Origin of the sequence: Nocardiopsis sp. NPDC058789 (assembly GCF_042745575.1) — a bacterium.
GTDB lineage: Bacteria > Actinomycetota > Actinomycetes > Streptosporangiales > Streptosporangiaceae > Nocardiopsis > Nocardiopsis eucommiae.
This window is the reverse complement of record NZ_JBHYOW010000006.1, coordinates 115,344-171,438: the sequence shown is the minus strand read 5'-3', so window position 1 is coordinate 171,438 and position 56,095 is coordinate 115,344. Positions and strand designations below refer to the sequence as shown.

The following is a 56,095-nucleotide window of genomic DNA, read 5'->3' as shown; positions in this document are numbered from 1 at the left end:
TGCTGCGTAGGTTCACCGCCGCCACGGCGATCGCCGGTGTCGCGCTCGGCGCGATGCTCGCGGCCGCCCCGGCCTCGGCCTCGCACGGTGGCGACCAGCAGTTCAATCAGAACCTCCAGTTGGTTCCGATTCAGCTGTGCAACACCGAGCTGGCTGTCGGCCTGGTCGGCGCCAATGTGCCGATCCTGTCGCCGCAGACCACGGGCGACTGCGTCAACGGTCCGGCGAGCACCAACGTCAGCCACGACAGCGCTGACGAGGGCGAGCACGACCGTGGCCACGAGGACGACAACGGCTACGGCTACTGATCACCTGAGCGTGGTCGACGGAGCCTCCGGGCTCCGGTGACGGAACAGAGCGGGTCCGAGGCCCCCCGGCGTGTGCCGGGGGGCCTCGCCGCCTTCCGCGACGAGGATGGTCGCGAACCCAACTGAGGAGGTCGGTTGAAGCCCACACCCCTGGCTCGTGCCCTGGTGGTCGGGACGGTCCTGGCACTGCTGACGGCCTGCGGGCAGTCGGAGGAGCCCCCCGAGGACCGCCCGACGGCGCAGGACGACGCCCCCGGCACGGACTCACCGGCGCCCGGCGACGGACCCGTCGCGCAGGGCGAGATCCAGGTCCTCAACCTGCACGGCGACGAGGAGGGCTTCGAGGACCAGCGCCCGGAGGTCTACGTCGCCACGGCGTCCACGACCTTCACCGACATGGAGTGGGACGAGTGGGGCGACACCCGAGCCCGGGGCGAGGGCGAGGTCCTGGGCACCTGGTGCATGGACCAGGGCTGCCAGGACGACCCCTACGACGTGGAGGTGGAACTCGGGGACCCGGTGGAGGTCAACGGGCTGTGGTTCTTCTCCACCTACTCGATCACCGAGTACGACGACGACATGCCCCAGGCACAACGGGACGCCCTGGCCGACGCGGACGACGGACGCCTCACCCTTCCGGAGGGCCCCGGGGACCAACCGACGTGAGCTTCGACTCCGCGCCCGCTTCCACGAATCCTCGCAAAGTCGAGAAAACTCTCGAACGGGCTGGTCAGGTCGGGCGCGGAAGGCGTTTCTCCGGGGTCCGGGGTGGCCGAACCGGGCGTGGCGAGCCCCGGAGGTCTCTAGTCTGCTGAGTTGTGGGACTCAACCAGTGGGCGGACGACCGCGCGGACGACGGACAGGGCACCGGTGAACGGCCGGTGCCACGGCACGGCCGCGCCGCTCTGCTGCGCCTGGCGACGTGGTTCGAGGCCGCCGAACCGGACCGCGCCGAGGCGCTGGCCACAGCGGCCTTCGCCCTGCACCCCGCCCGTCACCTGGAGGGGCGGGTCGACGACACCGTCGCGGCCACCACCAGCTGGTGGCACGCCGAGGCCGACCGCAGCACCGTCACCGAGCACCCCGGGACCCGCCCTCCCGAACCCGTGCGCGACCACCGCGCCCAGCAGGCCCGCCTGCGGGACGCGGCCGAGTCCTCGGCGCACTGGCGCCGAGCGGGCGCCGAGCAGATCCGCTCGCTGCTCACCGAACCCACCACCGACCGTGCCCGCCTGGACCTGTCCGGCGCCGGTATGGAGGTCCTCATGGAGCTCCTCACCGCCGCGCTCGGCTCCGGTGACGCCGCCCGCCGCCCCACCTCGGCCGGGGACCTGGAGTTCGGACTGCGCCTGCACGTCAACGCCTCGCCCGGGGCGGAGCTCACCATCCGGGGCGAGGGCGGAGACCTGACGCTGGAGGGCCTGAGCCTGTGCGTCACGTCCTATGACCAGCACGCCGTGCCGCGGACCGGTGAGCGCCAGCACAGCCTGGCGGTCCCCGAGCCCCCGGCCCACGACGACCCGCGCGAGCCGGTGGACGTCCTTGGCGACCCTGGGGACGTCCTCGGGCAGCCCGTGCAGGCCCACCGCGAGCCCGCGGACGTCCTGCACGACCCCGTGAACGACCCGCGCGAGCCCGCGGACGTCCTGCACGACCCCGTGAACGACCCGCGCGAGCCCGCGGACGTCCTGCACGACCCCCTGGAGGACCACCGCGACCCCGCGGACGACCGCGATCCCGACGTGGAGACCACCGGCCCCATCGACATCGCGACCGGAAGGTGGGAGTGATGGAGACCAGCGCACACACCGAGGACGCCGCCCTCCTCGGTGAGCGGCAGGCCGCCGCCCGCGCCCTCATGGCCCGCCCCCTGCTCACCCGGAGCACCCACCCGGCCGAGTTCTCCCTCGTGCGCTCGCACGCCGAGTGGCTCGTCCAGCGCTTCCAGCGAGTCCTCGGCTACCGGCTGACTGTGGCCGACGAACACGCCCGCCTGGTCAAGCGCGGTCTGGTGGACGAGGTGGTCCGCCCGGCCACGAGGTCCACCGGCGCCCGCTTCACCCCCCGGACCCACACCTACCTGGCGCTGGCGCTGGCGGTCCTGGTCGAGCAGACCGGACCCACCACCGCGCGCTCCCTCACCTCCCGGGTCCGCGCCGCCGCCCGCGAGGCCGGGATCGACGCGGATCCCACCAGGGGCCTCGGCGAACGCCGCGCCTTCTGCGCGGCCCTGCACCACCTGGTCGCCCTCGGAGCGCTCGGCGAGGCCTCCGGGACCGTCCGCGCCCACCAGGCGGACCCGGCGAACGACGTCGGGCTCATCCCGCACACCGGCGCCCTGCGCGCCGTCACCGCGCACCTCCCCAGGGCCGGTGACGACCCGGACTCCTTCCTGGCCGACGCGGCGGACCCGGACCCGGAGGGGGACCAGGCGGGCGAGATCGCCCTGCGGCGCCTCCTGGCCGAGACCGCCGTGGTCTACCGCGAACACCTTCCCGACCGCCAGCGCGACCGTCTCGCCGCCCACCAGTGGCGGGCCGCCGCCGCTCTGGGCAACCTGCTCGGCTGCGACACCGAGATCCGCGCCGAGGGTGTGGCGCTCGTCATGCCGGACGATGCCGAGGCGACCGGGCGGTTCCCCTCGGACGACCCCGTGGGCCGCACGGCGCTGAGCCTGGTCCGCCACCTCTCCGGCCGCCTGCACCCCGGCCGTCCCGCCACCTCCGTCCCCGTCCCCGACCTGGAACTTCTGGGCGCGCTGGAGACCCTCGGCGGCGAGGACGCCCCGATCCGCGCCGAGTGGGCGCGCGCCGCGGGACCCGAGATCCCCGATCCGGACCGGTTGGCCGCCCTCGTGCTGGAGCTCCTGACCGGTCTCGGGCTGCTCACGGGAGGCCCCGGTGCGTGGGCGCTCACGGCCGCCGGGGCCCGGTTCGGCGCCGACGTGGACGAGCGCGTCCCGCTGATCCAGGACAATGACGAAGACAGCCGGACACTCCCCGCGCGACCGCGTGGTTCCGGTGAGGACGCACCCGATCCCCAGACCGGCCCCCGAGGCGACCTCGACCGGGTGACGTCCGTGCTGCAAGCGGTGGCGAACGAGAAGGTGAGCGCGACCAGTGGTGACACAGGAGACGATCGAGGCCCCCGGGACGGCTCCGGCTGATCCTGCCGACTCCCCCCGCTACCGCCTGGAACGCGCGGGCATCAGAAACGTGTGGCAGTACGACGACCACGTCCTGGACTTCGCGGAGGGGCGGCTGCTGCTGCGCGGCCGCAACGGCGCCGGCAAGTCCAAGGCCCTGGAGATGCTGCTCCCCTTCCTGCTGGACGGCGACGTCCGGCGCCTGGACACCACCGGCACCAACCGCACCAGCCTGCGCTGGCTGATGGCCGACGACCCCCGCTCCACGCGCGGTCCGGTCGAGGAGGACACCGGCCCCGACCTGCTCGGGGGGCCCGCCGAGCCTGAGGAGGAGGGGGACGGGGAACCGGACGACGGCACCGCGCCCGCCGACACCGGCTCCGGGCCGGCCACGCGCCTGGGCTACCTGTGGGTCGAGTTCACCACCGCGCGCGGCGACCGCGGCCTGGACTCCGCCACCTCCGCGCGCGCCCTCACCCCCGCCCCTCCCACCACCGCCTCGGCGCTGCTCGCGGCCCTCGCCCCGGCCGCCGACCCCCCGGCGACCCCGGAGGACGACGCGACCACGGCGGCCGACGGCACCGACCCGGCCCGGACCCCGGCGGAGACCGACGGCGAGGACGCCCCCGGAGCCCCGCCCCGGCACCTCACCCTCGGCGCGGCCGTCATGGCGGTCGGGGACGCCGACCCGCGCTGCGTGTTCTTCGTGACCGACCGCAGGGTCGGCCACGACCTCGACCTCGTGACGGACGGCCGTCCCAAGCCCGTGGACCGCCTGCGCTCGGAGATCGGCGCCGACAACTGCTTCACCAGCGCCGTTCCCTACCGGGCCCGCGTCATGCGCGACCTCTTCGGGATCGACGACTCCGTCCGCTACCGCAACCTCATCCACCTGCTCTACCGTCTGCGCCGCCCCACCATCGGTGACCGCCTGGAGGCCGGAGAACTGGTCGGCGTGCTGTCCGAGGCGCTGCCGCCCATGGACGAGTCCGTCCTGGACGAGGTCGCCCGCAACATCGCCGACCTCGAACAGGCCCGCAGCGACAAGGACGGGCTCACCGAGGCCGGAGCCGGGGTCGCCGCGTTCCTCAGCGACTACCACGGCTACCTCCTGCACACCCTGCGCGCCCGCTCCTCGGAGGTGCGTGAACAGCTCGACGCGTGCACCCGCCGCACCGAGGAGACCGACCGCCTGCGCGCCGAGCTGGACGACCTCATCACCGCCGAGGGCCGGGTCGCGGAGGAACGCGACCAGGCCCGCCGCACCCGGGACACGGCCGACGCCGACGACGGCACCCTCGCCACCGCCCAGGGCGCCGCCGCCACCGCCACCACCAACGAGCGCCGCGCCTACGACGCCGCCGTCGGCGCCTACATCCGCGCCGCCGAGGCCGCCTGGGCCGCCGCCGAGCACGCCGCCACCACCGAGACCCACGCGGTGGAGCGGCTGGGCGAGGACACCACGGCCATCGAGCGGGCCCTGGAGGTCCTGCGCCAGACCCACCTCGAAGCCGCGCGCGCCGCAACCGCCTCCGGACTCGCCACCCAGGGGCTCGGCCAGGTCCCCGACGCCCGCACCACCGTGCACGCCCCCAGGGAGAGCGCCACCCGGGTCGACCTCCAGGGGCTGGAACAGTCCGTCGAGCGCGCCCCGGTGGAGGGTGTCGACCTCGCGGACCTGCGCGACCACCTCGGCCGTCTGCACGACCGGCTCACCTCCAGCGCGGACGCCGCCGCCGACCGCGCCGACCTCGCCACGAGGCTGACCGGCCTCACCACCGCCGAGGCCGCCACCGACCGCCGCCTGGTCGCCCTCACCAGCGAGGCGGAGAGCGCCGAGGCGGTCCTGGAGCACACCCACACCCGCGAGCAGGAGGCCATCGCCGCCCTGCGCGCCGAGAGCACCGCCTACGCCGACGGCGTCCGCGCCTGGGCGGCCCGGCTGCGCGACTCCAGCCACGCCCACGCGCTCGGTGAGGCCATCCACGAGCTGGAGGGCAGCGTCGAACTGCCCATCACCGACACCCTGCGCGTGCTGGACCCCCAGGTACCGGCGGCCGTCTCCCGCCTCGCGCACACCGCCGTGGACCCGCTCCTCGAAGAACTGCGGGCCCGCCGCGACGTCGCCGTCAACGAGGAGGGCCAGCTCTCCGACGAACTGGCCGACCTCGCCGCCCGCCGCGCCAGGAACGCCGACAGCGCGCCCGACCGCCCCGCCTGGGCCACCTACCCGCGCCCGGACGGCGACGGCGTCCCCTTCCACCTGGCCGTGGACTTCGCCGACGGCCTCACCCCGCGCGAACAGGCCGGACTGGAGGCCGCACTGGAGGCCAGCGGCCTCCTCTCCGGGTGGATCCGCGCGGACGGCACGCTCTACGACCCCACCACCCGCGACCTCATGGTCACCCCGGCCCGCCCGGCCAAGGGCCGCACCCTCCTGGACGTCCTCGTCCCCGTCGCGGCCCCGGAACGGGGCGCGCACGGCGACAACCTCCGCGCCCTGCTGTCGTCCATCGCCCTGCACTCCGAGACGCCGGGCAGCGCTGAGGAGACCGAGCCCAAGCACCGCCGCGACAGCGCCGTGACCACCGTCAGCTCCATGTCGCTCTCCGGCGGCTGGCGGCTGGGAGTGGCCTCCGGAGCCCACCACAAGAGCGAACCCGAGTTCATCGGTGAGGCCGCCCGCAAGCGGGCCCGCGACCGCCAGTCGGCCAACACCGACCGCCGCATGGCCATCGCGGAGGCCCTCCTGGCCGAGGCGGGGGAACGCCGCTGGGCCGTGGAGCACTCCTACACCGAACTGCTCGGGGTCTCGCGCGACCTGCCCGAGGCCGCTCCGCTCATCCGTGCCTGGGCCACCCTCGACGTCGCGCGGACCGACGTGGCGGCCGCCCGCCGCGCCCACGAGACCGCCCAGGCCGCCGCCGAGTCCACCCGGGGTGAGCTCCTCGACATCCGCACCCGGCTCGCCGAGGCCGCCCGGGAGCATCGCCTGCCCACCGTCCGCGCCGAACTCGACAGCGCCCTGCGCGCCCTGGACCACCTCCGGGTCCTGATCGCCTCGGCCCTGCGCGACCTCGACGTCCTCGCCTGGGAACTGGCCGACCACGAACGCCACGTCGGCGCATGGTCCCGCACCCGCGCGGCCCGGGTCCTGGCCGAGGACGCCCGCGCCGCCGCGATCGACGACATGATCACCGTGCGCCGCCAGTTCGAGCTCGGTGACCGCGCCCGGGGCGTGGCCCCGGAACAGATCGACGCCGCCCGCGCCCAGGTCCAGGCACGTGCCAAGGAGGCGGCCGAGCGCCTCCCCGAACTCGAACGCGACGCCCAGCGCGCCCGCGACGAACGTGTCAGCGCCGAGGTCCGGCTCGACGTCGCGACCACCGAACGCGCCGAACAGGTCCGCCGGGCCCTGGCGGCGGGGGAGGCCCTGGTCTCCTCCGTCACCACCGTCGGCGACCCCGACAGCCCGGCCGTCACCGGTACCGAGGACACCGTCCCCGACGCCGTGCTGCTCCGCGCCGCCGGGCTGGAGGACTGCGCCGGGAGCGACGCCCCCCTCGCCCGCTACCTGGCCGCCGTCCACGGCGGCCCCGAGGCCGAGACCACCGGACCGGACGAGCGCCTGGCCCTCCTGGCGTCCTTCACCTCGCAGCTGGAGGACGGCCTGGCCGACCAGGACGGCGTCGACGAGGTCGACGACAGCGCCATCCTCGGCAGCCGTGAGGAGCTGCACCGACTCCTGACCTCGGTGGGCTGGGCCCAGACCCGCACGGAGCTCAGCGAACCGCGCGGTGTGAAACGCCTCACGGTCCACGACGAGGACGGCGCCCACGACGTCACCTCCTACGCCGAACGCGTCGCGGAGGCCGTCGTGCGCGCCGAGGAGACCGTGGCCGTGGCCGAGGAGGAGGCCTTCGAGCGTCACCTCCTGGGTGAGCTCGCCGGCCACCTCTCCCGCCAGATCGACGAGGCCCGCGCGCTCATCGCGACCATGAACGACGTCCTCAAGGACGTCACCACCTCCGCCGGGCTCGGCGTGCGCCTCGACTGGAGCCTCGCGCCCGACGCCGGGGCGGACGTCGAGGCGGTCGTCCCACTGCTGGCGACCCCCGCCGAGGAGCGCACCCGGGTCCAGACCACCCGCCTGCGGGACGCCCTGCGCCGCTGCATCGAGGCGATCCGCCGACTGGACCCGACCGCCACCGGCGGCGCCCAGCTGCGCGCCGCGCTCGACTACCGGTCCTGGTTCGTCTTCACCGTCTACGTCACCGACTCCGCCGGGGACGAGCGCCGTCTGGGCCACCGCACCGCTCTCAGCCAGGGAGAGCAGCGCGTGGTCGCCTACCTCGTGCTGTTCGCGGCGGCCGCCGCCCAGTTCGACGCCCTGGCCGCCCGCGCGCCCTGGGCGCCGCGCCTGATCCTGCTGGACGACGCCTTCGCCAAGGTGGACGAACCCACCCACGGACGCCTGCTCGGCCTGCTGGTCGAGCTCGACCTGGACTTCGTGCTCACGTCCGAACGCGTCTGGGGCTGCTTCGCGAGCGTCCCCAGCCTGAACATCTACGAGTGCCTGCGGGACCCGAACGTCCCGGGTATCGCCACCCTGCACTTCACCTGGGACGGCAGCCGGAGGAGGCTGGTCGGCGTGTGACCCGGCCGCCCCGGCGCCGTCGGCGGCCCCGTGGGACGGTTTCCCCGAACACGCCGACGCCCGCCCGGCGACCGTGCGACAGTGGCCTGAGTCACCCTCGTCGCAGGGGGGCTTGCGGTCCCGAACACCCTCCGAGGCGAAGCGGAGGCGCGAAAGGGTACGGACGGGTCCCGGGTGCGGTCCGGCGCGCGTATCACCAGCGCGCTTCCTCCCGTCCTGTCCTACTCTGCTGGTGCAGGTTCGAGAACGGAGCGGGGTGGCGAAGGTGACTCGGGGACCCGAGGCGGACACACGCACAGGACGGGACGGCCACGCGGCCGCACCCCAGACCGAGGACCCCACCACCAAGGCACTCCTCGACGCCCTGGCGCGTTCGGGGCTGCCCGAGGCGGTCCGTACCTGGGTCGGCGCCGCCCTGTGGGGTGAGGAGGCGCTGGAGGCGCTCCTGAGGGGTGAGCACATCCCCGGGATCGTCCCCGGGGGATCCCCGGAGCCCCCGCCCGGGCGCGTGCGCCGGGCCTACCTCACCGGCATCCGCGTGCAGGGGTTCCGCGGCATCGGCCGACCAGCCGACCTCACCTTCTCCCCGAGCCCCGGCCTCACCGTCATCGTAGGCCGCAACGGCTCCGGCAAGTCGAGCTTCGCGGAAGCCGCCGAGGCCGCCCTCACCGGACGCAACCCGCGCTGGGACGCCATGCCCACCGGCTGGCGCGACGGCTGGCGCAACCTTCACTACGACGAGCGCACCGAGGCGACCGTGGACATCCACATCGCCGGTGACCCCGGTCCCACCCGGATCAGCCGCCGCTGGACGGGGGAGAGCGTCCGCTCCGCGCGCGGCGAGGTCGTGCACCCCAACGGTGACGTCTCCCCGCTGCGCACCCTCGACTGGGGCGAGAACCTCGTCCGTTACCGGCCGTTCCTGTCCTACGACGAGCTCGGCCGTACGGTCACCGGTCGCGCGGCGGAGCTGTACGACACCCTCACCGCGCTGCTCGGGCTCACCGGGCTCGCGGAGGCCGAGCGCCGCCTGGCCAAGGTCTGCGACGGCCTGGCCCGGCGCCGCGACCGGCCCTCCCGCGAACTGCGGCCCCTCCTGGACGTCCTGGGCGCCTCCAACGACCCCCGGGCGGTCCAGGCCGTCAGCGTGCTCTCCGCGCCCTCCATGGACCTGGAGGCGCTGCGCCGGGTCGCCTCCGACGACGGCCCCAGCGACCCCGCGCTGCACGTGGTCCTGCGCCGTCTGCGCCGCCTGGCGGTCCCCGAGCGCACCCTCATCGCTGACGTCGTCAACGAACTGCGCGGCGCGGCCATGGAGCTGGCCATGGCGGCCGGGAGCAAGGGCGACCACGCGCACGGCGTGGTCCAGCTCCTCGAACAGGCGCTGGAACACCACAAGCGCCACCCCACCGAGACCACCTGCCCCACGTGCTCCGCGACCGGGGCGCTCGGCGCCGACTGGGTGCGCCGCGCCAACGCGCAGCTCCGCGCGCTCCGGCCCCAGGCCGCCACCGCCTCGGCCGCGTACGACCGCGCCTCCGCCGCGCGTGACCAGGCCCGCTTCCTGCTCTCCCCGGTGCCGTCCTGGCTGCCGCCGGAGAGCGAACTGGGTCAGGTGTGGGCGCTCTGGGAGTCCGGCTCCGACATCGAGGACCTCGGGGAACTGGCCGAGCACATCGAGACCGTGGGCCGCAGGCTCCGCGCCGCGGCGGTCAGCGCCCGCCGGGACGCCTCCGAACGGCTGGAGGACCCCACCGAGGGCTGGGCCGACCTCGCGGAACGGCTCTCGGGCTGGCTGGACGACGCCCAGGACGCGGTGGCGGCGAGCGAGACCCTGGGGGCGGCGGAGACGGCCCTGAACTGGCTGGCCGAGTACGCGCGCGGCGTGCGCGCGGAACGGCTGGGGCCGGTGATCTCCCAGGCGGAGCAGGTCTGGTTCCGGTTGCGCCAGGAACGCCACATCGACCTCCAGGGCATGCGGCTGATCGGCCGGGGCGCCCGTCGGAGGGTCGAGGTGGACGTCTCCGTGGACGGCGTGGACGACCAGACCAGCGCGCCCGGGCTGCTCAGCCAGGGTGAGTTCCAGGCCCTCGCCCTGTCCATCTGCCTGCCCCGCGCGCTGGTGGAAGGCAACCCGTTCGGATTCCTGCTGCTGGACGACCCGGTCCAGGCGATGGACACCGAGACGGTGGAGGGGCTGGCCGCGGTCCTGGCCGAGGTGGGGCGGCACCGGCAGCTCATCGTGTTCACGCACGACACCCGGCTGTCCGACGCCCTGCGCAGGCTGGGTCTGCCGGCCGACATCCGGACGATCAACCGTGACGCGATGTCCAACGTCTGGCTGGCCGAGGGGAACGGCTGACACGGCCCGGCTCCTCGTGCCCGGCTCCTCGTGCTCGGGGCCGGGTGCACGGCGTCACATCCACGGGCTTTCCCGCGCCTCGACGCGGTGGCGCGGAGGGCTCCCCGAAGGGCGGAACACCCTCGTCGACCAGGGGTTCCCGTGTATGTGGGGGAGCGTCGCGGAGGGGGTCGGGGCGCGCCCCGACCAGCCCCTCGCCGGGCGCCCGGCGCTCGATTTGGCAGACCACCCCCGGATCCCTGTATAGTCATGTTCAGCGCAAGGGGGCAACACCCCCGGGGCGGACGAGAGAAAGTCCCACAGCGCGCCCCTTTAGCTCAGTCGGCAGAGCGTCTCCATGGTAAGGAGAAGGTCTACGGTTCGATTCCGTAAAGGGGCTCCACCACTTGACGAGGTTCCGGTCCACTCAGGTGGGTGGCCGGTGGAACTTCACCGGCCTTGACAGAGGGACATCCTTTGGGATGTCCTTAAGTCCTGATCGGGGCGGGGTAGCTCAGTCGGTAGAGCAAGCGGCTCATAATCGCTGTGTCGTCGGTTCAAGTCCGGCCCCCGCTACCAACCCGCTGACCCCTGAGGCCCAGTACTCAGGGGTCGTCGTGGGTCTCCAGCAGTGTTCAACTGCGCCCAGGTAATGTCTCCAGCGAGAAAGGCACTCCGAAGTGGCTGCCACAGACGTGAGGCCGAAGATCACCCTGGCCTGCCAGGAGTGCAATCACCGGAACTACATCACGCGCAAGAACCGTCGGAACACCCCCGACCGTCTGACGATCAAGAAGTTCTGCCCGAACTGCCGCAAGCACAACGACCACCGCGAGACCCGCTAGGTTCTCCAGGTCCGTCGTCCCCGGCAGGGAGCGGTCGGCTTCTCGTAGACTCCAGCCCGGTGAGCACTTCGCTCACCGGGCTTTTGTTATTGCTGACACGGGCGGCGGGCAGCGCCCCGGCCGCTCCGCGAACGCACACCGCACAGGAGAGACAGAGCGTGGCGATCAACCCTGACTACCTCGGCCGGGAGTACCCCGCCCCCGAGGCCTACGAGGTGACGCGCGGCAAGATCCGCGAGTTCGCCGAGTCGATCAACGACCTAAACCCCGTCTACCTCGACACGGCCTCCGCCAAGGCCCTCGGGTACGCCGACGTCATCGCCCCGCCCACCTTCCCCGTGATCCTCGGCATGGCCGGGTCCGCGCTGGCCCTGGCCGACCCGGACCTCGGGGTGGACTTCTCCCGGGTCGTCCACGGCGACCAGGGCTTCCGTTACACCCGACCGCTCCAGGCGGGCGACGTCCTGAGCACGGTCACCCGCATCACCGACATCAAGTCGCTGGGCGGCAACGAGCTCATCACCATGGAGACGGTGGCCCATGCGGCCGACGGCGAGCACGTGGTGACGGCGGGCATGATGCTCGTCGTCCGGGGTTCCTAGGAAGCGGGGAAGACAGTGAACAGGATCAAGCACGCGGACGTCGAGGTCGGCACCCAGATCCCCGAGCGGACCTTCCCGGTCCGCCGCCTGGACCTGGTCCGCTACGCGGGGGCCTCGGGTGACTTCAACCCGATCCACTGGAACGAGCGGTTCGCCAAGTCGGTCGGTCTGCCCGACGTGATCGCGCACGGCATGTTCACCATGGCCGAGGCCGGCCGGGTCGTCACCGACTGGACCGGGGACCCCGGCAGCGTGGTCGACTACTCGGTGCGCTTCTCCGCGCCCGTGGTGGTCCCGGACGACGACCAGGGCGCCGAGATCACCGTCAGCGGCAAGGTGAAGGCCAAGAACGACGACGGCACCGTCACCGTTCTGCTCACCGCCCGCTCCGGCGGCGCGAAGGTCCTGGCCAAGGCCTCCGCCGTGGTCCGCCTGGCCCCGTAGCCGCCCGGCCGCGACCGATCCATCCGCACCCGCGTTCGTTCTCTCCAAGAGGTATGCCCCGTGTCCACGATGCTCGCTGACCACACCACCCTCGGCCTGGGCGGCCCCGCCAAGGTCTTCCGGACCGCCGGTTCCACCGACGAGCTCGTCGCCCTCGTCACCGAGGCCGACCGCACGGGTGAGCGCGTCCTCGTGCTCGGCGGCGGCAGCAACCTGGTCGTCGCCGACGACGGGTTCCCCGGCACGGTGGTTCTGGTCGCCTCCCAGGGCGTCACCACGACCGAGGCCGGTACCGACCCGGAGACCGGCGAGGAGATCGTCCTGCTGAGGGCGGACGCGGGCGTGGAGTGGGACCCGCTGGTGGAGCGGACCGTCGCCGAGGGGCTCAACGGTGTCGAGTTCCTCTCCGGCATCCCCGGCCGGGTGGGCTCCACCCCCATCCAGAACGTGGGCGCGTACGGCCAGGACGTCAGCCAGACCGTCCGTGAGGTGCTGGTCCTGGACCGCACCACCGGGGAACTGGTCACGCTCTCCAACGCCGACTGCGGCTTCACCTACCGCGACAGCGCCTTCAAGGGCCACGACCGGTACGTGGTGTGCGAGGTCGTCTTCGAGCTGCGCAGGGGGCCGCTGAGCCGCCCCGTCCGGTACGCCGAGGTGGCCCGCACCATGGGCGTGGACGCGGGGGAGCGGGTGCCGCTGGCCCGGGCCCGCGAGGTCGTCCTCGGGCTGCGCCGGGGCAAGGGCATGGTCCTGGACCCCGCCGACCCCGACACCCGCAGCGCGGGGTCGTTCTTCACCAACCCCGTCCTGTCGGCCGAGGAGTACGCGGCCTTCCGCGAGCGGGCCCTCGCGCGCCTGGGCGCCGACACCGAGGTCCCGGGGCACCCCGACGGCGCGGGCAACGTGAAGCTCTCCGCCGCCTGGCTGATCGACCGGGCGGGGTTCACCAAGGGCTACGGCGACGGCCCCGCACGGATCTCGGGCAAGCACACCCTGGCCCTCACCAACCCCGGCGGCGCCACCACCGCGGACCTCCTGGACCTGGCCCGCGAGGTGCGGGCCGGGGTCGAGGCGGCCTTCGGGGTGCGCCTGGTCAACGAGCCGGTGATGCTCGGCGTCAGCCTCTGAGCCCGGCGGTCACCATCCGTGGGGCTCCAGGGCCTCCTCGAACTCCCCGAGGCGGTCGGGGCACATCTGGTCGACGCCGATGACGAGGAGACCGGGGTCGCTGCCCTGGTCCAGGTAGGCGTCGGTCCAGGCCGACGCGCTCTCCGCGTCGCAGGCCGCCCTGGTCACCCGGGTGACGGAGTCCATGTCGTTGGTCCGGGCGCCGTAGGACTCGACCATGTCGCGGTGCGCGTCCTGGTCGTAGGCCTCCGCCGCGCATCCGGCCAGGAGCAGCGGTGTCATGAGCGCGCTCAGGACCAGGGGTGTCTTGCGGTGCACGGGGAGCTCCTCGTGTTGGGGAATGTGACCGGAGGGACGCGTGAGGCGGTTCGCCGGTTGCCAGGACTCCCAGCGTCAGCGGGACGGTACGGCCCGTGACGATCTGACCAAGAAATAAGTTAGGCGCAGCAAACACCTTTATCAGGCCCACCTGATAAATGAATTCGACAGATCAATAAATTGCAATCAACAATGGTTCTGGTAACGTCGTGAGCGTCGAAGGGGAGTAGTCCCCAATGCGCGCGGTCGACACACTGGACGCCACCGTCCCGGCCGCGTGAGCCCAGCGCAACGGGCGGACGAGACCTTTGACCCGGTAGGAAACGACCGGGTTGAAGGGGCGTTCTCCGCCTCCTTCTGCCCATCACGGACAGCGGGAGAACCATGTCAGCTTTTCTGGTCGGACTCGGCGTGAGCGCGGGCGCCATCTTCATCGCCGAAATGGGCGACAAGACCCAGTTGGTCGCGATGTCCCTGGCGACCCGTTACCGCGCCCTCACGGTGATCCTCGGCATCACCGTCGCCACCGCCGTGGTGCACCTGGGCAGCGTGTTCATCGCCGAGGTCCTCGGCGCGGCCATCCCCACCGACTGGCTCACCCTCGTGGCCGGGCTCGCCTTCCTCGTCTTCGGACTGTGGACCCTGCGCGGCGACGAGATGTCCGACAAGGACGAGGCACGCGCCGCCTCCCGCCGCATCCGCTCCGGCTTCATGACCGTGTTCGTGGTCTTCCTCGTGGCCGAGCTCGGTGACAAGACCATGCTCGCCACCATCACCGTGGGCACCCAGTACCACTGGCTCCCCGTGTGGATCGGCTCCACCGTCGGCATGGTCGCCGCCGACGCCATCGCCATCGCGATCGGCGCGGTCCTCGGCAAGAAGCTCCCCGAGCGGGCCATCCAGATCGGTGCCGCCGTGCTGTTCTTCGTCGCGGGAGCGGCGATGCTCGGCCAGGGCGCGTGGATGCTCCTGGCCTGAGCGCGCCGGGCGGGGGTCGCCCCCCGCCCGTTCACCCCTCCAGGAGCTCCGGCTCGGCGGCCAGCCAGTCGTCCACCCCGGAGAGCATCTGCTTCTTCAGGGAGTCGGGCGCCCCGGCGCCCCGGATGGACATCCGCGCCAGGTCGGCAAGCTCGGTGTCGGTGAACCCGAACACCTCCCGCGCGATCCGGTACTGCTCCACCAGACGCGGGCCGAACAGCAGGGGGTCGTCGGTGCCCAGGGCGATCGGGGCCCCCGCCTGGTACAGCCTGCGCAGCGGGACGCGCTCCAGCTCCTCGAACACCCCGAGGCCCACGTTGGAGGTCGGGCAGACCTCCAGGGTCACCTCCTGGGTCGCGATGCGCTCCAGGAGGTAGGGGTCCTCCACGGCGCGTACCCCGTGGCCGATCCGGTCGGCGTCCAGCTCGTCCAGGCACTCCAGGACGCTGCGCGGGCCGTTGAGTTCCCCGCCGTGGGGCGTGGAGAGCAGCCCCGCGCGCTTGGCGATCCGGAAGGCCGCCTCGAACTCACGGGCGCGTCCGCGCCGCTCGTCGTTGTTCAGCCCGAACGAGACCACGCCCCGCCCCGAGTATTGGGCGGCCAGGCGGGCCAGGGCCCGGGCGTCGAGCGGGTGGCGGGTCCGGTTGGCGGCCACCATCAGACCGATCGCCACCCCGGTCTCGCGCTCCGCCACCCGGGCGGCGTCCAGGATCAGCTCCAGGGTCGCGGTGAGGCCGTCGAAGAGCGACGCGTACCCGCTGGGGTCGACCTGGATCTCCAACCAGCCCGAACCCGCGTCCCGCTCGTCCTCCGCGGCCTCCAGCAGGAGACGGTGGATGTCCTCGGGTCTGCGCAGCACCGACCGGGCGATGTCGTAGAGGCGCTGGAAGCGGAACCATCCGCGTTCGTCGGTGGCCCTGAGCTTGGGCGGCCACTCCTTCACCAGCGCCTGGGGCAGGTGCACCCCGCGCTCCTCGGCCAGTTCCACCAGCGTGCCGTGACGCATCGAGCCGGTGAAGTGCAGGTGCAGGTGGGCCTTGGGCAGCCGGTCCAGCCGGCGGGCGGTGGTCGGTGTCTCCATGAACCAAGCCTGCCGTATGAAGGGCACCGGGCGTGCCAGGAATGGCCAACACCACAACGGTCGACGCGCGGCGGGGCTGCTCCGCCTCGGGCAGCGGCTTCTGGACACGGCTACCACCCTCCGCCAGGTCCGCGTCGCCCGGGCCCGGGCTGGCGGCGAGGGCCTCGTGGATGGCCCGCCTGCCGACGGTGGTCACCAGGTGGCGGACTCGGAGACGGGGCCGATACGCGCGGGGACCCGGGGTCGCTCAGTCTCGTCCCCGTCCTGTCACGTGCGCTTTCGCGGCTCCGGCGCGGAGCCGGAACCGGTTTGTCCCCGGCGGTGGTGAGGGCGTACACTCACCGCGTCGGCCGGTCGCGTGCGGGCGTCACATCCACAAGGGTGTGCGACAGCACTCCGGACCGGCTATGGTGGGGAACGCAGTTTCCGCTAAGGGCAGTGGCTCAATTGGCAGAGCACCGGTCTCCAAAACCGGCGGTTGGGGGTTCGAGTCCCTCCTGCCCTGCAAGTCCGCGTGTGGTCGGGGTGTCGCATCCGTCGTCACCCCGGCCGCGGGGGCGACGGAACTACGGGGATACGAAGCAACCCGCGACCCTAAGGACCCCAGGTGACTCAGACTGACGCCGACGCGAAGCCCGACAAGGAGCCGAAGCGTCGTACCGGTCCGGTGACGTTCACCAAGCAGGTCGTCGGAGAACTCCGCAAGGTCCGCTGGCCCACGCGCAAGGAACTGGTCACCTACACCATCGTCGTCATGGTGTTCGTCGTGATCGTCCTCGCCTACGTCTCCCTGGCCGACTTCGCCTTCGGTGAGGCCGTGACCTGGCTCTACGGCACCTTCGGCCGTCCGGCCGGAGCCTAGCTCCCACCCCGTGCGCCCTCCGGGGCGTCCTCGACGGTGGCCGTGCCCACCTTCACCCGGTTCCTCCCGACCGGCCCTCGTCCGGTCACGCTCGTCCGCGCGTTGGTCCCGCTTCGCCCGGAGAGACCGTAAGCTGGCAGGACTGGGTTCGACGCACGGCCCGTTTTCGGTGTGCGTCGTGCGCACTAGCGAATCCGACGAGAGAAAGAGCAGCCGTGTCCGAGTCCCCACTGACCTCTGACGACTTCCCCGAAGAGGAGCCGGATCAGTCGTCGGCGGAAGAGACCGGCCTGGCGGGCGAACTGTCCGAGGAAGCGGTCGAGCCGACCGACGCCGACAGCCCGGAGCAGACCGAAGAGGCCGACGAGAGCACCGAGGACGCCGAAGAGGCCGACGCGGAGCCCGAGCTGCCCCGTCTCGACCCCGTCGAGGAGTTCCGCAACGAGCTCGTCCTCCTGCCCGGCGACTGGTACGTCGTGCACACCTACGCGGGCTACGAGAAGCGGGTCAAGGCCAACGTCGAGAGCCGCACCCAGTCCCTCAACATGGAGGAGTACATCTTCCAGGTCGAGGTGCCCGAGCACGAGGTCACCGAGGTCAAGAGCGGCAAGCGCCAGCAGGTCACCGAGAAGGTCCTGCCCGGCTACGTCCTCGTCCGCATGGACCTGACCGACGAGTCCTGGTCGGCCATCCGCAACACCCCCGGTGTCACCGGATTCGTGGGCCTGTCCAACAAGCCCGCCCCGCTGAGCCTCACCGAGGTGGCCAAGCTCCTGGCGCCCGAGCCGGAGGAGGAGCCGGAGCAGGCGCAGCAGTCCCGGTCCACCGGCGGCGGCTCCGAGTCCCGCTCCGACGTGGCGTACGAGGTCGGCGAGTCCGTCACCGTCATGGAGGGCCCGTTCGCGACCCTGCCCGCCACCGTCAGCGAGATCAACGCCGACACCCAGAAGCTCAAGGTGCTGGTGTCGATCTTCGGCCGCGAGACCCCGGTCGAGCTCTCGTTCAACCAGGTCGCCAAGATCTGACCCCGTGGGGCCTTTCCCACAACCCGCCCGGACCACTGTCCGGGCGACGTAGACTTGGTGGGTCCGTCCCTCGCGGGACGGACCCACTGTCGCGCTGTACCGCCCGGGTGCGAACCCGGGCGGAACGCGCTCCGGTCCGTCCGGTCCCGACGGGCCGTGACCCCGTGCCCCTGGCACGGACAGCCTCCTTCGGCAGCGGCTCCACCGAGGTCCCCGTGGCCCGTGGCGCCGTGGGGGAGGCAGGGATCGGCACACAACGCAGATCAGGCAAAGGACCCGATATGCCTCCGAAGAAGAAACTTGCCGCACTCGTCAAGGTGCAGCTCCCCGCCGGTCAGGCGACCCCGGCGCCGCCCGTCGGTACCGCTCTCGGTCCGCACGGCGTCAACATCATGGACTTCTGCAAGCAGTACAACGCTGCTACGGAAGCCCAGCGCGGCAACGTCATCCCCGTCGAGATCTCCATCTACGAGGACCGTTCCTTCACCTTCGTCACCAAGACGCCCCCGGCGCCTCGGCTGATCCTGAAGGCCGCCGGGCTGGACAAGGCCGCCACCGACCCGGGTCGCAGCACCGCCGGTTCGATCACCGCCGACCAGGTCCGTGAGATCGCGCAGACCAAGCTGCCCGACCTCAACACCGACGACATCGAGGCCGCGTCCAAGATCGTCGCCGGTACCGCCCGCTCGATGGGCATCGAGGTCAAGTAGCTCCCCTCGGGGTTGCTCGACGGCAAGAACCACCGTGGCAGGGCCAGCGCTGGCCCTAGGACCACACGTTCCCGTAGGAGAACAGCGTGAAGCGCAGCAAGAACCACCGCAAAGCCAACAACCTGGTGGACCGCGACCGGCTCTACAGCCCCGCCGAGGCTCTGAAGCTGGCCAAGGAGACCACCAACGTCAAGTTCGACGCGACCGTCGAGGTCGCCCTGCGTCTGGGCGTCGACCCGCGCAAGGCCGACCAGATGGTCCGCGGCACCGTGAACCTGCCGAACGGCACCGGCAAGACCGCTCGGGTCCTGGTCTTCGCGACCGGTGAGCGTGCCGAGCAGGCCCGTGCCGCGGGCGCCGACATCGTCGGTGACGACGACCTGGTCGAGAAGGTCCAGAACGGCTTCCTGGACTTCGACTCCGTCGTGGCCACCCCGGACCTCATGGGCAAGGTCGGCCGCCTGGGCCGCGTGCTCGGTCCGCGTGGCCTCATGCCCAACCCGAAGACGGGTACCGTCACCCCGGACGTGGCCAAGGCCGTGACCGAGATCAAGGGCGGCAAGATCGAGTTCCGCGTGGACCGCCACGGGAACCTGCACTTCATCATCGGCAAGGTCTCGTTCGACGAGCCCAAGCTGCTGGAGAACTACCAGGCCGCGATCGACGAGGTCAACCGCCTCAAGCCGTCCGCCGCCAAGGGCCGCTACATCAAGAAGGCCGTGGTCACCACGACGATGGGTCCGAGCATCCCGCTCGACGCCTAGCTGTGTCTTCTTGGGCCTCCGCTTCGCTTTGGCCCGAGGCTCGTGACACGAGAACGGCCCCCGCACTCCTCAGGGAGTGCGGGGGCCGTTTCCGTGCCCGGGGGTGCTACAGGGTGCCGATCTCTTCCTCGGCGGGGATCTCGAAGGAGGTCGAGCCCAGCGCGGAGAACTCCATCCAGACGTCGGACTCGTCGTCGGAGAACTCGATGCGCATCGGGAAGCCGTCGGCGTCCAGCCAGAGCTTGGTGTTCAGGGTGCTCTCCAGGCCACCGCCGAACAACTGCTCCACGGCGCCGCGCTCCTCGGCCGTCATCTCGGAGATGTCGCCGGTGGACATCGAGCCCTCCACCACGGTGGTCTCGACGCCGTCGATCTCCTCGGTGCCGACCTCGGTGACGTCCTCCAGCTCGGAGAAGGCACCGGCGAGGTCCGGGAGCGCCTCGACGTCGAAGCTCTCGGTCGGGTCCGCGTTCTCCTCGACGTCTCCGCGCAGCCACGGGGTGCCGGAGCCGTAGAGGCCGTGGGGGTCGGCCATCAGGGTGTCGCCGCCCTCCAGGAGGAGAACGGTGGACGCGCTCAGGTCCTCGGCGGTGACGCCCTCGGGGAGCTGACCGGACATCAGCTCGTACATGGTCTCGCCCAGGAAGGGCATGTCCACAGTGGCCAGCACCGCCGCGGGGTCGTCCGTCACCTGGTAGTTGAAGGTGACGGTGACGTCGCCCTCGGCCGTCGGGTCGACGGTGACGACCTCCATGTCGAGGGTGTAGTTGGTGAGCTCCTGGGTGCTGGAGCCCAGGTTGCCCAGCAGGTCGTCCAGGGAGGCGCCGGCGGGGGAGGCCTCGGTGGTGTCGCCGTCGGCCGCGGGCTCCTCGTTACCGCAGGCGGTGAGGGCGAGGACCAGGGAGAGGGAGCCGGCGGCGATGAGGGCCGGAGTGCGGGTGTTCACGCGTACGTGTGCTTTCTCTAAGAGGGCGCGTCAGAGAGCGGGGACGCCCAAGTAAGTCATCATGTTCGCATGTCAGACGGACATTTCTGGCAAACGGTTCCCGAGGGGGCCGAGTCAGTCCCGGACGGGCTCGCTGACCTCGTCGCCGTTGGGAACGTGGAAGCTGGTCCCGCCCCGCTCGGAGAACTCCAGCCACAGCGACGAGACGGGGCCGGAGGACTCCATCCGGACCGGGAAGCCCTCGGCGTCCACCCAGACGGACACGTCCAGGTGCCCGGACACGTCGTCGCCGAGCAGGGGCGCGAGGGCGGCCCGCTCTCCGGGCCCGGCGCCGTCCGCCAGCGCGGGCAGGACCCCGTGGAGGGGGAGCGTCCCGGTGTTCCCGACGTCCTCGGCGGGGCCGGGCTCGGCGCCCTCCATCCCGGACAGCAGCCCGACCAGATCGGCCAGGGAGCCGAGATCGAGCACCTCGGCGGGGGAGGGCGAGGGGAGCAGGGCGTCGCCCCGGACCCACTCGGTGGGGGCGCCCAGCAGGTCCTGGGAGTCCTGCAGCAGGGCCTGCCCTCCCTCCGGGTGGACCACCACCAGTTCGGGGCCCTCCGGGGTCCTCAGTGTGGCCCGCACGGCGGCGGGGGAGCTCGACACCTCGTAGGTGAGCAGCGTCCGGGCGTCCTCCTCGGAGCGCGGCCCGAACCCCACGTCGAGCGTGTAGTCGTCGGCCAGCGCGGTGGCGTCGGCCAGGGCGTCGAGCAGTGCCTGCGTGTCGGCCTCCTCGTACCAGGGCCGGTCGGCGGAGGGGAAGAGCGTGCACCCGGACAGGAGGAGGGACAGGGCACCGGCCAGGGCCAGGGCGGAACGGGGGGATTCCACGGTGGAGGGGACTCCTTCGGAGCGGGGGGGCTCGGGTCCCCATCGTGTCATTCCGCCCTCCACGGGCGGGCGGGAGCACGGCACGTGTCCGTGATCACCCGATCGGACTCCGGGCGGAGGCCCGAGCACTCCGATCGGCGGCTAGTATTGGTACTTGCCGAAGACCGCTGGTCGTCACCCGCTCGGGTGACCCAAGGACCCATTGATGGGCGCCCGCGCAGGTGTCACCAGAGCTTTCCCGTTCCGGGACGTGCCAGCCACGTACTGAGAACGCGGTCGTGCCCCGTGCGCCTCGCGCTCGGGGCTTTTTCTCGTGCTGACGCCGATCATGGAGCCCTTGGGAATCAACCAGCGTTCACTGTTGGAAGGAGTCCCATGGCGAGGCCGGACAAGGCAGCCGCGGTCGCCGAACTCACGGACGAGTTCCGTGAGTCGAACGGCGCCGTGCTGACCGAATACCGGGGGCTCACTGTCGCGCAGATCACTGAACTGCGTAACAGCCTCGGCCAGACTGCGCGTTTTCGCATCGTCAAGAACACGCTGACCAAGATCGCGGTCAAGGAGGCCGGCGTCGACGAGCAGATCACCGATCTGCTCGAGGGCCCGTCCGCCATCGCCTTCGTCCACGGGGACGTCGTCGAGGCCGCGAAGGGGCTGCGTGACTTCGCGAAGACGAACACGCCTCTGGTGATCAAGGGCGGCATCATCGACGGCAAGTCGATGAGCGCCGAGGACGTCACCAAGCTGGCCGATCTGGAGTCCCGAGAGGTTCTCCTCTCGAAGCTGGCCGGCGCGCTCAAGGCCAAGCAGGGCCAGGCCGCCGCCGTCTTCCAGGCGCTTCCCTCCAAGACTGTGCGTCTCGCGCAGGCCCTGGCGGACAAGCGTTCCGAGGAAGCCGCTTAAACCCCATGAACCACGGCGGGTGCTCACGGCGCCCGGCCACTGGCTCGCACGATGCGCCATTGGGCGCGCGTGTCGTTAGAGAAAGAGAGATCGCATCATGGCGAAGCTCAGCAACGAGGACCTGCTTACCGCGTTCGAGGGCATGACCCTCCTCGAGCTCTCCGACTTCGTGAAGCTGTTCGAGGAGAAGTTCGACGTCACCGCCGCCGCCCCGGCCGCCGTCGTCGCCGCCGGCCCCGCCGGTGCCGCCCCGGCCGCCGAGGAGGAGAAGGACGAGTTCGACGTCATCCTCGAGGGCGCTGGCGACAAGAAGATCCAGGTCATCAAGGAGGTCCGTGGCCTCACGAGCCTGGGTCTCAAGGAGGCCAAGGACCTCGTCGACAACGCCCCGAAGGCTCTCCTCGAGGGCGTCAACAAGGAGGCCGCGGAGAAGGCCAAGGCCGCCCTTGAGGGCGCTGGCGCCACCGTCACCCTCAAGTAGTCCTCCGCGGGCGCCAGTCGCCCGCTGGTCTGCGTGAAGCGGCCGTTCCTCCCCCAGGGGAGGGGCGGCCGCTTTCTCGTGCCCGGGACCGCCCCGGTGGTGCGTCGTGATTCGGTCGTCGGGAACCGGGAGGTTCCGGTCCGAGTCGGGAGGCCGAAGGTCCCCCGCCGACGGCCGACCAACGTCCCGTATGTCGTGAACGACGCCGTGTCTGAACCGTCGTGAGCTGGGTGATGTGCGAAGCTGGGGCGGTTCGCGTGCGGGATCCCCGTGTCCCCGTGTGCGAACTGTCCTCGGGACGCGATAATCTCCCGTCCCGGGAATCTTGAAGGGCTCCGGAGAGAGTGTTTACCCGCCTGGGGCGGGGGAATCCTTCCGGGTGTCCGTTGGCTCACATCCCCCGTGGGGCCAGGGCAGGCGCGCTGTTTCACCCTGATGGTCCAGGGCCTTCCCCCGGGGATGTGCGTGGTGGCGGTACCGCCGTCGACCGGGTACGACCCGGGACCGCCGGTCCCTTACGAGGGTGCTGGTGTAGGCATGCCGGGCTTGACGGATCGCCCTCCAGGGGTGATCCTGCCGGTGTCGTGAGTGGTGCTGTGGACCGTGAGTGGACAGCGGTGTGGTGTTCGGCTACACTGCTCTTTTGCGCTGCCCTTTGGTGATCCCTGTGTCGGTGTACGGCTTCCGCCATCCCATTCTTCTGGATTCCGGAAGGCCCGTCACCCGCTCGATGTGACCGTCTCAACCGCGTTGCGGCGGTCCCTCTCGTGACGGATCGTCTGGCGTGCGCGCTTCAACCGCCACAAGCCTTCGGAAGGACCCCTGTTGGCAGCCTCGCGCAACGCCTCCGCTAACGCCCTTGGTCCGCACCGCGTTTCTTTCGCCCGTATCCAGGAACCCCTCGAGGTTCCGAACCTTCTGGCCCTGCAGACCGAGTCGTTCGACTGGCTGCTGGGCAACGACACGTGGAAGACCCGGGTCGAGACGGCCCGCAACGCCGGCCGCAAGGACGTTCCGGAGCAGTCCGGTCTCGAAGAGATCTTCGAGGAGATCAGCCCGATCGAGGACTTCTCGGGCACGATGTCCCTTTCGTTCCGTGACCATCGGTTCGAGCCGCCCAAGTACTCCGAGGAGGAGTGCAAGGACAAGGACATGACGTACTCCGCCCCGATGTTCGTCACGGCGGAGTTCATCAACAACGACACCGGTGAGATCAAGAGCCAGACGGTGTTCATGGGCGACTTCCCGCTCATGACCGTCAAGGGCACCTTCATCATCAACGGCACCGAGCGCGTCGTCGTGTCCCAGCTCGTCCGCTCCCCGGGTGTGTACTTCGACAAGTCCGTCGACAAGACCTCGGACAAGGACCTCTTCGGCTGCAAGGTCATCCCGTCCCGCGGTGCCTGGCTGGAGTTCGAGGTCGACAAGCGCGACTTCGTCGGCGTCCGTATCGACCGCAAGCGCAAGCAGGGCGTCACCGTCCTGCTCAAGGCGCTGGGCTGGACCACCGACCAGATCCTGGAGCGTTTCGGCCAGTACGAGTCGATCCGCAACACCCTGGAGAAGGACCCGACCGCCGGTACCGACGACGCGCTGCTGGACATCTACCGCAAGCTGCGTCCGGGAGAGCCGCCCACGAAGGAGTCGGCCCAGGCGCTGCTGGAGAACCTGTACTTCAACCCCAAGCGCTACGACCTCGCCAAGGTCGGCCGGTACAAGATCAACAAGAAGCTCGGTCTCGACACCGACTTCACGCAGGGCACCCTCACCGAAGAGGACATCGTCGCGACCATCGACTACCTCGTGCGCCTGCACGCCGGTGAGGTCGAGAAGGAGACCGTCCTCGGCCTCCGCCCGGTCGAGACCGACGACATCGACCACTTCGGCAACCGTCGTCTGCGCACCGTCGGCGAGCTCATCCAGAACCAGGTCCGCCTGGGCCTGGCCCGCATGGAGCGCGTCGTCCGCGAGCGGATGACCACCCAGGACGTCGAGGCGATCACGCCTCAGACCCTGATCAACATCCGTCCCGTCGTGGCCTCCATCAAGGAGTTCTTCGGCACCTCGCAGCTGTCCCAGTTCATGGACCAGACCAACCCCCTCGCGGGTCTGACCCACAAGCGCCGCCTCTCGGCGCTGGGTCCGGGCGGTCTGTCCCGTGAGCGCGCGGGCTTCGAGGTCCGGGACGTCCACCCGTCCCACTACGGCCGCATGTGCCCGATCGAGACCCCCGAGGGTCCGAACATCGGTCTGATCGGCTCGCTCGCCGCCTACGGCCGGGTGAACTCCTTCGGTTTCGTGGAGACCCCGTACCGGAAGATCATCGACGGCAAGGTCTCCGACCAGGTCGACTACCTGACCGCTGACGAAGAGGACCTCTACGTCATCGCGCAGGCGAACACCCCGATGAACGCGGACGGCAGCTTCGCCGAGGCCGGCGTGCTCGTCCGTCGTAAGGGCGGGGAGTTCGAGCAGGTCAGCACCGACGAGGTCGACTACATGGACGTGTCGCCGCGCCAGATGGTGTCGGTCGCCACCGCCATGATCCCGTTCCTGGAGCACGACGACGCCAACCGCGCGCTCATGGGCTCCAACATGCAGCGCCAGGCCGTGCCGCTGCTCCGCGCCGAGTCGCCCTTCGTCGGTACCGGCATGGAGTACCGCGCCGCCACCGACGCCGGTGAGGTCATCATCGCGGAGAAGGCGGGTGTCGTCGAGGACGTCACCGCCGACTACGTCACCGTGATGGCCGACGACGGCACGCGCAAGACGTACCGCATGGGCAAGTTCCAGCGCTCCAACCAGGGCACCTGCTTCAACCAGCGCCCCATCGTGCACGAGGGTCAGCGCATCGAGGTCAAGCAGGTCCTCGCGGACGGTCCCTCCACGGACCAGGGCGAGATGTCGCTGGGCAAGAACCTCCTCGTGGCGTACATGTCCTGGGAGGGCCACAACTACGAGGACGCGATCATCCTCAGCCAGCGTCTGGTGCAGGACGACGTCCTCTCCTCGATCCACATCGAGGAGCACGAGGTCGACGCCCGTGACACCAAGCTCGGCCCGGAGGAGATCACCCGCGAGATCCCCAACGTCAGCGAGGAGGTCCTGGCCGACCTCGACGACCGGGGCATCATCCGCATCGGCGCCGAGGTCGTCGACGGCGACATCCTCGTCGGCAAGGTCACGCCCAAGGGCGAGACCGAGCTGACCCCGGAGGAGCGCCTGCTGCGCGCCATCTTCGGCGAGAAGGCCCGCGAGGTCCGCGACACCTCCCTGAAGGTGCCGCACGGCGAGACCGGCAAGGTCATCGGCGTCCGGGTGTTCAGCCGCGACGAGGGCGACGAGCTCGCCCCCGGCGTCAACGAGATGGTCCGCGTCTACGTGGCCCAGAAGCGCAAGATCACCGACGGCGACAAGCTCGCCGGACGTCACGGCAACAAGGGCGTCATCTCGAAGATCCTGCCCCAGGAGGACATGCCCTTCCTGGAGGACGGCACGCCCGTCGACATCATCCTCAACCCGCTGGGCGTCCCCGGCCGAATGAACGTCGGCCAGGTACTGGAGGTCCACCTGGGCTGGCTGGCCAAGAACGGCTGGTTGGTCGAGGGGGTCGAGGAGGAGTGGCAGAAGTCGCTGCACGCGATCGGAGCGGCCGAGGTCGCCCCCAACTCGCGCGTGGCCACGCCGGTCTTCGACGGCCTGCACGGCGACGAGCTCAGCGGCCTCATCCAGTCGGTCCGCCCGAACAAGGACGGCAACCGCCTCATCAACGAGGACGGCAAGGCGCGCCTGTTCGACGGCCGTACCGGTGAGCCCTTCGCGGAGCCCATCTCCGTCGGCTACAAGTACATCCTGAAGCTCCACCACCTCGTGGACGACAAGATCCACGCCCGCTCCACCGGCCCGTACTCCATGATCACGCAGCAGCCGCTGGGTGGTAAGGCGCAGTTCGGCGGCCAGCGGTTCGGCGAGATGGAGGTGTGGGCGCTGGAGGCGTACGGCGCCGCCTACGCGCTCCAGGAGCTGCTCACCATCAAGTCCGACGACGTGGTGGGTCGCGTCAAGGTCTACGAGGCCATCGTCAAGGGCGAGAACATCCCCGAGCCGGGCATCCCTGAGTCCTTCAAGGTGCTCATCAAGGAGATGCAGTCGCTCTGTCTGAACGTGGAGGTGCTGTCCAGTGACGGTATGTCCATCGAGATGCGGGACAGTGACGAGGACGTCTTCCGCGCGGCGGAAGAACTGGGAATCGACCTGGGCAGGCGAGAGCCGAGCAGTGTCGAAGAGGTCTAACTTCCGCGGATTTCGAGAGCAGGGGACGAATTAAGTGCTCGACGTCAACTTCTTCGACGAGCTGCGGATTGGCCTCGCCACCGCTGATGACATTCGCCAGTGGTCGCACGGCGAGGTCAAGAAGCCCGAAACCATCAACTACCGCACCCTCAAGCCCGAGAAGGACGGACTCTTCTGCGAGAAGATCTTCGGTCCGACCCGGGACTGGGAGTGCTACTGCGGCAAGTACAAGCGCGTCCGCTTCAAGGGCATCATCTGTGAGCGCTGCGGCGTCGAGGTGACCCGCGCCAAGGTGCGCCGTGAGCGGATGGGCCACATCGAGCTGGCCGCTCCCGTCACGCACATCTGGTACTTCAAGGGCGTGCCCTCCCGCCTGGGCTACCTGCTGGACCTGGCGCCGAAGGATCTCGAGAAGATCATCTACTTCGCCGCCTACATGGTCACGTGGGTGGACACCGAGGCCCGTGAGCGCGACCTCCAGTCGCTGGAAGCACGGATCTCGGTCGAGAAGCAGCACCTGGAGCAGCGTCGCGACTCGACCATCGAGGAGCGTCACCGCAAGCTCGAGGCCGACCTGGCCGAGCTCGAGGAGCAGGGTGCCAAGGGCGACGCGCGCCGCAAGGTGCGCGAGGGCGCCGAGCGTGAGATGCGCCAGCTGCGCGACCGCGCCCAGCGCGAGATCGACCGCCTCGACGAGGTGTGGAGCCGTTTCAAGAACCTCAAGGTCCAGGACCTCGAGGGCGACGAGATGCTCTACCGCGAGATGCGTGACCGCTTCGGGAAGTACTTCCGTGGCGGCATGGGCGCCCAGGCCATCCAGGACCGCCTGTCCAACTTCGAGCTGGACGAGGAGGCGGAGAAGCTCCGGGAGACCATCCGCACCGGCAAGGGCCAGAAGAAGGCCCGCGCCCTGAAGCGGCTCAAGGTCGTCTCGGCGTTCCTCAACACCACCAACAGCCCCATGGGCATGGTGCTGGACTGCATCCCGGTCATCCCGCCGGACCTGCGTCCGATGGTGCAGCTGGACGGTGGCCGCTTCGCGACCTCCGACCTCAACGACCTGTACCGCCGCGTCATCAACCGGAACAACCGCCTCAAGCGGCTTCTGGACCTGGGCGCGCCCGAGATCATCGTCAACAACGAGAAGCGGATGCTCCAGGAGGCCGTCGACGCGCTGTTCGACAACGGCCGCCGTGGACGCCCGGTCACCGGTCCCGGTAACCGTCCGCTCAAGTCGCTGTCCGACATGCTCAAGGGCAAGCAGGGCCGTTTCCGTCAGAACCTGCTCGGCAAGCGCGTCGACTACTCCGGCCGTTCGGTCATCGTCGTCGGCCCGCAGCTGAAGCTGCACCAGTGCGGTCTGCCCAAGCAGATGGCCCTGGAGCTCTTCAAGCCGTTCGTGATGAAGCGCCTGGTGGACCTGAACCACGCGCAGAACATCAAGAGCGCCAAGCGCATGGTGGAGCGGTCCCGCCCCGTGGTGTGGGACGTCCTCGAAGAGGTCATCACCGAGCACCCGGTGCTGCTGAACCGTGCTCCGACGCTGCACCGCCTGGGCATCCAGGCCTTCGAGCCGCAGCTGGTCGAGGGCAAGGCCATCCAGATCCACCCGCTCGTGTGCACCGCGTTCAACGCGGACTTCGACGGTGACCAGATGGCCGTGCACCTGCCGCTGTCCGCCGAGGCCCAGGCCGAGGCGCGGCTGCTGATGCTCGCCACCAACAACATCCTCAAGCCGTCCGACGGCAAGCCCGTGACCATGCCCACCCAGGACATGATCATCGGCCTGTACTACCTGACGACGGAGCGCGCGGGTGCCGCGGGCGAGGGTCGTGCCTTCCGTTCCCCGGCCGAGGCCATCATGGCCTACGACCTGGGCGACCTGGACCTCCAGGCCAAGATCCGGCTGCGTATCGCCGACGGCGCTCCCGCGCCCAAGGACTGGACGCCGCCGGAGGGCTGGGAGCAGGGCGACGTCTACGTCCTGGAGACCACCCTGGGCCGGTACCTCTTCAACGAGGCCACCCCGGTGGACTACCCGTACGTCAACTTCCAGGTGGGCAAGAAGCAGGTCTCGGTCCTGGTCAACGACCTCGCCGAGAACTACCCCAAGGTCCAGGTCGCCACGACCCTGGACGCCCTGAAGGACGCCGGTTACCGCTGGGCCACCCGGTCCGGCCTGACCATCGGCATCGAGGACGTCGTCGCGCCTCCGCGCAAGGCGGAGATCCTCGGCGGCTACGACCGCAAGGCCGACAAGATCCAGCGCGAGTACGACCGCGGTCTGATCACCGACGACGAGCGCCGTCAGGAGCTCACCGAGGTGTGGACCCAGGCCACGGCCGAGGTCGCGAAGGACATGGAGGACAACTTCCCCGCCGACAACCCGGTGTGGATGATGGTCCAGTCCGGTGCGCGTGGTAACCCGATGCAGGTGCGTCAGATCGCCGGTATCCGTGGTCTGGTCTCCAACACCAAGGGTGAGACCATCCCGCGTCCGATCAAGTCCTCCTACCGTGAGGGCCTGTCCGTGCTGGAGTACTTCATCTCCACGCACGGTCAGCGCAAGGGTCTGGCCGACACCGCCCTGCGTACCGCCGACTCGGGTTACCTGACCCGTCGTCTGGTGGACGTCGCGCAGGACGTCATCGTCCGCGAGATCGACTGCGGCACGGACCGTTCGCTCTGGCACGAGATCGGTGAGAAGAACGCCGCCGGTGTCGTCGTGCGCAAGCACAACGTCGAGAACACCGGTTTCGGTCGGACCATCGCGGAGGACACGCTGGACCCGGAGGGCAAGCTCGTCCTCCCGGCGCTGTCCGACACCTCCGAGCAGAACATCGACAAGCTGGTCGCCGCCGGGGTCACCCGCGTGCGCATCCGCTCGTCGCTGACCTGCGAGGCGAAGATCGGCGTCTGCACCACCTGCTACGGCCGCTCCATGGCGACCGGCAAGCCGGTGGACGTCGGTGAGGCGATCGGCATCATCGCGGCCCAGTCCATCGGTGAGCCCGGTACCCAGCTGACCATGCGTACCTTCCACATGGGTGGTTCCGCCGGTCAGGACATCACCCACGGTCTGCCCCGTGTCCAGGAGCTCTTCGAGGCCCGCATCCCCAAGGGTGTGGCCCCGATCTCCGAGATGGAGGGCCGGATCAGGGTCGACGACACCGAGAAGAGCCGCAAGATCGTCGTCATTCCGGACGACGGCACGGACGAGATCGCCTACCCGGTCCCGATGCGTGCGCAGCTCCTGGTGAGCGACGGCGACCACGTCAAGGTCGGCCAGCAGCTCATCCAGGGTGCGATCAACCCGCACGAGGTCCTGCGCATCCAGGGCCCGCGCGCGGTGCAGCAGCACCTCGTGTCGGAGGTCCAGGAGGTGTACAAGTCGCAGGGTGTGTCCATCCACGACAAGCACATCGAGATCATCGTCCGCCAGATGCTCAAGCGGGTGAACATCCTGGAGTCCGGTGACACCGAGCTCCTGCCCGGTGAGATGGTCGAGCGGCCGAAGTTCGAGCGGATCAACCGACGCGTCGTGTCCGAGGGCGGCCAGCCGGCCGCCGGACGTCCGGTGCTGCTGGGTATCACCAAGGCCTCGCTGGCCACGGAGTCCTGGCTGTCGGCGGCCTCCTTCCAGGAGACCACCCGCGTGCTGACCGAGAACGCGATCCACGGTAAGAGTGACCCGCTGCTGGGCCTCAAGGAGAACGTCATCATCGGTAAGCTCATCCCGGCCGGTACCGGTATTCCGCAGTACCGCAACATCCGGGTCGAGCCGACCGAGGAGGCCAAGGCCTCGATGTACTCGGTCTCCGGTTACGAGGAGCCCAGTGAGTACACCTTCGGGCAGGGTTCGGGCGAGGCCGTTCCCCTGGAGGAGTACGACTTCGGTCCGTACAACCGGTAAGTCCGATCTGGACGTTGGTTGAGCTGACGGCGGTGGTCAGCCACCCCCATCACCGGGGGTGGCCCCGCCGCCGTTTCGTCGTTGTCGGTTCGTACACTGCGGTGCGGACGGGGAGAGGGCGCTACGGCGCTGTCGGGAGAGCAGGCAAGTGACTGATAACGGGGGCGGGACGCCGGGCAACCGAGCGTCCGACGCGGACGGGGACTCCTGGTTCAAGCCCAGCGAGAACCGCTACCGCACACAGTCGGAGTACCAGGACCCCCTGGAGGAGGACGCGGCGTCGAACCCGGGGGAGGACGGCGCCGTCTTCCCTGACAGCGGCGGCTACGCGGGGCTGAGCGCCTCGCGTCCGGCGATGGTGGAGCCCTACCCGGACGCCCTGGGCGGGCCGCCGTCGGCACCGGGTATCTCGTACCCGGGCGCGGGCACGTCGGCCTACGAGCCCGTGACGCGCTTCCCGGGAGAGGACCCGTTGGCCGCGCGGGAGCCCGAGGCTCCCGCCGTCGGCGGCTACCCGGGCATCGCGGCCAGTGCCGAGGTCCCGCTTCCTCCGGAGGAGCCCGTGCACGGGTCGGGCCAGCCCACCGCCCAGGGCCCCTTCCGGGACTCCTGGGCCGCTCGGAGCGACGCGGGTTCCGACCGGGACCCGCTGCGCCCGCAGGCGTCGTCCTCCGGCGCGTGGGACTCCGAGGGGCCGTCCGACCCCGCCCCGTGGTCCCCTCAGAGTGCTTCCGAGCCCGACCCGTCCTTCCGCCCCGGCCAGGAGCCGTGGGCTCCGGAGGGGACTGACGAGCGGTCGCCGCTCGCGTCGGCCTCCGGTGACTCGTGGGCTTCCGAGGGTTCCTCCGACTCCGGTCGTGAGCCGTGGGACCCGGCCGCTTCGGGGGACGCTCGTCCGCCCGGTGGTACGGGGGAGCTTTGGTCCCCGGACGACACCCCCGCCTTCTCACCGGACGCGCACGGCGCACGTGACGCGTTCTCCGGCTCCGGTCAGGAGCCGTGGGACCCCGAGGCCGGTGCGCCGGACTCCCGGACGCCGTACGCGTCGGCCTCCGGTCCGGACCCGTTCCCGGCTTCGGGTCGAGAGCCATGGGAACCGGAGGGGTCTGCTCTGGGCGGTCCTGACTCGCGGTCGCCGCGGCCGTCGGCCTCCGGCGACGCGTGGGGTTCCGGGGGTTCCGCCGAGGCCGCTCCGTGGTCTCCCCAGGGGGACGACTCCTCTGCCTCCGCCGCCTCCGGCCTGGACCCCCTCGTCGATTCCGGCGGTCAGCCGTGGGACCCGGCGGCCTCCGGGGAGTCTCGTCTGCCCGGTGGTGCGGGGAGCCTCTGGTCCTCGGACGATCCCGCTCCCTTCGCCTCGGACGCGCGTGGCTCGCAGGAGTTCTCCGGTTCCGGTCAGGAGCCGTGGAACTCCGGGTACCCGGCTTCCGAGGACTCCCAGGTGCCGGGAACCACGCCGGTCCCCTGGTCCTCGGATGACTCCGCGCTCACGTCCGATCCGCTCCGCTCGCAGGAGTACTCCGCTCCGGGCCACCAGCCGTGGGAACCCGATGCCGCCCTGGGTGATGCTCCGGACTCCCGGATGCCGTACGCGTCGGCCTCCGGTCCGGACTCGTTCCCCGATCCCGGCCGCCAGCCGTGGGACCCGGAGGCTCCGGGCGGCCCGGACTCCGGGCTCGGCCGGGACCCGTTGACGCCGCAGGCGTCGGCTTCGGCGAACGATGACCCATGGAGCTCCGGCTACTCGGATGACTCCGCTCCCGCGTCGGACCAGCGCGGCTCCGACCTGGGGGGCGAACCGTGGGACCCCGAGGGCCCCCGTTCAGCGGGGTCTCCCGGTAACCCCGATTCCTGGGGTTCGCGGGACTCCGGTTCCTCGGATGACCCTGGCTTCACCGCGGACGCGCGCGACCCGCTGGACCCGGACACCCCGTGGTCCGCGTCGGGCCCCGGCGAGGAACTCTGGAAGTCCGGGTCCGGACGGGAACAGCCGGGCGAGTGGCGCGGCACCGGCGGCCTGGACAGCTGGAGCCCCGCCGAGGACACCGGGGACACCTGGAAGGGTTCGGGCACCACCGAGCCGTGGGCGGAGCAGACCGAACGGCCGTGGTCCGACCACCAGGCCCCCTCGTACGGCGGTGACCGGTACGACGACGAGTTGTCCCCGCGTCTCGGGGAGGAGCCCGCCGACCGGTACGACGACGAGCTGTCCCCGCGTCCCGCGGAGGAGCCCGCCGACCGGTACCGTGACGAGCTCTCTCCCGCGCCCGAACAGGGCGGGACCGGTAACACCTGGGCCTTCGACCGCAACGACCCGCGTCTGCCCGACGTCGTCCGCGACGCCGAACGCCGCCGCCGCGAGTCGCCCCCGGAGCCCGCGTACGCGGACTGGGGGAGTGAGGACGCGCCGGCCGATCCGGACACCGGCACGCTGTCCGCCGCCGTCCCCGGTTCCGAGGACCCCCTGGCCGCCATCGCGGACATGCAGTCGCGCGCCAGGTCCAAGGACCCCCTGGACGACGAGGACGACCGTCCCTGGGACGGCCCGGAGGACCAGCGGTGGGACGAGACGCCCGAGGAGGGCGACGACTCCTGGCGCGGTGGCGAGGGCGCCACCCAGATGTTCACGCCGCCCTCCTTCGACTCCGAGTCCGACGCGGCTCGGCAGGGGGAGTACGAGGACGAGCGGGACGACCGGCTTGACCGGGACGACCGGGCGGAGACGGACTACGAGGACGACTTCACCCCGGCCGACTACGGGATGCCGGAGCGGCCCAAGCAGGCGAAGCGCCGTCGCGACCGGATCGCGGAGGACTTCCCTGGCTTCGACGAGGCCAGGGACGACGGGGACTACCCGGGCTACGACAGCATCGACTTCCTGGCCGACACCGAACCCGGGGCCAACGTCACCCTGTGGCTGGGTGTGGCCTCGTTGCTGCCGGTCGTCGGTGTGATCACCGCGATCCTCGCGTTGTTCGTCACCGGACCCAGGGCGAAGAGGGCGATCCGCGAGTCGCGGGGCACCCTCGACGGACTGGGCCTGATCACCACGGGTACGGTCTTCGCGGTCATCGGCATCCTGGTGACGGTGATCTCCCTGGCGATCTTCTTCGTTCTGTAGAATCCCGGCCGTTTCCGGGGGACAATGGGTCCTCCGGGAACGGCCGCTCTCTTTGTCGGCCCTTCGTTGGGAAACCCGGGGCGAAGCGCGTCGGGAAGCACGTAGACTGGTCGAGACCCACGGCTACGCGAGATCCGGTTCCGCTTGTCTCGCCATGTCGCACACCGTTTTGACCGCATGTTCGGTTAGCGGTAGCCTGTGTGATTGTGCCCGTGAGTCGACGGGTCACACGTGCGTGTGCGGCGCCCCAGTCCTCCAGAGGACGGACACGGGGCGCGCGGCGCAGGTGAACCCCCTCCTGTGAATCGGTCTCCGACCGGGTGTGCATCCGTTCGCCATGCGTGGGAACGAGGGCGACACGCCCGACCACGGGGGTCGGGGAGGTTCGGGGAATTCAGCAGGTCAATAGCGATATCGGCTACGAGAACCGGCGTAGGTCACGAGGAAGACGGAGACGCGGTGCCCACCATCCAGCAGCTGGTCCGCAAGGGCCGACAGGACAAGGTCGCAAAGAACAAGACCCCGGCGCTGAAGGGGAGTCCGCAGCGTCGTGGTGTGTGCACGCGTGTCTACACCACTACGCCGAAGAAGCCGAACTCCGCTCTGCGTAAGGTCGCTCGCGTCAAGCTGAGCAGCGGCATCGAGGTCACGGCCTACATCCCCGGCATTGGTCACAACCTCCAGGAGCACAGCATCGTGCTGGTTCGTGGCGGTCGTGTGAAGGACCTGCCGGGCGTTCGCTACCGAATTGTCCGCGGTTCGCTCGACACCCAGGGTGTCCGAGGCCGCAAGCAGGCCCGTAGCCACTACGGCGCCAAGAAGGAGAAGTAAGCATGCCGCGCAAGGGCCCGGCGCCGAAGCGCCAGCTCATCACCGACCCGGTCTACGGCTCGCCGCTCGTCACCGCACTGATCAACAAGGTGCTCCTCGACGGCAAGCGCTCCATCGCCCAGGCCGTCGTTTACGACGCCCTGGAAGGTGCTCGGGAGAAGTCCGGTCAGGACCCGCTCGTCGTTCTCAAGCGAGCCCTGGACAACGTCAAGCCCGCGCTGGAGGTCCGCAGCCGCCGTGTCGGTGGCGCGACCTACCAGGTGCCGGTCGAGGTTCGCGCCTCCCGGTCCACCACGCTGGCCCTGCGCTGGCTGGTCTCCTACTCGCGTCAGCGTCGTGAGAAGACCATGACCGAGCGTCTGATGAACGAGCTGGTGGACGCCAGCAACGGTCTGGGCGCGGCGGTCAAGAAGCGTGAGGACACGCACAAGATGGCCGAGTCGAACAAGGCCTTCGCCCACTACCGCTGGTAACCCCGCGGCGAATCGATTCCTTGAGACCTAGGGAAGACGAGCCACATGGCTAAGACTTTGCTTGACCTGGCCAAGGTCCGCAACATCGGCATCATGGCCCACATCGACGCGGGCAAGACCACGACGACCGAGCGGATCCTCTACTACACGGGTGTCAACCACAAGCTCGGCGAGACGCACGACGGCGCCTCGACGATGGACTGGATGAAGGAAGAGCAGGAGCGGGGTATCACCATTACCTCGGCTGCGATCACCACCAGTTGGAACGACACCACGATCAACATCATCGACACGCCCGGCCACGTCGACTTCACGGTCGAGGTCGAGCGGTCGCTGCGTGTCCTTGACGGCGCCGTCGCGGTGTTCGACGCCAAGGAAGGCGTCGAGCCCCAGTCGGAGCAGGTCTGGCGTCAGGCCGACCGGTACAACGTGCCGCGTATCTGCTTCGTCAACAAGATGGACAAGATCGGCGCCGAGTTCCAGCGCTGTGTCGACATGTTCCGTGAGCGCCTCGGCGCGAACGCCATGCCGATCCAGCTGCCGATCGGTGCCGAGAGCGACTTCAAGGGCGTCATCGACCTCGTCCGCATGAAGGCCTACGTCTGGAACGACGAGGCCGCGCTCGGCGAGATGTACGACACCATCGAGATCCCCGAGTCCCACGCGGACGCGGCTCGTGAGGCGCGCGACTTCTTCCTCGAGACGTTGGCCGAGGCCGACGACGAGATCATGGAGATGTACCTCGAGGGCCAGGAGCCCACCGTCGAGCAGCTGGTGCCCGCGATCCGTCGCGCCACCATCGCCGGTACGGCCATCCCGGTCGTCTGCGGTACCGCCTTCAAGAACAAGGGCGTCCAGCCCCTGCTCGACGCGGTCGTCGACTACCTCCCCTCGCCCCTGGACGTCGAGGCCATCGACGGTCACGACCCCAAGGACGAGACCGAGCAGACCAAGCTCGAGCGCAAGCCGAGCGTGGAGGAGCCGTTCTCGGCCCTGGTCTTCAAGATCGTCAGCGACCCCCACCTGGGCAAGCTGTCCTACGTGCGGATCTACTCCGGCGTCCTCGAGGCCGGCACCCAGGTGCTGAACAGCCTCAAGGGCCGCAAGGAGCGCATCGGCAAGGTCTACCGGATGCACTCCAACAAGCGCGAGGAGATCCCCGCCGCTGGTGCGGGCGACATCGTCGCGGTCATGGGTCTGAAGGACACCACGACCGGCGAGACGCTCTGCGAGCAGGGTGCTCCGATCGTCCTGGAGTCCATGACCTTCCCGGCTCCGGTCATCGAGGTGGCCATCGAGCCGAAGACCAAGAGCGACCAGGAGAAGCTGGGCATCGCGATCCAGCGTCTGGCGGACGAGGACCCCTCCTTCCAGGTGGCCTCCGACGAGCAGACCGGTCAGACCGTGATCTCCGGCATGGGCGAGCTGCACCTCGAGGTGCTGGTCAACCGCATGCGCGACGAGTTCAAGGTCGAGGCGAACATCGGTAAGCCCCAGGTGGCCTACCGTGAGACCATTCGCAAGAAGGTCGAAGGCCACGTCTACACCCACAAGAAGCAGACCGGTGGGTCGGGCCAGTTCGCCAAGGTCAAGATCGACCTTGAGCCGCTCACGTCCGAGGACGGCGACGCGTCCGGGTACGAGTTCGTCAACGCCGTCACCGGTGGCCGCATCCCGCGGGAGTACATCCCCTCGGTCGACGCCGGCTGCCAGGAGGCCGCTGAGCTGGGCGTGCTCGCGCACTACCCGCTCGTCGGCATCAAGGTGAGCCTGACGGACGGTCAGTACCACGACGTCGACTCGTCCGAGATGGCGTTCAAGACCGCCGGTTCGATGGCCTTCAAGGAGGCCGTCCGCCTGGCGAAGCCGACTCTTCTCGAGCCGGTCATGGCCGTCGAGGTCACCACCCCTGAGGAGTACATGGGTGACGTGATCGGTGACCTGAACTCCCGCCGTGGACAGATTCAGTCCATGGACGAGCGTTCCGGTGTCCGTCTCGTCAAGGCCCAGGTGCCCCTTTCGGAAATGTTCGGCTACGTGGGTGACCTGCGCAGCCGTACCCAGGGTCGAGCCAACTACTCGATGGTGTTCGACTCCTACGCGGAGGTTCCGTCCGCTGTCGCCACGGAAATCGTGGCGAAGGTTCGCGGCGAATAGTCGCGAGCAAGCAACCCGGCTGTACCCCGCATCCGCGGGGTTGGACCACAGTCAGATAGATCTGTACGTCTAGGAGACTTCCAGTGGCGAAGGAAAAGTTCGAGCGGACCAAGCCGCACGTCAACATCGGCACCATCGGTCACATCGACCACGGCAAGACCACGCTGACCGCGGCCATCACCAAGGTGCTGCACGACGCGTACCCGGCGCTGAACCCGTTCACCCCGTTCGAGGACATCGACAACGCTCCTGAGGAGCGCGAGCGCGGCATCACCATCTCCGTCGCTCACGTCGAGTACCAGACCGAGGCGCGTCACTACGCCCACGTCGACTGCCCCGGTCACGCTGACTACGTGAAGAACATGATCACGGGTGCCGCGCAGATGGACGGCGCGATCCTGGTCGTGGCCGCCACCGACGGCCCGATGCCGCAGACCAAGGAGCACGTGCTCCTGGCCCGCCAGGTCGGCGTCCCCGCCATCGTCGTCGCCCTGAACAAGGCCGACATGGTGGACGACGAGGAGATCTTCGAGCTCGTCGAGCTCGAGGTGCGTGAGCTCCTCAGCGAGTACGAGTTCCCCGGCGACGACATCCCCGTCACCAAGGTCTCGGCTCTCAAGGCCCTCGAGGGCGACGCGGAGTGGGGCAAGGCCGTCCTGGAGCTCATGGGCACCGTGGACAGCTTCATTCCCGAGCCCGAGCGTGACACCGAGAAGCCCTTCCTCATGCCGATCGAGGACGTCTTCTCGATCACCGGTCGCGGCACCGTCGTCACCGGTCGTATCGAGCGCGGCGTCGTCAACGTCAACGAGACCGTTGACATCGTCGGCATCAAGGAAGAGAAGCAGACCACCACCGTCACCGGTGTTGAGATGTTCCGCAAGCTGCTCGACAACGGTCAGGCTGGCGACAACGTCGGTCTGCTCCTGCGCGGCATCAAGCGCGAGGACGTCGAGCGCGGCCAGGTCGTGATCAAGCCCGGCACGACCACCCCGCACACCGAGTTCGAGGGCCAGGTCGTCATCCTGTCCAAGGACGAGGGTGGCCGCCACACGCCGTTCTTCAACAACTACCGCCCGCAGTTCTACTTCCGCACCACCGACGTCACCGGCGTCGTGACGCTGCCGGAGGGCACGGAGATGGTCATGCCCGGTGACAACACCGAGATGACCGTCAACCTGATCCAGCCGGTCGCGATGGAAGAGGGCCTCAAGTTCGCCATCCGTGAGGGTGGCCGGACCGTGGGCGCGGGTCGCGTCACGAAGATCCTCAAGTAGCACACACGTTGGGGTGGCCCCTTCCGGAGCCGCCCCGACGTGGTGGGTGGGCCGCTTCACGGCGGCCCGCCCACCACACTGACAAGACGTCATCGGGCTCTGTGACGGTGACGCACCGCAGGGGCAAGCCCTGTTGCGGTTTCTCAAGGGAATAGGGGCTCACGGCCAACACGCCGGCGGATTCGCCGACGGGCCTGGGCGTCTGTGACCGGACAGCTCACCGTTACGGACACTGAAGCGAAGGACGAACAGGCCACATGGCGGGACAGAAGATCCGCATTCGGCTAAAGGCCTATGACCACGAGGTCATCGACAGCTCGGCGCGCAAGATCGTTGAGACTGTGACGCGAACTGGCGCACAGGTCGCGGGCCCGGTGCCGCTGCCGACGGAGAAGAACGTTTACTGCGTCATCCGATCGCCGCACAAGTACAAGGACTCGCGCGAGCACTTCGAGATGCGCACCCACAAGCGGCTGATCGACATCATCGACCCCACGCCGAAGACGGTGGACTCGCTCATGCGACTCGACCTCCCGGCTGGCGTTGACATCGAGATCAAGCTTTAAGGACGCACAGACATGGCCACCAAGCAGATCAAGGGAGTTCTGGGCGAAAAGCTCGGCATGACCCAGGTCTTCGACGACGCGGGCAAGATGGTGCCCGTGACCGTCCTGAAGGCCGGTCCGTGCGTCGTGAGCCGCATCCGGACCCCTGACACCGATGGCTACTCCGCCATCCAGCTCGGCTACGGGCAGATCAACCCGCGCAAGGTCAACAAGCCCCTGGGCGACTACCTGCGCGCGAACGACCTGACCCCGCGCCGTCACTACGTCGAGGTGCGCACCACCGACGCCTCCGAGTACACGCTCGGCCAGGAAGTCGACGCCGCCGCGTTCGAGAGCGGCCAGAAGGTCGACGTCACGGGCAAGAGCAAGGGCAAGGGTTTCGCCGGTGTGATGAAGCGCCACGGTTTCCGTGGTCTCTCCGCCTCGCACGGCACCCAGCGCAAGCACCGCTCTCCCGGCTCCATCGGCGGCTGCGCCACGCCCGGCCGCGTTTTCAAGGGCATGCGGATGGCCGGGCGCATGGGCAACGTGCGCAAGACCGTCCAGAACCTGACCGTTCACTCTGTGGACGCGGAGAAGGGCCTCATCCTGGTCAAGGGTGCTGTCCCCGGTCCCAACGGCGGTCTGGTGCTCGTCCGCACCGCTGTGAAGGGGGACAAGTAAGTCATGGCCCAGATCGAGGTCAAGAACCCCGAGGGCGGCTCCAAGGGCAGCGTCGAGCTTCCCGAGTCCGTCTTCGCCCAGCAGGTCAGCATCCCGCTGATCCACCAGGTCGTGAACGGCCAGCTGGCCGCCGGCCGGCAGGGCACGCACGCCACCAAGACCCGCGGCGAGGTCCGCGGCGGTGGCAAGAAGCCCTACCGCCAGAAGGGAACCGGTCGTGCCCGTCAGGGCTCGATCCGCGCCCCGCAGTACACCGGTGGTGGCACCGTTCACGGTCCCCAGCCGCGTGACTACAGCCAGCGGACCCCGAAGAAGATGAAGGCCGCCGCCCTGCGTGGCGCCCTCTCGGACCGGGCCAACCACGGCCGTATCCACGTCATCAGCACCTTCGTCGCTGAGGACGCGGAGAACAAGTTCACGCAGACCGCTCTGAAGTCGCTGCGTCAGGTCACCGAGTCCGACAAGGTCCTCGTCGTCCTGGCCCGCGAGGACGAGCACAACCGGCGCGCCCTGCGCAACCTCGAAGAGGTCCACATCCTCGACGCGGACCAGGTGAACACCTACGACGTCCTCTACTCGGACGACGTGGTCTTCACCGAGGCGGGCTACGCCGAGTTCCTGGCCCACGCGGCCGGTACCTCGAAGGCCGCTGAGTCCGAGGAGGACGACCAGTGAGGATCGCCGACCACCGGGACATCATCGTCGAGCCGGTGATCTCCGAGAAGAGCTACGGGCTCATGGACGAGAACAAGTACACGTTCATCGTTCGCCCGGACGCCAACAAGACCCAGATCAAGATCGCGATCGAGAAGATCTTCGAAGTGAAGGTCACGAGCGTGAACACGATCAACCGGAAGGGTAAGCGCAAGCGCACCCGTTTCGGCTTCGGGAAGCGTCCCGACACCAAGCGCGCGATCGTCAGCGTGGCCGACGGCCAGCGGATCGACATCTTCGGTGTCTGACCTCTCCCGGGTCTGACCGCTACATGTCAAGCAACACGTAAAGGAATGCGCGAAGAAGATGGGCATTCGTAAGTACAAGCCGACGACGCCGGGTCGTCGCGGCTCCAGCGTGAGCGACTTCGTCGAGATCACGCGTTCGGAGCCGGAGAAGTCCCTGGTCCGTCCGCTTCACTCCAAGGGCGGTCGTAACGGCCACGGCCGGATCACCGCTCGTCACCAGGGTGGTGGCCACAAGCGCGCCTACCGCGTGATCGACTTCCGTCGTCACGACAAGGACGGCGTGCCGGCCAAGGTCGCTCACATCGAGTACGACCCCAACCGCACCGCTCGCATCGCTCTGCTCCACTACGTGGACGGTGAGAAGCGCTACATTCTGGCGCCCGCCGGCCTCAAGCAGGGCGACAAGATCGAGAACGGCCCCCAGTCCGACATCAAGCCGGGCAACTGCCTCCCGCTGCGCAACATCCCCACGGGTACGTTCGTGCACGCGGTCGAGCTGAAGCCCGGTGGCGGTGCCAAGCTGGGTCGTTCCGCGGGGTCGCAGATCCAGCTCCTCGCCAAGGAGGGCCGTTACGCCACGCTGCGTATGCCCTCCGGTGAGATGCGCATGGTCGAGATCTCCTGCCGCGCCACGGTTGGTCAGGTCGGCAACGCCGAGCAGTCCAACATCAACTGGGGTAAGGCCGGCCGCTCGCGGTGGAAGGGCAAGCGCCCGACCGTCCGTGGTGTGGTCATGAACCCGGTCGACCACCCGCACGGTGGTGGTGAGGGCAAGACCTCCGGTGGTCGTCACCCGGTCAGCCCCTGGGGCAAGAAGGAAGGCCGGACCAGGGCCAAGAACAAGGCCAGCGACAAGCTGATCGTGCGGCGTCGGCGTAGCGGTAAGAAGAAGCGGTAAGGAGCACGTCTGATGCCACGTAGCCTTAAGAAGGGTCCCTTCGTCGACGACCACCTCATCAAGAAGGTGGAAGTCCAGAACGAGAAGGGGACCAAGAACGTCATCAAGACGTGGTCCCGGCGATCCATGATCGTCCCGGAGATGATCGGTCACACGATCGCCGTCCACGACGGCCGCAAGCACGTTCCGGTGTTCGTGTCGGAGTCGATGGTCGGCCACAAGCTCGGTGAGTTCGCTCCCACGCGTACTTTCCGTAGCCACGTCAAGGACGACCGCCGCAGCCGCCGCTAGCGGTTGCAGCAGTTGTAAGAACCATTTTCTCCACGGTGAGTGGGGAAGGAATTTCCGTGAGCGAGGGAAAAGCGATGGGAACGAGGGCACAGGCGCGGTTCGTCCGCGTTACGCCCCGAAAGGCTCGCCGGGTGGCGGACCTTATTCGCGGGTTGCCCGCTGACGAGGCACAGGCGGTGCTCCGGTTCGCGCCCCAGTCGGCGAGCGAGCCCGTTGGCAAGGTGCTGGCTAGCGCCATCGCCAACGCTGAGCACAACGACAAGCTGGACCGTGAGTCCCTGGTGGTCGAGCGCGTCTGGGTGGACGAGGGTCCGACCCTGAAGCGCATTCGTCCCCGCGGCTTCGGCCGGGCTTTCCGGGTCACCAAGCGCACGAGCCACATCACCGTGGTCGTCGCTGAGGGCGCGGGCGCCTCGTCCAAGACCAAGGAAAGGACCCGATAGTGGGACAGAAGGTAAACCCGCACGGGTTCCGCCTCGGCATCACCACCGACTTCAAGAGCCGCTGGTACGCCGACAAGTCCTACAAGGACTACGTCAAGGAAGACGTCGCGATCCGTCGGATGCTGACCCGTGGCATGGAGCGCGCGGGCATCTCCAAGGTCGAGATCGAGCGCACCCGTGACCGTGTCCGCGTGGACGTCTACACCGCCCGGCCGGGCATCGTCATCGGCCGTCGCGGCGTCGAGGCCGACCGGATCCGTACGGACCTGGAGAAGCTCACCGGCAAGCAGGTGCAGCTGAACGTCTTCGAGGTCAAGAACCCCGAGATCGACGCGCAGCTCGTCGCCCAGGGCGTCGCTGAGCAGCTGAGCAGCCGCGTGGCGTTCCGCCGCGCGATGCGCAAGGCCATGCAGAGCGCCATGAAGAGTGGCGCCAAGGGTATTCGTATCCAGTGCGGTGGTCGTCTGGGTGGGGCTGAGATGTCCCGCTCGGAGTTCTACCGCGAGGGTCGCGTCCCGCTGCACACGCTGCGCGCCGACATCGACTACGGCTTCTTCGAGGCCCGTACGACGTTCGGTCGCATCGGCGTCAAGGTGTGGATCTACAAGGGCGACGCCCCTGTGACCCGCGCCGAGCGCGAGGCGGCCCAGGCCGCCCAGCGCACCGCCGGTGGCGGTCAGCGCCGTGAGCGTCCGCAGCGCCGCCGTCGTGGCGGTGCCGCTGGCGCCCCGGGCACCGACGCCAAGGCTGGTGCTTCGGCCGAGGCCCCGAAGACCGAGGGGAGCTAACCGATGCTTATTCCTCGTAAGGTCAAGTACCGGAAGCAGCACCACCCGGACCTTCGTGGCAAGGCTCAGCGTGGTACCACGGTCGCCTTCGGCGAGTTCGGTATCCAGGCCCTGGAGTCGGCCTACGTGACGAACCGTCAGATCGAGTCCGCTCGTATCGCCATGACGCGTCACATCAAGCGTGGCGGCAAGGTGTGGATCAACATCTTCCCGGACCGTCCGCTGACGAAGAAGCCCGCCGAGGTCCGCATGGGCTCCGGTAAGGGTTCGCCCGAGTGGTGGGTCGCGCCGGTCAAGCCGGGGCGCGTGATGTTCGAGCTGTCGGGCGTGCCCGAGGCCGTGGCCAAGGAGGCCCTGCGCCGTGCGATGCACAAGCTCCCGATGAAGTGCAAGTTTGTTAAGCGGGAGGTGTGGGAGTAGTGGCGAAGTCCGTGACTGCCCACGAGCTGCGCGACCAGTCCGTCGAGGACCTGGTCACGAAGCTCAAGGAAGCCAAGGAAGAGCTCTTCAACCTCCGCTTCCAGGCCGCCACCGGCCAGCTCGACAACCACAGCCGTCTGCGCACTGTCAAGCGCGAGATCGCCAGGATCTACACGGTCCTGCGCGAGCACGAGCTGGGCATCGTCCCGCTGTCTGGTGAGTCGGCTGAGGAGACGAAGGAAGCAGCCGAATGAGTGAGAACCAGACCGCGACGCGCAACTACCGCAAGGTGCGCGAGGGCTACGTCGTCAGCGACAAGATGGACAAGACCGTCGTTGTCGAGGTCGAGGACCGCGTCAAGCACGCCCTGTACGGCAAGGTCATCCGTCGGACGACCAAGTACAAGGCGCACGACGAGGCGAACTCCGCTGGCGTCGGCGACCGGGTCCGCATGATGGAGACCCGGCCGCTCTCCGCGACGAAGCGTTGGCGCGTCGTGGAGATCCTGGAGAAGGCTAAGTAACCCCAGCCTGTTGGCGGCCGGCACTCGTTGCCGGCCGCCGACCAGAGGGGTGAGACCACCTAGCCGTGCGGCAGTGGACCGCACGCATCACATCAGGAGCAGACGTGATTCAGCAGGAGTCGCGACTCAAGGTCGCCGACAACACGGGTGCCAAGGAGATCCTTACCATCCGTGTTCTCGGTGGCTCGGGTCGGCGCTACGCCGGGATCGGCGACACGATCGTCGCCACGGTGAAGGACGCCCTGCCTGGCGCTGGAGTCAAGAAGGGCGACGTCGTCAAGGCCGTTGTCGTGCGCACCGTCAAGGAGCGCCGCCGGCCCGACGGCTCCTACATCCGCTTCGATGAGAACGCTGCCGTGCTCATCAAGGACGGTGGGGACCCGCGAGGCACCCGCATCTTCGGCCCGGTCGGCCGTGAGCTGCGTGACAAGAAGTACATGCGCATCATTTCGCTGGCGCCGGAGGTGCTCTAAGCGATGAAGATCAAATCTGGCGACGAGGTCATCGTTCTCGCCGGCAAGGACAAGGGTGCCACCGGCAAGGTCGTCAAGGCCCTGCCGAAGGAAGACCGTGTCATCGTCGAGGGCGTCAACCTGGTCAAGAAGCACAGGAAGGCCAACCCGGCGGGCGGCCAGCAGGGCGAGGTCGTCACGAAGGAGGCCCCCATCCACGTGAGCAACGTTTCGCTCGCGGAGGACGGCAAGGCCACTCGGGTCGGCTACCGCTTCGAGGAAGACGGAACCAAGGTTCGGGTCTCCCGCCGCACCGGTAAGGACATCTGATGACGGTTACCAACGACATCACCGCCCCTCCGATGCCGCGGCTCAAGGAGAAGTACCGCAACGAGATCGCTGCGGGCCTCAAGGACGAGTTCGACATCGCCAACGTCATGCAGATCCCCGGTCTCACGAAGATCGTGGTCAACATGGGCGTGGGCGAGGCGGCTCGTGACGCGAAGCTGATCCAGGGCGCGATCGCCGACCTTACGGCGATCACCGGTCAGAAGCCGAAGATCAACCGTGCCCGGAACTCCATCGCGCAGTTCAAGCTGCGCGAGGGTCAGCCGATCGGCGCCAGCGTCACGCTGCGCGGCGACCGGATGTGGGAGTTCCTCGACCGGCTGCTCTCGCTGGCCCTGCCCCGGATCAGGGACTTCCGTGGCCTTTCCCCGAAGCAGTTCGACGGGAACGGCAACTACACCTTCGGTCTGACCGAGCAGGTCATGTTCCACGAGGTCGACCCGGACAAGGTCGACCGCCAGCGTGGGATGGACATCACGGTTGTCACGACGGCGACCACCGACGAACACGGCCGCAGCCTGCTCAAGCGGCTCGGTTTCCCGTTCAAGGAAGCCTGAGGGGTTACCACAGATGGCTAAGAAGTCCCTGATCGCCAAGGCGCAGCGGAAGCCGAAGTTCGGCGTTCGTGCGTATACTCGATGCTCGCGGTGCGGCCGCCCCCGCGCCGTCTTCCGGAAGTTCGGCCTGTGCCGTATCTGCTTCCGCGAGATGGCCCACAAGGGCGAGCTGCCCGGTATCACCAAGTCGAGCTGGTAGTTTCCGGTGGGGCCGACCCTGCGCGCTAGCGCGGTCGGCCCCCCGAAACGCCACCTGACGGTGGTACGAAGCAGTGCCCGTGGCCGCCTCCTGGCGGAGCACGGACCAGCTACATCCATTCAACAGGGCACGGCAGTCCCGGGAGGGACCGCGGTGCCCACGACCACGCCGAAGGTCCGTTTGTGCACTCTCCGGGGGCAACCCCGACGAGAGGCAGGCTCTGGGAAAGCCCGCACTCGGAAACCGCGGTGAGGAAGGGCCAGTCGGCCATGACGATGACCGACCCGATCGCAGACATGCTGACGCGTCTGCGTAACGCGAACTCGGCGTACCACGACACCGTGACGATGCCGTATTCCAAGATCAAGGCGCACATCGCCGAGATCCTCCAGCAGGAGGGCTTCATTCAGGGCTGGCGGACCGAGGAGGCCCCCGTGGGCCAGAGCCTCGTCCTCGACCTGAAGTACGGCCCCACCCGTGAGCGTTCCATCGCGGGAATCCGCCGGGTGTCCAAGCCCGGTCTCCGGGTGTACGCGAAGAAGGAGAACCTTCCGCGCGTGCTGGGTGGCCTCGGTGTGGCGATCATTTCGACGTCCGGTGGCCTGATGACTGACAAGCAGGCCAAGAAGCGTGGCGTGGGCGGCGAAGTCCTCGCTTACGTCTGGTAATAGGGAGAGACTGAAGCATGTCGCGAATCGGTCGACTGCCGCTCTCGGTCCCCAAGGGCGTCGAAGTCACGATTAACGGGCAAGACGTCACTGTCAAGGGGCCGAAGGGCGAACTCAAGCACACGATCGCCGAGCCGATCACCGTCTCCTTCGAGGACGGTATCGTCACGGTCGCTCGTCCTGACGACAAGCCGGAGAACCGGTCGCTGCACGGTCTGACCCGTGCGCTGATCGCCAACCTCGTCGAGGGTGTCTCCAAGGGCTACGCCAAGACGCTGGAGATCCACGGCGTGGGTTACCGCGTCCAGGCCCGCGGCTCCAACCTGGAGTTCTCGCTGGGCTTCAGCCACCCGGTGGTCATCGAGCCCCCCGAGGGCATCACCTTCCGCGTGGAGAAGCCGACCATCCTCCACGTCGAGGGCATCGACAAGCAGCTGGTGGGCCAGGTCGCCGCGAACATCCGTGGTCTGCGCAAGCCTGACCCGTACAAGGCCAAGGGCGTGCGGTACAAGGGTGAGCACATCCGCCGCAAGGCCGGAAAGGCTGGTAAGTAGGCATGGGCATCACCGTGAGCCGTAAGCGCACCGCGAAGGCGACCACCTCCCGCAAGCGCCGGCAGTTCCGGGTCCGCAAGAAGGTCGTGGGCACCAGTGAGCGTCCGCGTCTGGCCGTGTTCCGCTCCTCCAAGCACATCGTCGCGCAGGTGATCGACGACTCCAAGGGTCACACCCTGGTCGCCGCCTCCAGCGTCGAGACCGACGTGCGGGGTGCCGAGGGCACGAAGTCCGACAAGTCCGTCAAGGTCGGTGAGCTCGTCGCGCAGCGCGCGAAGGACGCCGGTATCACCCAGGTCGTCTTCGACCGCGGTGGTAACCGGTACGCCGGTCGTATCGCCAAGCTCGCCGACGCGGCGCGCGAGGGCGGGCTGGAGTTCTAGTTCGATGACCTCTGTACTGGCCAAGAACAAGCACGAGAAGAGGAATCACTGATGGCTGCAGCACCGCGGCGCGGCGCCGGTGGCGAGCGGCGTGATCGCCGTGACGATCGCCGCGGCGGCGCCGCAGACAAGGGTGTCTCCTACATCGAGAAGGTCGTGACCATCAACCGGGTCGCGAAGGTCGTCAAGGGCGGCCGTCGCTTCTCCTTCACCGCTCTCGTCGTCGTCGGTGACGGCAACGGCATGGTGGGCGTCGGTTACGGCAAGGCCAAGGAAGTTCCGGCCGCGATCGCCAAGGGCGTGGAGGCCGCGAAGAGGAACTTCTTCCGCGTCCCCCGCATCCAGGGCACCATCGTGCACCGGGTCCAGGGCGAGGAAGCCGCTGGCGTCGTCCTGCTCCGTCCGGCCGCCCCGGGTACCGGCGTCATCGCCGGTGGCCCCGTGCGCGCCGTCCTGGAGTGCGCCGGCATCCACGACGTCCTGAGCAAGTCGCTCGGTTCGTCCAACCCGCTGAACATCGTGCACGCCACGGTGGCGGCGCTCAAGGGTCTCAACCAGCCCGAGGAGATCGCGGCCCGCCGTGGTCTGCCGATCGAGGATGTGGCCCCGGCTGCCATGCTGCGCGCTCGCTCTGAGGCGAAGGCAGGAGCCTGATCATGGCCAAGATCAAGATCACGCAGACCCGCTCCAAGATCGGCGGCAAGGAGAAGCAGCACGCTGCTCTCCAGTCGCTGGGCCTGGGCCGGATCGGTAAGTCCACCGTGCGCGAGGACCGCCCCGAGGTTCGCGGGCAGATCACGATCGTCTCGCACCTCGTCACTGTCGAGGAGGTCGCAGAATGAGCGACTACAACCCCGACGAGCTGCTCAAGCTGCACCACCTGCGTCCCGCCCCGGGTAGCAACAAGGCCAAGATCCGCAAGGGTCGCGGCGAGGCTTCCAAGGGTAAGACCGCTGGTCGCGGTACCAAGGGCACCAAGGCTCGTAACACCGTTCGTCCCGGCTTCGAGGGTGGGCAGATGCCCCTCATCCGCCGGATCCCGAAGCTCAAGGGCTTCAGCAACGCCCGGTTCAAGACGACCTACCAGGTCGTCAACCTGGACAAGCTGAGCGAGCTCTACCCCGAGGGTGGCGAGGTCACCGTCGAGGGCCTGGTCGCCAAGGGCGCGGTTCGCAAGAACCAGCTCGTCAAGGTGCTGGGTACGGGTGAGATCACCGTCGCCGTGCAGGTGAGCGCCAACGCGTTCTCCGGCTCCGCGAAGGAGAAGATCACCGCCGCCGGTGGCACTGTCACCGAGCTGTAGGGGTTTCCCTACGATGCGTACTGGGGGCGCCCGCCCGGCAGGTCCGAAAGGTCCTGTTGGCGGGCGCCCTCACGTGTTGTGAGTGTTGATCGTTATGACTCACGACACCTCGCGTCAGGTGATGACTGTTACAGTGCCATCTGTTTGAGCTCCCCGCTTGACGTAATGTGAGTACTTCCGAGCTCCGGGCGACAGGCCCGGCGCTGACGTTCTACGACGATTCAGGATCGGCCGCGATGTCTGGAACCCGTTCCGCCGCCGAAGCCGCGCAGGAGGAGACGTGCTAGGTGCGTTCGTTCGTGCATTCCGCACGCCCGACCTGCGCAATAAGCTGCTGTTCACACTGTTCATCCTGACGATCTTCCGGCTGGGCTCGGTGATTCCCGCTCCGGGCATCGACTCGGCGGCGATCCGGGAGCAGATGGACTTCATCACCGCGCAGGACCAGTCCGGTGTCTACGCGTTGGTGAACCTGTTCAGTGGCGGCGCCCTGCTTCAGCTGGCGGTGTTCGCGCTCGGGGTCATGCCGTACATCACCGCGAGCATCATCATCAACCTGCTCACCGTCGTGATCCCGCGTCTGGAGGCCCTCAAGAAGGAGGGCCAGGCCGGACAGAGCAAGATCACGCAGTACACCCGCTATCTGACCCTCATGCTCGCCGTGCTCCAGGCCACCTCCATCGTGGCCATGGCCCGCACCGGCGCCCTCTTCCAGAACTCGATCGACCCGTCGGTCTACATGCCCAACCAGGACATCCTCACCATGGTGACGATCGTCTTCGTGATGACCGCGGGCACCGCGATCATCATGTGGATGGGTGAGCTGATCACCGAGCGCGGTGTCGGCAACGGTATGTCGCTGCTGATCTTCACCCAGGTCATCGCGATGTTCCCCTCCTCGATCATGGGCCTCTACGAGGAGCGGTCGGTCTGGATCTTCATCATCATCTGCCTCGCCGGTCTGGCCCTGATCACCGCCGTGGTGTTCATGGAGCAGGCGCAGCGCCGTATCCCGGTGCAGTACGCGAAGCGCATGGTGGGTCGTCGTATGTACGGCGGCAGCTCGACCTACATCCCCCTGAAGGTCAACCAGGCGGGCATCATCCCCGTGATCTTCGCCTCCTCCCTGCTGTACCTCCCCCAGCTGGTCGTCGGTCTGATCGGACAGGACTCCACCCACCCGGTGGCGCAGTTCTTCCAGACCTACTTCCTCACGGGCACCCACCCCGTCTACATGGCGACCTTCTTCGTCATGATCGTCGGCTTCGCGTTCTTCTACGTGGCGATTACGTTCAACCCCACTGAAGTCGCCGACAACATGAAGAAGTACGGTGGGTTCATCCCGGGTATCCGTCCGGGGCGTCCGACCGCCGAGTACCTGGACTACGTCCTGACTCGTCTGACGACCCCCGGTTCGCTGTACCTGGGTGTGATCGCTCTCCTGCCCATGGTCGCTCTCGGCGCCACCGGTGCCGACATGAACTTCCCCTTCGGCGGGACGAGCATCCTGATCATGGTGGGTGTCGGGCTGGACACGGTGAAGCAGATCGAGAGTCACCTCCAGCAGAGGAACTACGAAGGTTTTCTGCGATAAATGCGTGCAGTATTGGTGGGGCCGCCTGGGGCCGGCAAGGGCACCCAGGCCCAGATCCTCGCGGAAGAGCTGTCGATCCCGAAGGTGTCCACCGGTGACATCTTCCGGGCCAACGTCAGCGGTGGTACCGAACTCGGCAAGAAGGCCAAGGAGTTCATGGACCGCGGCGACCTCGTCCCCGACGAGGTCACCAACGCCATGGTCAAGGACCGGCTGGCCCAGGACGACGCGGCGGGTGGTTTCCTGCTGGACGGGTTCCCCCGCAACGTCCCCCAGGCCGAGACGCTCCAGGGCATGCTCGCGGACCTCGGGACCCAGCTGGACGTCGTCCTGGAGCTGCGGGTCGACGAGGAGGAGGTCGTCAAGCGCCTCTCGGGTCGTCGTTCCTGCCCCGAGTGCGGCCGCGTGTACCACGTGGAGTACGACGCCCCGAAGGTCGAGGGCACGTGCGACAACGAGGGTGCCGCGCTGTACCAGCGTGAGGACGACCGTGAGGAGACCATCAGGCACCGCCTGAAGGTCTACCGCGAGCAGACGGCTCCGCTGGTCGAGTTCTACACCGGTGAGGGCCTGCTGGCCACCATCGCCGCCACGGGCCCCGTGGCGGAGGTGACGGCCCGCGCGAAGGCCGCCATCGAGGAGAAGCGGTCGGCGGTCTGATGTCTCCCAGAGGTGGCTCGGGCGTGCAGATCAAGACGCCGGAACAGATCGCCAAGATGAGGGCGGCGGGTCAGGTCGTGGCCCGCGCCCTGGACACCCTCCGGGCCGCGGTGCGGCCCGGAGTGTCCACCCTCGAACTCGACTCGGTGGCCGAGAAGGTCATCCGGGACGCCGGGGCCGTTCCGTCCTTCAAGGGCTACCACGGCTTCCCGGGCTCGATCTGCGCCTCGGTGAACGAGGAGGTCGTGCACGGCATCCCGACCGCCGAGCGCGTCCTGGCGGACGGGGACATCATCTCCGTCGACTGCGGCGCCATCCTCGACGGCTGGCACGGCGACTCCGCGGTGACCATCGCTGTCGGGGAGGCCCGGCCCGAGGATCTCGCGATGATGGAGGTCTGCGAGGAGTCCATGTGGCTGGGGATCGCGCAGATGCGGCCGGGCAAACGCCTGGGCGACATCGGTTTCGCGATCGGCGGCCACATCTCGGCCAACGGCGGCTACGGCAACGTGCGCGAGTACGGCGGTCACGGCATCGGCACCGAGATGCACATGGATCCGCACGTTCTCAACTACGGCAAGAAGGGCCGTGGTCAGAAGCTGGTCGAGGGCATGTGCCTGGCGATCGAGCCGATGACCACGCTCGGCTCGCACGACGTGGTGGAGCTGGACGACGGCTGGACGGTCGTCACCCGGGACGGTGGCCGCGCCGCCCACTTCGAGCACACCGTGGCGATCACGGCGGACGGCCCGATGGTGCTGACCGCGCGTGAGTCGAACCGCGATAAAATCTCCCAGATGGGGCTCGTCCAGCCGACCTGGTGACGGCGGGCCCACCCCCCGACGCCCTCCGGCGATCAGTCGGAGCGGCGGGGGTGGCGACCACCCCCACGGGTGAGAGGCGAGGTACGCGCGATGTCCGACCCGGTGTCTTCGATGCGATCGTCCGACTCCGAACGCGACCGCGTGGCGGGGCTCCTCCAGGAGCACTTCGCCCAGGGGCGTCTGGACCACGAGGAGTTCACCGAACGCCTCAGCCAGGTGTACCGGTCCCGGACCGTGGACGAACTGGCCCTGGTCACCCGCGACCTCCCCGAGCGCGATCTCGCCGACGTCGGCCGGGCTCCGCTGGCCGACGCCGCGGCTCCGCCGCTGCGGCTGAGGGACCCCGCCCTGATGGTGCCGTGGGTCCTCTACGGTGGAGTGAACCTCCTCTGCTTCTTCATCTGGCTGATCCTGTTCTTCACCACCGAGGCCAGCTACCCCTGGTTCCTGTGGGTCCTGGGCCCGTGGGGGATCATGATGTCCGTCGTGACGTTCGGGGTGCTCGCCGCGCAGCGCGGGCAGGGCGAGGACTAGGAACCGCCGGATCCGCCGGGCACCGTCCGGGCGGCCCCCGGTGGCGGGAACAGGGCGCTCCGCGCGCCGGTTCGCCCCGTGGGGCGTACGGTGTAGGGTTCTGTGCCCTTCGGTTAGGAGTACTTGCCCGAAGGGGATAGACTGTCACTGCCCATACGCGGGCTGTTGGGTCAGTCTGCCTTCTTTGTGCCACGTCATTCCACTCGACGTACGCTCTCTCGCAGTTGGCCCGAGCTTCCAGTGTGTTCAGGCTCTGGCGACCAGGAATCCTCCGGTCGTCCGGGCTGTCGCGTCATGCGAGGCCACTGGGGTCGCGTCGGGTTGTCATGATCAACCAATTGATGAGCGAGGCGTGGAGGACATGGCGAAGAAAGACGGCGCCATCGAGATCGAGGGTTCCGTTGTCGAGTCGCTACCCAACGCTATGTTCAAGGTAGAGCTCGACAACAAGCACACGGTCCTTGCCCACATCAGCGGCAAGATGCGGATGAACTACATCCGTATTCTCCCCGACGACCGCGTCGTCGTGGAGCTGAGCCCGTACGACCTCACGCGCGGGCGCATCGTTTACCGCTACAAGTAGCCCGTCAGGGGCCGACGGCCCAAGACTGGTGATGTGATGAGTTCGGAGTCACCATGAAGGTCAAGCCGAGCGTGAAGAAGATCTGCGCGAAGTGCCGCGTGATCCGTCGTAACCGTCGGATCATGGTCATTTGCTCGGACCCGCGTCACAAGCAGCGCCAGGGCTAGTACCCCCGGTTCGCTCGCCGCGGCTTCCGCACAGCGAGGACCCGGTAGGGGGAGGATCCCCCCGCCGGGCAGTGAAACAACGAAAACCTGTTCCGATCTCCCGCCGTCGAGGACGCGCGGGGGAGAACCCCCGGTCGGAGGCCGGGGCCTCGTCGATTGGGCGACGAGAGGATGGAACGGGTCAGACCTCCGCATATGCATGGATGGAGTCTCGCCCACATGGCACGTATTGCCGGCGTTGACCTCCCCCGCGACAAGCGGGTGGAGATCGCTCTCACTTACGTCTTCGGGGTTGGCCGTACCCGCGCCCTCGAAACCCTGAAGAACACCGGTGTCGACGGGAACACCCGCGTCTACCAGCTGTCCGAAGAGGACCTGGTCAAGCTGCGCGAGTGGATCGACGCCAACTACCAGGTCGAGGGTGACCTGCGTCGCGAGGTCCAGGCCGACATCCGTCGCAAGATGGAGATCGGCAGCTACCAGGGCATTCGCCACCGTCGTGGCCTTCCGGTCCGCGGTCAGCGCACGCAGACCAACGCCCGTACCCGCAAGGGCAAGAAGAAGACCGTGGCCGGCAAGAAGAAGGCCGGCAAGAAGTAGTCCGCCTCGGACCTTTCAACCGCGTCCGAGAAGATACACACGGACCGATGATCTCTGGGAGTTTCGCTCATGCCGCCTAAGGGCCGTCAGGGTGCCGCGCGCAAGGTGCGCCGCAAGGAAAAGAAGAACATCGCCCACGGGCACGCTCACATCAAGAGCACGTTCAACAACACGATCGTGAGCATCACCGACCCCACCGGTGCGGTGATCGCCTGGGCCAGCTCGGGTCAGGTCGGCTTCAAGGGGTCGCGTAAGTCCACCCCCTACGCCGCGCAGATGGCCGCCGAGGCCGCGGCCCGCCGTGCCCAGGAGCACGGTGTCCGCAAGGTCGACGTCTTCGTGAAGGGCCCGGGCTCCGGCCGGGAGACCGCGATCCGTTCGCTTCAGGCGACCGGTCTCGAGGTCGGCTCCATCCAGGACGTCACCCCGGTTCCGCACAACGGCTGCCGTCCGCCGAAGCGCCGCCGCGTCTGATTGGCACCGGTGCCCGCGCCTCCTGCCGCGCGGGCACCCCGTGGTGTGGTCCGTGACCGTCTCCCGTGCGGAGGCGGCGCGGACCGGGTAGGAATCCGAACAGGGGACACCACCACTCCGGTGGTGTCCGTCCGGTGGCCGTCAAATAGCGGTCGGCCATGTGGAAGGGAAGTCACGGACCATGTTGATCGCACAGCGTCCCACGCTCACCGAGGAAGTCGTCTCGGACCTGCGTTCGAGGTTTGTCATCGAGCCGCTGGAGCCGGGTTTCGGCTACACGATCGGTAACTCTCTCCGGCGCACGCTGCTGTCCTCCATCCCCGGTGCCGCTGTCACCAGCATCCGCATCGAGGGCGTCGAGCACGAGTTCACCACCGTGCCCGGAGTCAAGGAGGACGTCACCGAGATGATCCTCAACCTCAAGGGTCTGGTCGTCAGCTCCGAGCACGACGAGCCGGTGCTGATGTACCTGCGCAAGCAGGGCCCCGGTGTGGTGACCGCCGCGGACATCGCTCCGCCGGCCGGTGTCGAGGTGCACAACCCCGACCTGCACATCGCCACGCTGAACGGCAAGGGCAAGCTGGAGATGGAGCTGACGGTCGAGCGCGGCCGCGGTTACGTCTCCGCGACGCAGAACAAGCAGCAGGGCCAGGAGATCGGTCGGATCCCGATCGACTCCATCTACTCGCCGGTGCTGCGTGTGACCTACAAGGTCGAGGCCACCCGAGTCGAGCAGCGCACCGACTTCGACCGCCTGATCGTCGACATCGAGACCAAGCCGGCCATCCGTCCCCGTGACGCCGTGGCCAGCGCGGGCAAGACCCTGGTCGAGCTGTTCGGTCTGGCGCGTGAGCTCAACGTCGACGCCGAGGGCATCGACATGGGCCCGTCGCCCACGGACGCCGCGCTCGCGGCGGACCTGGCGCTGCCGATCGAGGACCTCAACCTCACGGTCCGGTCCTACAACTGCCTCAAGCGTGAGGGCATCCACAGCGTTGGTGAGCTGGTTGCCCGCTCCGAGCAGGACCTGTTGGACATCCGTAACTTCGGTGCCAAGTCCATCGATGAGGTCAAGCAGAAGCTCATCGACATGGGCCTGTCCCTGAAGGACTCCCCGCCCGGATTCGACCCCAGCACCGCGGCCGACTCCTACGGCTCCGAGGACGACGAGGGTGAGTCCTTCGTCGAGACGGAGCAGTACTAACCTTCGTCGCCCCAAGGTCCCCGGCCGAGTGCGGCCGTGGACCGCATCACTAGGAGAACGACACCATGCCCACGCCTACCAAGGGCGCCCGTCTGGGTTCCGGGCCCGCTCACGAGCGGCACATCCTGGCGAACCTCGCCACCTCGCTGTTCCAGCACGGCCGTATCCGCACCACGGAGGCCAAGGCCAAGCGCCTGCGTCCGTACGCCGAGAAGCTCATCACGCTCGGCAAGCGCGGTGACCTGCACGCCCGTCGTCAGGTGCTGACCAAGATCACGGACAAGTCCGTGGTGCACGAGCTCTTCACCGAGATCGGTCCGCGCTTCGAGAACCGCCCCGGTGGTTACACCCGTATCACCAAGATCGGTCCGCGGAAGGGCGACAACGCCCCGATGGCCATCATCGAGCTGGTCGAGGCGCTGAACGCGCCCGCCGCTCCGGCCGCCGCTCCCGTCGAGGAGACCGCCGCGACCGAGGAGACCACCACGGAGGCCCCCGAGGCCACCGAGGAGAGCTCCGAGAGCAAGTAGGGCTGACGTGCGTGGGGCCTCCGGGCCCGCGTGCCAGGCTCGTCGAGTGCCCGACCCTCGCGGGGGTCGGGCACTTCTTCTTTTCATGGGGGCGCGCTCCGAGGGGCGCGCCCGGATGCGGGGTGGGGATGGACGAGAACGAGACGACCGTCCGGCTGCGACTGGACATCGCCTACGACGGCACCGACTTCTCCGGGTGGGCGACCCAGCCGACCCGGCGCACCGTGCAGGGCGAGCTGGAGTCCGCGCTGGCGAAGGTGCTCCGGCTGCCGTCGGCCTCGGTGACGTGCGCCGGGCGCACGGACGCCGGGGTGCACGCGCGCGGCCAGGTGGCGCAGGTGGACGTGCCGGTCGCGACCTGGGAGAGCGAGGGGGAGCGGGTGCTGCGCAGGCTGGCCGGCGTGCTGCCCCGGGACGTGCGTGTCAACGCC

General features: G+C 68.8%; 60 protein-coding genes and 3 tRNA genes (2 of these 63 only partly in view). 59 read left to right on the top strand and 4 right to left on the bottom strand.

All coding sequences use genetic code 11. The features are described from left to right. The 12 genes from ACFW3L_RS10445 to ACFW3L_RS10390 all read left to right on the top strand — a co-directional run. Window positions 1-308: the 3' portion of a hypothetical protein gene (locus tag ACFW3L_RS10445; RefSeq protein WP_378738590.1), read on the top strand. Its footprint begins 1 nt before the window's first position; 308 of the gene's 309 nt are visible here — the last part of the coding sequence; its start codon straddles the left edge of the window (only 2 of its three bases are visible, at window positions 1-2); it ends in the stop codon at window positions 306-308. A 135-nt stretch (window positions 309-443) separates the two neighbouring features. Further along, window positions 444-974 (top strand): hypothetical protein, encoded by a 531-nt coding sequence (locus ACFW3L_RS10440; RefSeq protein ID WP_378738588.1) that lies wholly within the window; start codon window positions 444-446, stop codon window positions 972-974. A 152-nt stretch (window positions 975-1,126) separates the two neighbouring features. Further along, on the top strand, window positions 1,127-2,098 hold the full coding sequence (locus ACFW3L_RS10435; protein ID WP_378738586.1) for a DUF2397 family protein: 972 nt from the start codon (window positions 1,127-1,129) through the stop codon (window positions 2,096-2,098). Next, a complete protein-coding gene (locus ACFW3L_RS10430; protein WP_378738584.1) occupies window positions 2,098-3,474 on the top strand; it encodes a TIGR02678 family protein in 1,377 nt (458 codons plus the stop codon). Before ACFW3L_RS10435 ends, ACFW3L_RS10430 begins: the two co-directional genes overlap by 1 nt. After that, window positions 3,428-8,110 carry an SbcC/MukB-like Walker B domain-containing protein gene (locus tag ACFW3L_RS10425; RefSeq protein ID WP_378738582.1) on the top strand — a complete coding sequence of 1,561 codons (4,683 nt, stop codon included), beginning with the start codon at window positions 3,428-3,430 and terminating at the stop codon, window positions 8,108-8,110. Before ACFW3L_RS10430 ends, ACFW3L_RS10425 begins: the two co-directional genes overlap by 47 nt. 256 nt (window positions 8,111-8,366) lie before the next feature. Further along, window positions 8,367-10,472, top strand: a complete 2,106-nt coding sequence (locus ACFW3L_RS10420) for an AAA family ATPase (RefSeq protein ID WP_378738580.1) — start codon at window positions 8,367-8,369, stop codon at window positions 10,470-10,472. A 306-nt stretch (window positions 10,473-10,778) separates the two neighbouring features. Further along, window positions 10,779-10,854 (top strand) — tRNA-Thr (locus tag ACFW3L_RS10415). A 100-nt stretch (window positions 10,855-10,954) separates the two neighbouring features. Beyond that, window positions 10,955-11,030: transfer RNA gene (locus ACFW3L_RS10410), tRNA-Met, on the top strand. Between the two features lie 101 nt (window positions 11,031-11,131). Next, window positions 11,132-11,296 (top strand): 50S ribosomal protein L33, encoded by a 165-nt coding sequence (gene rpmG / locus ACFW3L_RS10405; protein WP_026117477.1) that lies wholly within the window; start codon window positions 11,132-11,134, stop codon window positions 11,294-11,296. A 158-nt stretch (window positions 11,297-11,454) separates the two neighbouring features. Next, window positions 11,455-11,898: a MaoC family dehydratase N-terminal domain-containing protein gene (locus ACFW3L_RS10400; protein ID WP_378738578.1), complete on the top strand. Its 444-nt coding sequence runs from the start codon at window positions 11,455-11,457 to the stop codon at window positions 11,896-11,898. Between the two features lie 15 nt (window positions 11,899-11,913). Further along, window positions 11,914-12,342 (top strand): MaoC family dehydratase, encoded by a 429-nt coding sequence (locus ACFW3L_RS10395; RefSeq protein WP_378738576.1) that lies wholly within the window; start codon window positions 11,914-11,916, stop codon window positions 12,340-12,342. Between the two features lie 69 nt (window positions 12,343-12,411). Then, complete coding sequence (locus ACFW3L_RS10390) at window positions 12,412-13,473, top strand: UDP-N-acetylmuramate dehydrogenase (RefSeq protein ID WP_378739058.1); 1,062 nt, start codon at window positions 12,412-12,414, stop codon at window positions 13,471-13,473. 9 nt (window positions 13,474-13,482) lie between these two features. Here the strand turns inward: ACFW3L_RS10390 and ACFW3L_RS10385 are convergent, their stop codons facing one another. Next, window positions 13,483-13,791, bottom strand: a complete 309-nt coding sequence (locus ACFW3L_RS10385) for a hypothetical protein (protein ID WP_378738574.1) — start codon at window positions 13,789-13,791, stop codon at window positions 13,483-13,485. 384 nt (window positions 13,792-14,175) lie between these two features. Here ACFW3L_RS10385 and ACFW3L_RS10380 point away from each other — a divergent pair, with 384 nt between their 5' ends. Next, window positions 14,176-14,769, top strand: a complete 594-nt coding sequence (locus ACFW3L_RS10380; RefSeq protein WP_378738572.1) for a TMEM165/GDT1 family protein — start codon at window positions 14,176-14,178, stop codon at window positions 14,767-14,769. Window positions 14,770-14,800: 31 nt separating this feature from the next. Here ACFW3L_RS10380 and ACFW3L_RS10375 read toward each other — a convergent pair whose 3' ends face one another. After that, window positions 14,801-15,850, bottom strand: coding sequence for an adenosine deaminase (locus ACFW3L_RS10375; protein WP_378738570.1), 1,050 nt, complete (start codon window positions 15,848-15,850; stop codon window positions 14,801-14,803). A gap of 432 nt (window positions 15,851-16,282) precedes the next feature. Here ACFW3L_RS10375 and ACFW3L_RS10370 point away from each other — a divergent pair. The 5 genes from ACFW3L_RS10370 (at window position 16,283) to rplA (ending at window position 19,211) form a co-directional block, all read left to right on the top strand. Continuing rightward, window positions 16,283-16,355 (top strand) — tRNA-Trp (locus tag ACFW3L_RS10370). Between the two features lie 102 nt (window positions 16,356-16,457). Then, the gene (secE, locus tag ACFW3L_RS10365) at window positions 16,458-16,712 is read left to right on the top strand and encodes a preprotein translocase subunit SecE (RefSeq protein WP_378738568.1); all 255 of its coding nucleotides are present in this window, start codon (window positions 16,458-16,460) and stop codon (window positions 16,710-16,712) included. Between the two features lie 215 nt (window positions 16,713-16,927). Further along, complete coding sequence (gene nusG, locus ACFW3L_RS10360; RefSeq protein ID WP_378738565.1) at window positions 16,928-17,737, top strand: transcription termination/antitermination protein NusG; 810 nt, start codon at window positions 16,928-16,930, stop codon at window positions 17,735-17,737. 281 nt (window positions 17,738-18,018) lie between these two features. Further along, window positions 18,019-18,447, top strand: coding sequence for a 50S ribosomal protein L11 (rplK, locus tag ACFW3L_RS10355; RefSeq protein ID WP_357760475.1), 429 nt, complete (start codon window positions 18,019-18,021; stop codon window positions 18,445-18,447). 86 nt (window positions 18,448-18,533) lie between these two features. Beyond that, entirely contained in the window at window positions 18,534-19,211 is a 678-nt protein-coding gene (rplA, locus tag ACFW3L_RS10350; protein WP_017543020.1) for a 50S ribosomal protein L1, read from the top strand. 106 nt (window positions 19,212-19,317) lie between these two features. On the opposite strand, the gene ACFW3L_RS10345 is transcribed toward rplA, so the two are convergent. Continuing rightward, a complete protein-coding gene (locus tag ACFW3L_RS10345) occupies window positions 19,318-20,157 on the bottom strand; it encodes a hypothetical protein (RefSeq protein WP_378738563.1) in 840 nt (279 codons plus the stop codon). Between the two features lie 114 nt (window positions 20,158-20,271). Then, window positions 20,272-21,027 (bottom strand): hypothetical protein, encoded by a 756-nt coding sequence (locus ACFW3L_RS10340; RefSeq protein ID WP_378738561.1) that lies wholly within the window; start codon window positions 21,025-21,027, stop codon window positions 20,272-20,274. Window positions 21,028-21,402: 375 nt separating this feature from the next. On the opposite strand from ACFW3L_RS10340, the gene rplJ reads away from it, so the two are divergent. The 41 genes from rplJ to truA all read left to right on the top strand — a co-directional run. After that, entirely contained in the window at window positions 21,403-21,930 is a 528-nt protein-coding gene (rplJ, locus tag ACFW3L_RS10335; RefSeq protein WP_017543017.1) for a 50S ribosomal protein L10, read from the top strand. A 97-nt stretch (window positions 21,931-22,027) separates the two neighbouring features. Beyond that, on the top strand, window positions 22,028-22,411 hold the full coding sequence (gene rplL / locus ACFW3L_RS10330) for a 50S ribosomal protein L7/L12 (RefSeq protein WP_017543016.1): 384 nt from the start codon (window positions 22,028-22,030) through the stop codon (window positions 22,409-22,411). Between the two features lie 825 nt (window positions 22,412-23,236). Further along, a complete protein-coding gene (rpoB, locus tag ACFW3L_RS10325; protein WP_378738558.1) occupies window positions 23,237-26,704 on the top strand; it encodes a DNA-directed RNA polymerase subunit beta in 3,468 nt (1,155 codons plus the stop codon). A gap of 34 nt (window positions 26,705-26,738) precedes the next feature. Further along, the gene (locus ACFW3L_RS10320; RefSeq protein ID WP_378738555.1) at window positions 26,739-30,617 is read left to right on the top strand and encodes a DNA-directed RNA polymerase subunit beta'; all 3,879 of its coding nucleotides are present in this window, start codon (window positions 26,739-26,741) and stop codon (window positions 30,615-30,617) included. A 148-nt stretch (window positions 30,618-30,765) separates the two neighbouring features. Next, on the top strand, window positions 30,766-33,738 hold the full coding sequence (locus tag ACFW3L_RS10315; protein ID WP_378738552.1) for a hypothetical protein: 2,973 nt from the start codon (window positions 30,766-30,768) through the stop codon (window positions 33,736-33,738). Between the two features lie 459 nt (window positions 33,739-34,197). Continuing rightward, window positions 34,198-34,569 carry a 30S ribosomal protein S12 gene (gene rpsL, locus ACFW3L_RS10310; protein ID WP_014912437.1) on the top strand — a complete coding sequence of 124 codons (372 nt, stop codon included), beginning with the start codon at window positions 34,198-34,200 and terminating at the stop codon, window positions 34,567-34,569. 2 nt (window positions 34,570-34,571) lie between these two features. Beyond that, a complete protein-coding gene (rpsG, locus tag ACFW3L_RS10305) occupies window positions 34,572-35,042 on the top strand; it encodes a 30S ribosomal protein S7 (protein ID WP_017543010.1) in 471 nt (156 codons plus the stop codon). Window positions 35,043-35,087: 45 nt separating this feature from the next. Continuing rightward, window positions 35,088-37,199, top strand: a complete 2,112-nt coding sequence (fusA, locus tag ACFW3L_RS10300; protein ID WP_026128980.1) for an elongation factor G — start codon at window positions 35,088-35,090, stop codon at window positions 37,197-37,199. 83 nt (window positions 37,200-37,282) lie between these two features. Continuing rightward, the gene (tuf, locus tag ACFW3L_RS10295) at window positions 37,283-38,476 is read left to right on the top strand and encodes an elongation factor Tu (RefSeq protein ID WP_017543008.1); all 1,194 of its coding nucleotides are present in this window, start codon (window positions 37,283-37,285) and stop codon (window positions 38,474-38,476) included. A 257-nt stretch (window positions 38,477-38,733) separates the two neighbouring features. Continuing rightward, complete coding sequence (gene rpsJ, locus ACFW3L_RS10290; RefSeq protein WP_013156110.1) at window positions 38,734-39,042, top strand: 30S ribosomal protein S10; 309 nt, start codon at window positions 38,734-38,736, stop codon at window positions 39,040-39,042. 12 nt (window positions 39,043-39,054) lie between these two features. Beyond that, window positions 39,055-39,705, top strand: coding sequence for a 50S ribosomal protein L3 (rplC, locus tag ACFW3L_RS10285; protein ID WP_357760506.1), 651 nt, complete (start codon window positions 39,055-39,057; stop codon window positions 39,703-39,705). Window positions 39,706-39,708: 3 nt separating this feature from the next. Next, a complete protein-coding gene (gene rplD, locus ACFW3L_RS10280) occupies window positions 39,709-40,380 on the top strand; it encodes a 50S ribosomal protein L4 (protein WP_378738548.1) in 672 nt (223 codons plus the stop codon). Beyond that, window positions 40,377-40,667, top strand: coding sequence for a 50S ribosomal protein L23 (rplW, locus tag ACFW3L_RS10275; protein ID WP_017588427.1), 291 nt, complete (start codon window positions 40,377-40,379; stop codon window positions 40,665-40,667). The genes rplD and rplW overlap by 4 nt, the downstream gene beginning before the upstream one ends. Before the next feature lie 58 nt (window positions 40,668-40,725). Continuing rightward, window positions 40,726-41,565, top strand: coding sequence for a 50S ribosomal protein L2 (gene rplB / locus ACFW3L_RS10270; RefSeq protein ID WP_017543004.1), 840 nt, complete (start codon window positions 40,726-40,728; stop codon window positions 41,563-41,565). Window positions 41,566-41,577: 12 nt separating this feature from the next. Next, on the top strand, window positions 41,578-41,856 hold the full coding sequence (gene rpsS / locus ACFW3L_RS10265) for a 30S ribosomal protein S19 (protein ID WP_017543003.1): 279 nt from the start codon (window positions 41,578-41,580) through the stop codon (window positions 41,854-41,856). Window positions 41,857-41,930: 74 nt separating this feature from the next. Further along, complete coding sequence (gene rplV, locus ACFW3L_RS10260) at window positions 41,931-42,299, top strand: 50S ribosomal protein L22 (RefSeq protein ID WP_017543002.1); 369 nt, start codon at window positions 41,931-41,933, stop codon at window positions 42,297-42,299. Beyond that, the gene (gene rpsC / locus ACFW3L_RS10255) at window positions 42,299-43,087 is read left to right on the top strand and encodes a 30S ribosomal protein S3 (RefSeq protein ID WP_049569156.1); all 789 of its coding nucleotides are present in this window, start codon (window positions 42,299-42,301) and stop codon (window positions 43,085-43,087) included. Before rplV ends, rpsC begins: the two co-directional genes overlap by 1 nt. A gap of 3 nt (window positions 43,088-43,090) precedes the next feature. Then, the gene (gene rplP / locus ACFW3L_RS10250; protein WP_378738545.1) at window positions 43,091-43,507 is read left to right on the top strand and encodes a 50S ribosomal protein L16; all 417 of its coding nucleotides are present in this window, start codon (window positions 43,091-43,093) and stop codon (window positions 43,505-43,507) included. Beyond that, a complete protein-coding gene (gene rpmC / locus ACFW3L_RS10245) occupies window positions 43,507-43,761 on the top strand; it encodes a 50S ribosomal protein L29 (RefSeq protein WP_017542999.1) in 255 nt (84 codons plus the stop codon). The genes rplP and rpmC overlap by 1 nt, the downstream gene beginning before the upstream one ends. After that, complete coding sequence (gene rpsQ, locus ACFW3L_RS10240; RefSeq protein WP_017542998.1) at window positions 43,758-44,030, top strand: 30S ribosomal protein S17; 273 nt, start codon at window positions 43,758-43,760, stop codon at window positions 44,028-44,030. Before rpmC ends, rpsQ begins: the two co-directional genes overlap by 4 nt. A 104-nt stretch (window positions 44,031-44,134) precedes the next feature. Then, window positions 44,135-44,503 (top strand): 50S ribosomal protein L14, encoded by a 369-nt coding sequence (rplN, locus tag ACFW3L_RS10235; protein WP_013156121.1) that lies wholly within the window; start codon window positions 44,135-44,137, stop codon window positions 44,501-44,503. A 3-nt stretch (window positions 44,504-44,506) separates the two neighbouring features. Beyond that, window positions 44,507-44,812 carry a 50S ribosomal protein L24 gene (rplX, locus tag ACFW3L_RS10230; protein WP_378738542.1) on the top strand — a complete coding sequence of 102 codons (306 nt, stop codon included), beginning with the start codon at window positions 44,507-44,509 and terminating at the stop codon, window positions 44,810-44,812. Further along, window positions 44,812-45,387, top strand: coding sequence for a 50S ribosomal protein L5 (gene rplE, locus ACFW3L_RS10225; protein WP_378738540.1), 576 nt, complete (start codon window positions 44,812-44,814; stop codon window positions 45,385-45,387). The genes rplX and rplE overlap by 1 nt, the downstream gene beginning before the upstream one ends. A 13-nt stretch (window positions 45,388-45,400) precedes the next feature. Then, the gene (locus ACFW3L_RS10220; RefSeq protein ID WP_378738537.1) at window positions 45,401-45,586 is read left to right on the top strand and encodes a type Z 30S ribosomal protein S14; all 186 of its coding nucleotides are present in this window, start codon (window positions 45,401-45,403) and stop codon (window positions 45,584-45,586) included. 269 nt (window positions 45,587-45,855) lie between these two features. Next, the gene (rpsH, locus tag ACFW3L_RS10215; RefSeq protein ID WP_026119486.1) at window positions 45,856-46,254 is read left to right on the top strand and encodes a 30S ribosomal protein S8; all 399 of its coding nucleotides are present in this window, start codon (window positions 45,856-45,858) and stop codon (window positions 46,252-46,254) included. A gap of 17 nt (window positions 46,255-46,271) precedes the next feature. Then, window positions 46,272-46,808 carry a 50S ribosomal protein L6 gene (gene rplF / locus ACFW3L_RS10210; RefSeq protein ID WP_378738534.1) on the top strand — a complete coding sequence of 179 codons (537 nt, stop codon included), beginning with the start codon at window positions 46,272-46,274 and terminating at the stop codon, window positions 46,806-46,808. A 2-nt stretch (window positions 46,809-46,810) separates the two neighbouring features. Then, window positions 46,811-47,191, top strand: a complete 381-nt coding sequence (gene rplR, locus ACFW3L_RS10205; protein ID WP_017542993.1) for a 50S ribosomal protein L18 — start codon at window positions 46,811-46,813, stop codon at window positions 47,189-47,191. A 51-nt stretch (window positions 47,192-47,242) separates the two neighbouring features. Next, the gene (rpsE, locus tag ACFW3L_RS10200; protein ID WP_017542992.1) at window positions 47,243-47,845 is read left to right on the top strand and encodes a 30S ribosomal protein S5; all 603 of its coding nucleotides are present in this window, start codon (window positions 47,243-47,245) and stop codon (window positions 47,843-47,845) included. Between the two features lie 2 nt (window positions 47,846-47,847). Beyond that, window positions 47,848-48,033 (top strand): 50S ribosomal protein L30, encoded by a 186-nt coding sequence (rpmD, locus tag ACFW3L_RS10195; protein WP_014912857.1) that lies wholly within the window; start codon window positions 47,848-47,850, stop codon window positions 48,031-48,033. After that, window positions 48,030-48,494, top strand: coding sequence for a 50S ribosomal protein L15 (gene rplO / locus ACFW3L_RS10190; protein ID WP_017542990.1), 465 nt, complete (start codon window positions 48,030-48,032; stop codon window positions 48,492-48,494). The genes rpmD and rplO overlap by 4 nt, the downstream gene beginning before the upstream one ends. Before the next feature lie 280 nt (window positions 48,495-48,774). Then, the gene (gene secY, locus ACFW3L_RS10185) at window positions 48,775-50,088 is read left to right on the top strand and encodes a preprotein translocase subunit SecY (protein ID WP_378738531.1); all 1,314 of its coding nucleotides are present in this window, start codon (window positions 48,775-48,777) and stop codon (window positions 50,086-50,088) included. Beyond that, window positions 50,089-50,748: an adenylate kinase gene (locus ACFW3L_RS10180; protein ID WP_378738529.1), complete on the top strand. Its 660-nt coding sequence runs from the start codon at window positions 50,089-50,091 to the stop codon at window positions 50,746-50,748. It begins immediately after the preceding gene. After that, window positions 50,748-51,572 (top strand): type I methionyl aminopeptidase, encoded by an 825-nt coding sequence (gene map, locus ACFW3L_RS10175; protein WP_378738527.1) that lies wholly within the window; start codon window positions 50,748-50,750, stop codon window positions 51,570-51,572. The genes ACFW3L_RS10180 and map overlap by 1 nt, the downstream gene beginning before the upstream one ends. Before the next feature lie 90 nt (window positions 51,573-51,662). Next, entirely contained in the window at window positions 51,663-52,106 is a 444-nt protein-coding gene (locus ACFW3L_RS10170; RefSeq protein ID WP_378738525.1) for a DUF1707 domain-containing protein, read from the top strand. A gap of 361 nt (window positions 52,107-52,467) precedes the next feature. Next, window positions 52,468-52,689 (top strand): translation initiation factor IF-1, encoded by a 222-nt coding sequence (infA, locus tag ACFW3L_RS10165; protein WP_017578623.1) that lies wholly within the window; start codon window positions 52,468-52,470, stop codon window positions 52,687-52,689. Between the two features lie 53 nt (window positions 52,690-52,742). Next, on the top strand, window positions 52,743-52,856 hold the full coding sequence (rpmJ, locus tag ACFW3L_RS10160; RefSeq protein ID WP_082206327.1) for a 50S ribosomal protein L36: 114 nt from the start codon (window positions 52,743-52,745) through the stop codon (window positions 52,854-52,856). A 219-nt stretch (window positions 52,857-53,075) separates the two neighbouring features. After that, a complete protein-coding gene (gene rpsM, locus ACFW3L_RS10155) occupies window positions 53,076-53,456 on the top strand; it encodes a 30S ribosomal protein S13 (protein ID WP_017542983.1) in 381 nt (126 codons plus the stop codon). A gap of 69 nt (window positions 53,457-53,525) precedes the next feature. Then, the gene (rpsK, locus tag ACFW3L_RS10150; protein WP_017542982.1) at window positions 53,526-53,930 is read left to right on the top strand and encodes a 30S ribosomal protein S11; all 405 of its coding nucleotides are present in this window, start codon (window positions 53,526-53,528) and stop codon (window positions 53,928-53,930) included. 181 nt (window positions 53,931-54,111) lie between these two features. After that, window positions 54,112-55,134, top strand: a complete 1,023-nt coding sequence (locus tag ACFW3L_RS10145; protein WP_017542981.1) for a DNA-directed RNA polymerase subunit alpha — start codon at window positions 54,112-54,114, stop codon at window positions 55,132-55,134. Between the two features lie 65 nt (window positions 55,135-55,199). Further along, window positions 55,200-55,664 (top strand): 50S ribosomal protein L17, encoded by a 465-nt coding sequence (rplQ, locus tag ACFW3L_RS10140; protein WP_378738521.1) that lies wholly within the window; start codon window positions 55,200-55,202, stop codon window positions 55,662-55,664. A 128-nt stretch (window positions 55,665-55,792) separates the two neighbouring features. After that, window positions 55,793-56,095, top strand: partial view of a tRNA pseudouridine(38-40) synthase TruA gene (gene truA / locus ACFW3L_RS10135; RefSeq protein ID WP_352388748.1) — the start only. The gene runs 543 nt beyond the window's last position; only the first 303 of its 846 coding nucleotides appear in the window; its start codon is at window positions 55,793-55,795; its stop codon lies off the right edge, out of view.

Excerpts from the sequence above, each read along its gene's own strand:
- ACFW3L_RS10380 (WP_378738572.1), top strand. The coding sequence starts at position 14,176 with ATGTCAGCTTTTCTGGTCGGACTCGGCGTGAGCGCGGGCGCCATCTTC.
- ACFW3L_RS10375 (WP_378738570.1), bottom strand. The coding sequence starts at position 15,850 with ATGGAGACACCGACCACCGCCCGCCGGCTGGACCGGCTGCCCAAGGCC.
- ACFW3L_RS10145 (WP_017542981.1), top strand. The coding sequence starts at position 54,112 with ATGTTGATCGCACAGCGTCCCACGCTCACCGAGGAAGTCGTCTCGGAC.
- infA (WP_017578623.1), top strand. The coding sequence starts at position 52,468 with ATGGCGAAGAAAGACGGCGCCATCGAGATCGAGGGTTCCGTTGTCGAG.
- rplO (WP_017542990.1), top strand. The coding sequence starts at position 48,030 with ATGAGCGACTACAACCCCGACGAGCTGCTCAAGCTGCACCACCTGCGT.
- rplB (WP_017543004.1), top strand. The coding sequence starts at position 40,726 with ATGGGCATTCGTAAGTACAAGCCGACGACGCCGGGTCGTCGCGGCTCC.
- ACFW3L_RS10390 (WP_378739058.1), top strand. The coding sequence starts at position 12,412 with ATGCTCGCTGACCACACCACCCTCGGCCTGGGCGGCCCCGCCAAGGTC.
- rpsM (WP_017542983.1), top strand. The coding sequence starts at position 53,076 with ATGGCACGTATTGCCGGCGTTGACCTCCCCCGCGACAAGCGGGTGGAG.
- rpsG (WP_017543010.1), top strand. The coding sequence starts at position 34,572 with ATGCCGCGCAAGGGCCCGGCGCCGAAGCGCCAGCTCATCACCGACCCG.
- rpsE (WP_017542992.1), top strand. The coding sequence starts at position 47,243 with ATGGCTGCAGCACCGCGGCGCGGCGCCGGTGGCGAGCGGCGTGATCGC.
- rplX (WP_378738542.1), top strand. The coding sequence starts at position 44,507 with ATGAAGATCAAATCTGGCGACGAGGTCATCGTTCTCGCCGGCAAGGAC.
- rplE (WP_378738540.1), top strand. The coding sequence starts at position 44,812 with ATGACGGTTACCAACGACATCACCGCCCCTCCGATGCCGCGGCTCAAG.
- rplR (WP_017542993.1), top strand. The coding sequence starts at position 46,811 with ATGGGCATCACCGTGAGCCGTAAGCGCACCGCGAAGGCGACCACCTCC.
- rplP (WP_378738545.1), top strand. The coding sequence starts at position 43,091 with ATGCTTATTCCTCGTAAGGTCAAGTACCGGAAGCAGCACCACCCGGAC.
- rplJ (WP_017543017.1), top strand. The coding sequence starts at position 21,403 with ATGGCGAGGCCGGACAAGGCAGCCGCGGTCGCCGAACTCACGGACGAG.
- rpsQ (WP_017542998.1), top strand. The coding sequence starts at position 43,758 with ATGAGTGAGAACCAGACCGCGACGCGCAACTACCGCAAGGTGCGCGAG.
- rplF (WP_378738534.1), top strand. The coding sequence starts at position 46,272 with ATGTCGCGAATCGGTCGACTGCCGCTCTCGGTCCCCAAGGGCGTCGAA.
- ACFW3L_RS10180 (WP_378738529.1), top strand. The coding sequence starts at position 50,089 with ATGCGTGCAGTATTGGTGGGGCCGCCTGGGGCCGGCAAGGGCACCCAG.
- ACFW3L_RS10170 (WP_378738525.1), top strand. The coding sequence starts at position 51,663 with ATGTCCGACCCGGTGTCTTCGATGCGATCGTCCGACTCCGAACGCGAC.
- ACFW3L_RS10430 (WP_378738584.1), top strand. The coding sequence starts at position 2,098 with ATGGAGACCAGCGCACACACCGAGGACGCCGCCCTCCTCGGTGAGCGG.
- rpmJ (WP_082206327.1), top strand. The coding sequence starts at position 52,743 with ATGAAGGTCAAGCCGAGCGTGAAGAAGATCTGCGCGAAGTGCCGCGTG.
- rplC (WP_357760506.1), top strand. The coding sequence starts at position 39,055 with ATGGCCACCAAGCAGATCAAGGGAGTTCTGGGCGAAAAGCTCGGCATG.
- rplQ (WP_378738521.1), top strand. The coding sequence starts at position 55,200 with ATGCCCACGCCTACCAAGGGCGCCCGTCTGGGTTCCGGGCCCGCTCAC.
- rpsS (WP_017543003.1), top strand. The coding sequence starts at position 41,578 with ATGCCACGTAGCCTTAAGAAGGGTCCCTTCGTCGACGACCACCTCATC.
- ACFW3L_RS10220 (WP_378738537.1), top strand. The coding sequence starts at position 45,401 with ATGGCTAAGAAGTCCCTGATCGCCAAGGCGCAGCGGAAGCCGAAGTTC.
- map (WP_378738527.1), top strand. The coding sequence starts at position 50,748 with ATGTCTCCCAGAGGTGGCTCGGGCGTGCAGATCAAGACGCCGGAACAG.
- fusA (WP_026128980.1), top strand. The coding sequence starts at position 35,088 with ATGGCTAAGACTTTGCTTGACCTGGCCAAGGTCCGCAACATCGGCATC.
- rpmD (WP_014912857.1), top strand. The coding sequence starts at position 47,848 with ATGGCCAAGATCAAGATCACGCAGACCCGCTCCAAGATCGGCGGCAAG.
- rplK (WP_357760475.1), top strand. The coding sequence starts at position 18,019 with ATGCCTCCGAAGAAGAAACTTGCCGCACTCGTCAAGGTGCAGCTCCCC.
- rpsJ (WP_013156110.1), top strand. The coding sequence starts at position 38,734 with ATGGCGGGACAGAAGATCCGCATTCGGCTAAAGGCCTATGACCACGAG.
- rplV (WP_017543002.1), top strand. The coding sequence starts at position 41,931 with ATGGGAACGAGGGCACAGGCGCGGTTCGTCCGCGTTACGCCCCGAAAG.
- rpsK (WP_017542982.1), top strand. The coding sequence starts at position 53,526 with ATGCCGCCTAAGGGCCGTCAGGGTGCCGCGCGCAAGGTGCGCCGCAAG.
- rpsH (WP_026119486.1), top strand. The coding sequence starts at position 45,856 with ATGACGATGACCGACCCGATCGCAGACATGCTGACGCGTCTGCGTAAC.
- rplL (WP_017543016.1), top strand. The coding sequence starts at position 22,028 with ATGGCGAAGCTCAGCAACGAGGACCTGCTTACCGCGTTCGAGGGCATG.
- rplD (WP_378738548.1), top strand. The coding sequence starts at position 39,709 with ATGGCCCAGATCGAGGTCAAGAACCCCGAGGGCGGCTCCAAGGGCAGC.